General features: G+C 72.4%; 50 protein-coding genes and 2 pseudogenes (1 of these 52 running past the window's edge). 25 read left to right on the forward strand and 27 right to left on the reverse strand.

From position 1 onward, the window contains the following. Positions 1-402: 402 nt before the first annotated feature. The 3 genes from ACZ6KO_RS33345 to ACZ6KO_RS33355 all read right to left on the reverse strand — a co-directional run bounded on the left by ACZ6KO_RS33345 (position 403) and on the right by ACZ6KO_RS33355 (position 5,223). Entirely contained in the window at positions 403-1,017 is a 615-nt protein-coding gene (locus ACZ6KO_RS33345; protein ID WP_469307717.1) for a hypothetical protein, read from the reverse strand. A 1,219-nt stretch (positions 1,018-2,236) separates the two neighbouring features. Then, positions 2,237-2,680: a hypothetical protein gene (locus ACZ6KO_RS33350; protein WP_469307718.1), complete on the reverse strand. Its 444-nt coding sequence runs from the start codon at positions 2,678-2,680 to the stop codon at positions 2,237-2,239. A gap of 1,598 nt (positions 2,681-4,278) precedes the next feature. Beyond that, positions 4,279-5,223: a LysR family transcriptional regulator gene (locus ACZ6KO_RS33355; RefSeq protein ID WP_469307719.1), complete on the reverse strand. Its 945-nt coding sequence runs from the start codon at positions 5,221-5,223 to the stop codon at positions 4,279-4,281. Positions 5,224-5,337: 114 nt separating this feature from the next. On the opposite strand from ACZ6KO_RS33355, the gene ACZ6KO_RS33360 reads away from it, so the two are divergent. Both ACZ6KO_RS33360 and ACZ6KO_RS33365 read left to right on the forward strand, forming a co-directional pair. Then, the gene (locus tag ACZ6KO_RS33360; RefSeq protein WP_469307720.1) at positions 5,338-6,150 is read left to right on the forward strand and encodes an inositol monophosphatase family protein; all 813 of its coding nucleotides are present in this window, start codon (positions 5,338-5,340) and stop codon (positions 6,148-6,150) included. Positions 6,151-6,198: 48 nt separating this feature from the next. After that, the gene (locus tag ACZ6KO_RS33365) at positions 6,199-6,843 is read left to right on the forward strand and encodes an NADPH-dependent F420 reductase (RefSeq protein WP_469307721.1); all 645 of its coding nucleotides are present in this window, start codon (positions 6,199-6,201) and stop codon (positions 6,841-6,843) included. Positions 6,844-6,890: 47 nt separating this feature from the next. On the opposite strand, the gene ACZ6KO_RS33370 is transcribed toward ACZ6KO_RS33365, so the two are convergent. The 3 genes from ACZ6KO_RS33370 to ACZ6KO_RS33380 form a co-directional block, all read right to left on the reverse strand. Beyond that, positions 6,891-7,547: a class I SAM-dependent methyltransferase gene (locus tag ACZ6KO_RS33370; protein ID WP_469307722.1), complete on the reverse strand. Its 657-nt coding sequence runs from the start codon at positions 7,545-7,547 to the stop codon at positions 6,891-6,893. Between the two features lie 62 nt (positions 7,548-7,609). Continuing rightward, positions 7,610-8,083 carry a nuclear transport factor 2 family protein gene (locus tag ACZ6KO_RS33375; protein WP_469307723.1) on the reverse strand — a complete coding sequence of 158 codons (474 nt, stop codon included), beginning with the start codon at positions 8,081-8,083 and terminating at the stop codon, positions 7,610-7,612. A 12-nt stretch (positions 8,084-8,095) separates the two neighbouring features. Continuing rightward, the gene (locus ACZ6KO_RS33380) at positions 8,096-8,995 is read right to left on the reverse strand and encodes an MBL fold metallo-hydrolase (RefSeq protein WP_469307724.1); all 900 of its coding nucleotides are present in this window, start codon (positions 8,993-8,995) and stop codon (positions 8,096-8,098) included. A 225-nt stretch (positions 8,996-9,220) separates the two neighbouring features. On the opposite strand from ACZ6KO_RS33380, the gene ACZ6KO_RS33385 reads away from it, so the two are divergent. Continuing rightward, the gene (locus tag ACZ6KO_RS33385) at positions 9,221-9,388 is read left to right on the forward strand and encodes a hypothetical protein (protein ID WP_469307725.1); all 168 of its coding nucleotides are present in this window, start codon (positions 9,221-9,223) and stop codon (positions 9,386-9,388) included. Continuing rightward, positions 9,342-10,630, forward strand: a pseudogene (locus ACZ6KO_RS33390) (amidase); the annotation flags it as partial. The gene ACZ6KO_RS33385 and the pseudogene ACZ6KO_RS33390, both read left to right, overlap by 47 nt. 43 nt (positions 10,631-10,673) lie before the next feature. On the opposite strand, the gene ACZ6KO_RS33395 reads toward ACZ6KO_RS33390, so the two are convergent. Next, positions 10,674-11,312 carry a PadR family transcriptional regulator gene (locus ACZ6KO_RS33395; RefSeq protein WP_469307726.1) on the reverse strand — a complete coding sequence of 213 codons (639 nt, stop codon included), beginning with the start codon at positions 11,310-11,312 and terminating at the stop codon, positions 10,674-10,676. Positions 11,313-11,461: 149 nt separating this feature from the next. On the opposite strand from ACZ6KO_RS33395, the gene ACZ6KO_RS33400 reads away from it, so the two are divergent. Genes ACZ6KO_RS33400 through ACZ6KO_RS33415 form a run of 4 tightly spaced genes read left to right on the forward strand, consistent with a single transcriptional unit; the run spans position 11,462 to position 14,740 of the window. Then, a complete protein-coding gene (locus tag ACZ6KO_RS33400; protein ID WP_469307727.1) occupies positions 11,462-12,400 on the forward strand; it encodes an ATP-binding cassette domain-containing protein in 939 nt (312 codons plus the stop codon). Then, positions 12,397-13,206, forward strand: a complete 810-nt coding sequence (locus ACZ6KO_RS33405) for an ABC transporter permease (RefSeq protein ID WP_469307728.1) — start codon at positions 12,397-12,399, stop codon at positions 13,204-13,206. The genes ACZ6KO_RS33400 and ACZ6KO_RS33405 overlap by 4 nt, the downstream gene beginning before the upstream one ends. 23 nt (positions 13,207-13,229) lie before the next feature. Beyond that, positions 13,230-13,979, forward strand: coding sequence for a DUF5701 family protein (locus tag ACZ6KO_RS33410; protein ID WP_469307729.1), 750 nt, complete (start codon positions 13,230-13,232; stop codon positions 13,977-13,979). Next, positions 13,976-14,740, forward strand: a complete 765-nt coding sequence (locus ACZ6KO_RS33415) for a hypothetical protein (RefSeq protein WP_469307730.1) — start codon at positions 13,976-13,978, stop codon at positions 14,738-14,740. Before ACZ6KO_RS33410 ends, ACZ6KO_RS33415 begins: the two co-directional genes overlap by 4 nt. Positions 14,741-14,756: 16 nt before the next feature. Here the strand turns inward: ACZ6KO_RS33415 and ACZ6KO_RS33420 are convergent, their stop codons facing one another. The 10 genes from ACZ6KO_RS33420 to ACZ6KO_RS33465 form a co-directional block, all read right to left on the reverse strand. Continuing rightward, positions 14,757-15,755: a DUF1648 domain-containing protein gene (locus ACZ6KO_RS33420; RefSeq protein ID WP_469307731.1), complete on the reverse strand. Its 999-nt coding sequence runs from the start codon at positions 15,753-15,755 to the stop codon at positions 14,757-14,759. Continuing rightward, positions 15,752-16,099, reverse strand: a complete 348-nt coding sequence (locus ACZ6KO_RS33425) for a GntR family transcriptional regulator (RefSeq protein WP_469307732.1) — start codon at positions 16,097-16,099, stop codon at positions 15,752-15,754. Before ACZ6KO_RS33425 ends, ACZ6KO_RS33420 begins: the two co-directional genes overlap by 4 nt. A 69-nt stretch (positions 16,100-16,168) precedes the next feature. Continuing rightward, a complete protein-coding gene (locus ACZ6KO_RS33430) occupies positions 16,169-16,684 on the reverse strand; it encodes a carboxymuconolactone decarboxylase family protein (protein WP_469307733.1) in 516 nt (171 codons plus the stop codon). A gap of 108 nt (positions 16,685-16,792) precedes the next feature. Continuing rightward, positions 16,793-17,011 carry a DUF4287 domain-containing protein gene (locus ACZ6KO_RS33435; RefSeq protein ID WP_469307734.1) on the reverse strand — a complete coding sequence of 73 codons (219 nt, stop codon included), beginning with the start codon at positions 17,009-17,011 and terminating at the stop codon, positions 16,793-16,795. A 67-nt stretch (positions 17,012-17,078) separates the two neighbouring features. Then, positions 17,079-17,756, reverse strand: a complete 678-nt coding sequence (locus tag ACZ6KO_RS33440) for a DUF998 domain-containing protein (RefSeq protein WP_469307735.1) — start codon at positions 17,754-17,756, stop codon at positions 17,079-17,081. Positions 17,757-17,893: 137 nt separating this feature from the next. Beyond that, complete coding sequence (locus ACZ6KO_RS33445) at positions 17,894-20,185, reverse strand: S9 family peptidase (RefSeq protein WP_469307736.1); 2,292 nt, start codon at positions 20,183-20,185, stop codon at positions 17,894-17,896. 72 nt (positions 20,186-20,257) lie between these two features. Beyond that, entirely contained in the window at positions 20,258-20,929 is a 672-nt protein-coding gene (locus ACZ6KO_RS33450; protein WP_469307737.1) for a DUF4097 family beta strand repeat-containing protein, read from the reverse strand. Between the two features lie 183 nt (positions 20,930-21,112). Further along, positions 21,113-22,102 (reverse strand): SDR family oxidoreductase, encoded by a 990-nt coding sequence (locus ACZ6KO_RS33455; RefSeq protein ID WP_469307738.1) that lies wholly within the window; start codon positions 22,100-22,102, stop codon positions 21,113-21,115. A 313-nt stretch (positions 22,103-22,415) separates the two neighbouring features. After that, positions 22,416-22,937 (reverse strand): hypothetical protein, encoded by a 522-nt coding sequence (locus ACZ6KO_RS33460; protein WP_469307739.1) that lies wholly within the window; start codon positions 22,935-22,937, stop codon positions 22,416-22,418. A gap of 100 nt (positions 22,938-23,037) precedes the next feature. After that, positions 23,038-23,556, reverse strand: a complete 519-nt coding sequence (locus tag ACZ6KO_RS33465; RefSeq protein WP_469307740.1) for a hypothetical protein — start codon at positions 23,554-23,556, stop codon at positions 23,038-23,040. Between the two features lie 146 nt (positions 23,557-23,702). On the opposite strand from ACZ6KO_RS33465, the gene ACZ6KO_RS33470 reads away from it, so the two are divergent. From ACZ6KO_RS33470 to ACZ6KO_RS33500, 7 genes are all read left to right on the forward strand, one after another. Next, positions 23,703-24,386, forward strand: a complete 684-nt coding sequence (locus tag ACZ6KO_RS33470) for a TetR/AcrR family transcriptional regulator C-terminal domain-containing protein (protein ID WP_469307741.1) — start codon at positions 23,703-23,705, stop codon at positions 24,384-24,386. A gap of 233 nt (positions 24,387-24,619) precedes the next feature. Further along, complete coding sequence (locus ACZ6KO_RS33475) at positions 24,620-25,138, forward strand: hypothetical protein (protein WP_469307742.1); 519 nt, start codon at positions 24,620-24,622, stop codon at positions 25,136-25,138. Positions 25,139-25,246: 108 nt separating this feature from the next. Continuing rightward, the gene (locus ACZ6KO_RS33480; protein WP_469307743.1) at positions 25,247-26,089 is read left to right on the forward strand and encodes a DUF4097 family beta strand repeat-containing protein; all 843 of its coding nucleotides are present in this window, start codon (positions 25,247-25,249) and stop codon (positions 26,087-26,089) included. A gap of 104 nt (positions 26,090-26,193) precedes the next feature. Beyond that, positions 26,194-27,195, forward strand: coding sequence for an ATP-binding cassette domain-containing protein (locus tag ACZ6KO_RS33485; protein ID WP_469307744.1), 1,002 nt, complete (start codon positions 26,194-26,196; stop codon positions 27,193-27,195). After that, complete coding sequence (locus tag ACZ6KO_RS33490; RefSeq protein ID WP_469307745.1) at positions 27,192-28,007, forward strand: ABC transporter permease; 816 nt, start codon at positions 27,192-27,194, stop codon at positions 28,005-28,007. The genes ACZ6KO_RS33485 and ACZ6KO_RS33490 overlap by 4 nt, the downstream gene beginning before the upstream one ends. A gap of 88 nt (positions 28,008-28,095) precedes the next feature. Further along, positions 28,096-28,977 (forward strand): alpha/beta hydrolase, encoded by an 882-nt coding sequence (locus ACZ6KO_RS33495; protein WP_469307746.1) that lies wholly within the window; start codon positions 28,096-28,098, stop codon positions 28,975-28,977. Between the two features lie 353 nt (positions 28,978-29,330). Then, positions 29,331-30,374, forward strand: a complete 1,044-nt coding sequence (locus ACZ6KO_RS33500) for a helix-turn-helix domain-containing protein (RefSeq protein ID WP_469307747.1) — start codon at positions 29,331-29,333, stop codon at positions 30,372-30,374. A gap of 35 nt (positions 30,375-30,409) precedes the next feature. On the opposite strand, the gene ACZ6KO_RS33505 is transcribed toward ACZ6KO_RS33500, so the two are convergent. Beyond that, a complete protein-coding gene (locus ACZ6KO_RS33505; RefSeq protein ID WP_469307748.1) occupies positions 30,410-31,774 on the reverse strand; it encodes a serine hydrolase domain-containing protein in 1,365 nt (454 codons plus the stop codon). 212 nt (positions 31,775-31,986) lie between these two features. On the opposite strand from ACZ6KO_RS33505, the gene ACZ6KO_RS33510 reads away from it, so the two are divergent. Next, positions 31,987-32,361, forward strand: a complete 375-nt coding sequence (locus ACZ6KO_RS33510; protein WP_469307749.1) for a hypothetical protein — start codon at positions 31,987-31,989, stop codon at positions 32,359-32,361. Here the strand turns inward: ACZ6KO_RS33510 and ACZ6KO_RS33515 are convergent. After that, entirely contained in the window at positions 32,345-33,703 is a 1,359-nt protein-coding gene (locus ACZ6KO_RS33515) for an MFS transporter (protein ID WP_469307750.1), read from the reverse strand. The genes ACZ6KO_RS33510 and ACZ6KO_RS33515 overlap by 17 nt on opposite strands. A gap of 42 nt (positions 33,704-33,745) precedes the next feature. Between ACZ6KO_RS33515 and ACZ6KO_RS33520 the strand changes: the two genes are divergently transcribed. After that, a complete protein-coding gene (locus tag ACZ6KO_RS33520; RefSeq protein WP_469307751.1) occupies positions 33,746-34,816 on the forward strand; it encodes an ArsR/SmtB family transcription factor in 1,071 nt (356 codons plus the stop codon). Between the two features lie 70 nt (positions 34,817-34,886). Next, a pseudogene (locus ACZ6KO_RS33525) lies at positions 34,887-35,348 on the forward strand (sigma factor-like helix-turn-helix DNA-binding protein); the annotation flags it as partial. On the opposite strand, the gene ACZ6KO_RS33530 reads toward ACZ6KO_RS33525, so the two are convergent. Continuing rightward, entirely contained in the window at positions 35,317-36,318 is a 1,002-nt protein-coding gene (locus ACZ6KO_RS33530; RefSeq protein ID WP_469307752.1) for an EamA family transporter, read from the reverse strand. The pseudogene ACZ6KO_RS33525 and the gene ACZ6KO_RS33530 overlap by 32 nt on opposite strands. 70 nt (positions 36,319-36,388) lie before the next feature. On the opposite strand from ACZ6KO_RS33530, the gene ACZ6KO_RS33535 reads away from it, so the two are divergent. After that, positions 36,389-37,249 (forward strand): LysR family transcriptional regulator, encoded by an 861-nt coding sequence (locus ACZ6KO_RS33535; RefSeq protein ID WP_469307753.1) that lies wholly within the window; start codon positions 36,389-36,391, stop codon positions 37,247-37,249. Between the two features lie 8 nt (positions 37,250-37,257). Here ACZ6KO_RS33535 and ACZ6KO_RS33540 read toward each other — a convergent pair whose 3' ends face one another. After that, positions 37,258-38,433, reverse strand: a complete 1,176-nt coding sequence (locus ACZ6KO_RS33540; RefSeq protein WP_469307754.1) for a serine hydrolase domain-containing protein — start codon at positions 38,431-38,433, stop codon at positions 37,258-37,260. 146 nt (positions 38,434-38,579) lie between these two features. On the opposite strand from ACZ6KO_RS33540, the gene ACZ6KO_RS33545 reads away from it, so the two are divergent. Then, a complete protein-coding gene (locus ACZ6KO_RS33545) occupies positions 38,580-39,308 on the forward strand; it encodes a MerR family transcriptional regulator (protein ID WP_469307755.1) in 729 nt (242 codons plus the stop codon). Positions 39,309-39,336: 28 nt separating this feature from the next. On the opposite strand, the gene ACZ6KO_RS33550 is transcribed toward ACZ6KO_RS33545, so the two are convergent. Then, positions 39,337-40,926 (reverse strand): tryptophan 7-halogenase, encoded by a 1,590-nt coding sequence (locus tag ACZ6KO_RS33550; RefSeq protein ID WP_469307756.1) that lies wholly within the window; start codon positions 40,924-40,926, stop codon positions 39,337-39,339. Between the two features lie 147 nt (positions 40,927-41,073). Here ACZ6KO_RS33550 and ACZ6KO_RS33555 point away from each other — a divergent pair, with 147 nt between their 5' ends. Beyond that, positions 41,074-41,301, forward strand: coding sequence for a DUF6269 family protein (locus ACZ6KO_RS33555; RefSeq protein ID WP_469307757.1), 228 nt, complete (start codon positions 41,074-41,076; stop codon positions 41,299-41,301). A gap of 108 nt (positions 41,302-41,409) precedes the next feature. On the opposite strand, the gene ACZ6KO_RS33560 is transcribed toward ACZ6KO_RS33555, so the two are convergent. Then, positions 41,410-43,743, reverse strand: coding sequence for an AfsR/SARP family transcriptional regulator (locus ACZ6KO_RS33560; RefSeq protein WP_469307758.1), 2,334 nt, complete (start codon positions 43,741-43,743; stop codon positions 41,410-41,412). A gap of 215 nt (positions 43,744-43,958) precedes the next feature. Here ACZ6KO_RS33560 and ACZ6KO_RS33565 point away from each other — a divergent pair, with 215 nt between their 5' ends. Then, on the forward strand, positions 43,959-44,255 hold the full coding sequence (locus ACZ6KO_RS33565; RefSeq protein WP_469307759.1) for a hypothetical protein: 297 nt from the start codon (positions 43,959-43,961) through the stop codon (positions 44,253-44,255). Between the two features lie 24 nt (positions 44,256-44,279). Here ACZ6KO_RS33565 and ACZ6KO_RS33570 read toward each other — a convergent pair whose 3' ends face one another. The 4 genes from ACZ6KO_RS33570 to ACZ6KO_RS33585 form a co-directional block, all read right to left on the reverse strand. After that, positions 44,280-47,285 (reverse strand): AfsR/SARP family transcriptional regulator, encoded by a 3,006-nt coding sequence (locus ACZ6KO_RS33570; protein WP_469307760.1) that lies wholly within the window; start codon positions 47,283-47,285, stop codon positions 44,280-44,282. Positions 47,286-47,410: 125 nt separating this feature from the next. Then, complete coding sequence (locus ACZ6KO_RS33575) at positions 47,411-47,689, reverse strand: acyl-CoA carboxylase epsilon subunit (RefSeq protein ID WP_469307761.1); 279 nt, start codon at positions 47,687-47,689, stop codon at positions 47,411-47,413. A 12-nt stretch (positions 47,690-47,701) separates the two neighbouring features. Then, a complete protein-coding gene (locus ACZ6KO_RS33580) occupies positions 47,702-49,249 on the reverse strand; it encodes an acyl-CoA carboxylase subunit beta (protein WP_469307762.1) in 1,548 nt (515 codons plus the stop codon). 19 nt (positions 49,250-49,268) lie between these two features. After that, positions 49,269-50,324, reverse strand: a complete 1,056-nt coding sequence (locus ACZ6KO_RS33585) for a polyprenyl synthetase family protein (protein WP_469307763.1) — start codon at positions 50,322-50,324, stop codon at positions 49,269-49,271. 265 nt (positions 50,325-50,589) lie between these two features. On the opposite strand from ACZ6KO_RS33585, the gene ACZ6KO_RS33590 reads away from it, so the two are divergent. The 3 genes from ACZ6KO_RS33590 to ACZ6KO_RS33600 all read left to right on the forward strand — a co-directional run. Continuing rightward, positions 50,590-51,294, forward strand: a complete 705-nt coding sequence (locus ACZ6KO_RS33590) for a hypothetical protein (RefSeq protein ID WP_469307764.1) — start codon at positions 50,590-50,592, stop codon at positions 51,292-51,294. Between the two features lie 118 nt (positions 51,295-51,412). Continuing rightward, positions 51,413-53,596, forward strand: a complete 2,184-nt coding sequence (locus ACZ6KO_RS33595; protein WP_469307765.1) for an MMPL family transporter — start codon at positions 51,413-51,415, stop codon at positions 53,594-53,596. Positions 53,597-53,699: 103 nt separating this feature from the next. Beyond that, positions 53,700-55,118, forward strand: the 5' portion of a protein-coding gene (locus ACZ6KO_RS33600; RefSeq protein WP_469307766.1) for an ABC1 kinase family protein. It continues 552 nt past the right edge of the window; the window shows 1,419 of its 1,971 coding nt (coding positions 1-1,419); the start codon lies at positions 53,700-53,702; the stop codon falls past the right edge of the window.

Below are 55,118 nucleotides of genomic sequence, written 5' to 3' on the forward strand. Positions count from 1 at the left end.
AACCGCCCTCCGCTTCGCTTCGGGCGTGGCCCCTTCGGGGCCAGCTCCTTCCGCTTCGCTCCAGGAGCGCGCTCGGCTTCGCCGAGCTAGAACCGGCCCTTCGGGCCGGGGTCCTGCGCTTCGCTCCGGACCTGTTCGGCTTTCGCTTCGCTCCAGCCGAACGGCCTGCTTCGCAGGCCTGGGTGACCCCGTTTCACGGGGTCCGGGCCTTCGGCCCGTTGGGCGGTTCCGCTCCGCTTCCCCGCCCGGAGTCTTCCGGCTCCGCCTCCAGGAGGAGCCTTACTCCCCCGGGGCGGCTGGCAGCAGGGGTGACGCAGAGGTCGCCCGCACTCTCCTGCACAGGGCTCAGACCCGAGATCCGCCACAGTCACATTCGCAGGGCTGGGGGGCTGAGTTGGTCTCCTAATCCGTGTCCCTCCGGAAGCAGCTGGAAGAGGCGAACTTAGGGAGGTCGTTGCGGAAGAAACGAATCGTCTGATCGGGCGGCTGTGGATTTGTCAGCTCATTGACCGCTGCCTCGGAAATAATCAGACAGAACTTCTTGGTCAAGGGATTTTGGGTACCTGAACGAGTGAGCTCCAGAGAACCTTCGTACTGGCCCGCCTGGTACATCCAATTATTGGCCCGGAACTCGAATGACGGCTGTTGAGGTTTATCCTGGCTGACAATAAAGGGGGCTGGATCGCCACTCCAGCGGTTGTTGACCGTATCCGTGGATGGGTCGTAATACCATACGACGCTCTCTCTCCAGTAGAAGACCGGATGCTTCGAACGAGAGATAGAGGCAGTTGGAGTGAGTTGTAGGCGCGCGTCACGGATTACTTCGACATCCTCGCTCTTGACCCTGGTGGATACTGTCGGCTGAACGTAGAACCGCACGTCACTTCCGAGCTTTTCGAGACGCAAGAGGTGAGGAAGCGCCAGATCGACGTCCGGCTGACGCTGCAGCTCGGCGAAATTGAAGAAGGAAATAGCCAGGGCGACGACAGCTGTAGCCGTAGCAGACCACTTGTGCACGGCCTCGAATCGTTTCCTCCTACGAGACCTCGTCGGCCTCCCCACAGCATCTTCCATTCCCTCACTCTGCCCGGAGGGCGCAGAATTTAGCCTGCTCCGTTACTCCGGATGGTCGGCGACCCACGTCCGACCGTCGATCTGGCTTGTCCGGTGGCGGCATCCTCGCCGCCACCTCTGCCGCTGGGATTCCGCCTTGCCGCCCCCGCAGGCACTGGGCCGGTGCCGTGCTCCCAGTAGAGGTGTCGGGCACCAGGTGGACTAGTGACGACCACCGCCAGATGACGCCGCACCGGAACAGCGCCCCGACGGCGCGTCGCGTGAAGCCCGCCCCGCCGGAGCTGCCATCGGACCCCGGCTCCCGAGGGCGGGTCCGTCTCTAACTTTGCTTCATTCTCAACGCCAGATGCACTCTGGGATCTAGGCACCTCTGGGCCCAGGTGTCGTCGATCAGTGAACTGCGCAGTGCTCAACCAACCTGCGCAACCAGGCCCCAAGCTGGGTGCGACACCACGTCTCCCTGTCCAGCTCAACTCATCTCGGTGACACCACTTGCACCGCATCGCACTGCCCCATGAGCCGCCCCTCGCCAGCCTGACCAGCCCAAACCGAACACTGCCCGAAAGGACACCCGCTGCGCCCCGCTGGACGACCACCCGCGGTGTCGCAAGTCATCGCACCCGAGCCTGCACCAAACCGCGCCGGCGGCCCCAACCGGGTCGGCGCTGATCCGCTCCAGCTCGGTGACCACCACCGACACCGCCTGGCATTAGTCGACAGCCGTGATGCCTGCGCCCCCGGCCCGGGTTAGGGGGTGCCTGCGAGATACACGCGGGCGGCGTGCTCCAGGTAGCCGGATCCGGCTACCTCGGCCTCGGCCGACTCGTCCTCCCGCCCGACAACCTGCTCTGGAGCAGGACACGCACCAAGCAACAACGCCCCCGACACCACTGCCTATAGACGGGCCGTTATACCTGTACAAAAGATCAGCACACCTACGCACATACGGACAACCCGACCAAGCCGAGAAAACCCCAGGCAGCCGCCACCCGGTAGCCACCAGGCCCCCAACGGGCACCCCGACGACCACAACAGACACCCACCACACCCACACACCAGCCAACCAACCTGAACACACCCAGGTCAGCGCACCCACCCAGCCACTACATCAATGGCCCGTCATAATTGACGGCCGCCCGTGCCATCGAGCGAGTCGAGGCTGTCACTGGAGCACGGAGGCCGCATCGTCGCTCTGAGCCTGGTAGACAGTCACGATCGAGGCAACAGCGTCGACTTCGAGTGGCCCGGTGATCCTCAACCAGACCAGCTCGGGCAGGTCGTCGGAGCGGTCCAGTCGGCCGACGGCCTCTGCAGGCCAGGGCGACGGCAACGCCGGCAGATGGATCAGGGAAATCTCGTCGATGAAGATGGGGGCCAGCCCGGGTTCCCACGGACGGACCGAGTGGAGATTGGACAGCGAGATCACCACATCCGGCTTCTGCGGCCCCTCACGCAGCCACACGTCCAGCACGTTGTCCTTGCGGTTTTCGTTGGACTCGACCAACGAGATGCGATCGATGGAGTAGTTGGTGCAGGACTCCAGCGTCAGCGCCGCGTTGGTACACCGGTTCTTGAAGGCATTGCCTGCCCTGTGTTCGTCGGCCACAGCACGAGACTACGGGGAGCGGAACAGCCCATGCATGCGTCGCTCAGGAACTGGGGAAACAGGGGACGGCTCCGATGCCCAGCGTGGAGATTGAAAGCCTGCGCAGACCGTAGTCGGGCGGCAGCCATCCCTTCTTCCTCCTGCCGATGGTCTCCTGGGGGTGGGGCGGCAGGTACGGGCACCCGTACCTCGCTCAGGGCCAGGCGCAACCCACGGGCGCCGGTGGTGGACCATGCACACAGGACGGTCTTCTCCGACGGTTTCGGAGCCGGTTTCGATGTCTTCCGGGGCCGGCGGGGCTTGGGGCGCGGCGGCTGGGGTGGACGTAGCCTGCAGCGCTCGGCGAAGGCGGTCGAGGACGGCAGGCCGGCGTTGTCCAACGGATCGGGGAAAAAGAGGGGCCGTTGGTGCCCGCCTCGACCCTCCAGAGGAAGGCTGGGGCTTGCAGCCCAGGCGGGGACGTGGTGGGTCATACAGGCCCGGCGAAGCCCATGGTCATGGGCCTTGACGGCCGCACCGTCCGAAGCCAGATCGTGGACGTGGACGGTATCGAAGACGTCCCTGCTCCGGTGAGCGCTGCTCCCAACCAATCCCGACTGAGGTTTCGCGCGGTGCGCGGGACGCATGGTCATGCGGGAACCGAAGTCCTCGTTGTGGCGGCGGGAGTTCCGGTTGCACGAGGACGAACGAAGGGCGGAAACTTGAAGCAGGGGAACGGCATTCGGACATGCCTCTCAGCCCGCTACCGGTGATCGCTGGCGAACCCGCCTCGCTTCGAGCCCGCGGCTTCACGGCCCCTGTGCGGGGCTGCCAACTCGCCAACAGTTTACTTACCCCTACCTCTCAGGGTCGGGCAGATTTCGTTGCAGCTGGCGTCAAGGGGAATGTAATGAACCTTAGGCGATCCCTCGCAGTACTGGGCACCCCCCTCCTCGTATCCCTGGTGATCCCTCCCGCCGCATCCGTAAGCCATTCGGTGCCGCGCACCTCGGAGGTAGCAGTAGCACCAGAGTTGGAACCTTGCGTGGATCCTCGGCTCACTGACTCGTGGGTGCAGACACGGCGCGGCCCGTGGGGGTAGTGCAGGAGATCGCGACGGCGCAGCATGTGCGCCGGCCAACCCCATCCCGGGATTGCGGCCTCCTGGAGGCAGTGACTACGCAAGGGGCTACATACAGCAATATCGATACAGCTACACGAAGGCATACGAACGGGCATATTCTCCGGAGAAATGCAACTACAAGAACCCTCCAGCCAGTCAGTCCGACTATGACAGGGGATTTGCTGCGGGTCGCGAAGCAGGCAGTCAACGCACCGATAATTGCCCCACGCCCGGAAGGTTCATCGGGGCCAGATCGCAGGAATACAGGCGAGGCTGGGCGGCTGGTTGGGCCTCCGCCATAGTCTGTGTTCGCTGACCTAGGGCACGCACGCTCGCGGCGTGCTTCGCCAGCCTTTCTACCGGGTCGTTCCCGCGCCTGGGGCATCACCGGCGTCAAAGAAAGTGGCCCGCGCTCTCGGCGGGCGTTGGGAGCGGACAGGTGACGTTCACCAGAACGGGAGTCGGCTGCCGCAGGTCTGCCCGCCCGGCGTATCCGTCACTGCCCGGTCCGGTTGGTGAGGGGCTGTTGGGAGGCGGTCGGAGGGGTGAATAGTGCCTGGACCGCTTCGGTGGCCAGGTCTCGCAGCCAGGTGTGGGCGCGGTCGTCGTCGTAGCGCCGGTGCCACAGCAGGTACAGGGGGGCATCGGGCAGCGGGAGTGGCGGTGGCAGTACGGCGAGGCCGAGTCGTTCCCGGGCTGCGCGGGTGACCGCGTCGGGGAGGGTGACGACCAGGTCGGTGTCGAGGGCGAGTTGCAGTGCGAAGGCGGCGGTGGGCCCGGCGGCGACGACGCGTCGTTCGAGGCCGCGGGTGGTCAGGGCGTCGTCGATCGGGTCGCCCAGGCTTCCGCGTCGCGAAACGGTGACGTGTTCGGCGGCTGCGTAGCGCTCGATGCTCAGCGGGCCTTCGGTGAGGGGGTGCCCCGGTCGGACGGCGACGACCAGCCGGTCGCTGCCGACGAGGCGGTGGCGGATGTCGGGGAGCGTCGGAGCGCTGGAGCTCGATTCGAGGTCGACCTCGCCCCGGCGCAGCTCGGCGTCGTCCGTCCCGGGTTCGGCCGACAGGCGCAGCCGGACACCGGGGGCCTGGCGGTGGACGGCGGTGATCAGGGCGGTGCCGCAGGCGGCGGTCAGGGCGTCGTGCCAGCGCACGGTGAACACCCGGTCCAGAGCTGCCAGGTCGAGTTCCTGCTGCGCGGACAGAAGGTGGTGGGCCTGCTGTACGAGGGCGTGCACCTGGGCGCGCATGGCCAGTGCGCGGGTGGTGGGAACCATGCTGCGGCCGGTGCGGACCAGGATCTGGTCACCGGTGGCCTTGCGGATGCGGCCCAGGGAGCGGCTCATCGCCGGTGCGGTGACGTGGAGGCGTGCTGCGGCGCCGGCGACGCTGCCCTCTTCCAGCAGTGCGTCCAGGGCCGTGAGCAGGTTCAGATCCAGTTGCATGCCGGTCACTATATGAGTGAATAGCATGCACTTGTTGGTAATGATCGGGGGGCCTACCTTCGAAGTACGGGGGCGAGACAGACCGCCCGCACACATCGAACTCAGGGGCCCACCATGAGCACAGCCATGCCTTTTGCCGCCGGCACGACGCTCCTGTCCGAGGTGACCGCCGCGGTGGAGACCGCCGGCGTCACTCTGCGCGACCGTCACACCCTGCACGCCCGGGGCGTGGGTATGGACGAGGTCGTCGCTGAGATCCACGCCAACGACGACGCGGTGCTGGACGTGCTGCGGGAGCCGCTGCTGCGGGCCCGGCGGGGATCGCAGTGGGCCGAGGACGAGCTGGCCGGCGGTGCGCTCCCGCCCGGGGAGTGGTGGGTCGTCGACCCCGCCGAGGGCAACATCAACCACGTTCACGGCATGGACGACTGGGCCGTGACCGCCACCCTGGTCCGCGACAACCAGCCGGTGCTCACCGTCGTCCACCTGCCACTGACCGGCGACACCTACACCGCTGTCGCCGGCGGCGGTGCCCACCTGAACGGCCGGTCCCTGAAGGTGTCCGCCAAGACCGATCTGGGCGCCGCGCTCGTCGGCACCGGCCAGGCCAGGCCCGGCGAGGACGAGCGCACCTTCCGGCGGATCGGTGACTCGGTCACCGCCATGCTCATCAACGGCCTGGTCGTACGCGTATCCGTTCCTGCCACGATGCAGCTCATCCACGTCGCGGCCGGACGCACGGACGCCTTCTGGCAGTTCTCCGACGTCCGCTCCGGTCTGGTCGCCGGTGCGCTGCTGGTCTCCGAGGCCGGAGGCGCCGTCACCGACCTGGCGGGCGAGCCCTGGAACACGGGCAGCCGCGACTTCCTGGCCGCCGCCCCCGGCATCCACACCGCCGCCCTCGAGGTCCTGTCGCCGATCGCCTGACCGGACACCTCCGCTCCACCCACCTCACACCGCAAGGAGCATCACCTCATGACCAGCATCGGCATCCTGGGCGCGGGCCGCGTCGGAGCCAACCTCGCCGGCAAGCTCTCCGCAGCCGGACACCGTGTCATCCTCGGTGTCCGGAACCCGGAAGAGTCCGCAGGCCTTGCCGCCGGCATCGCCCCGCATATCGCCTTCGCCGACCAGCGCACCACCGCCCGCACCGCGGACATCGTGATCAACGCGACGCCCGGCGACACCTCCCTGGATCGCCTGGCCGGCCTGCGCACCGAGCTCTCCGGAAAACTCCTCGTCGATGTCTCCAACGCCACCCGCGACGCCGATGACGGCCTGCCCGGCGACCTCTGCTATCCCGGCAGCAGCCTCGCCGAGCAACTCCAGGCCGCCCTCCCCGGCACCCATGTGGTCAAGACCCTCAACACCATGCTGTTCATGGTCATGACCGCTCCCGAAACCCTGGCCACCCCACCGACCGTCTACCTCTCAGGCGATGACCAGAACGCGAAGAACACCGTCACCGGCCTGCTCGGCGACCTGGGCTGGCAGCCCGCATGGATCGAGGACCTCGGCGGCATCAGCACAGCCCGCGCCACCGAGGCCATGATCCTCGTGGTTCCCCACATCCTGCGCCGACACGGCTTCAAGCCCTTCGCCGTCTCCCTCGCCCGCTGACCCATCAAGACCGGGTTCAGACCAGCCCACTCGCCATCACCTGACGGTCACACGTCGGCGATCAGGGCATAGCGTTCGTCGTCCACCTCGCCGCCCCACAAGTCCGGATCGCCGCTGAGTGGTTCGACGCGCACGTCGGAAACGAGCGCGTCGACGGCCGATGCCAGGTCCTTCGCGCTGACTCCGCCGTTCCACGGCAGAGATTCGGCGCCGGCCACGTACGGCACAGCGGTCTGGCCTGCCTCCCGCCACCGTCCTTCCACCAGTACCAGCCGCCCTCCCGGCCGCACGCGTGTCACCCATTCACGCAACGCGGCCTCCGGATCCGGCAATGTCCACACCAGATGCCGTGACAGCACGACATCGAATTTTTGTGCTGCTGTCGGGGGCGTCATGGCGTCACCGACCAGAAAGCGGCCTTCCAGACCAGCGAGGCTGAACTTCGTGCGCGCCTGCTCAATCATGCGCGGGGCGAGGTCGACCCCGGTGACCCGGTGTCCTGCCTCGGCCAACAGCAAGGACACAGAGCCCGTACCGCAGCCGACGTCGAGAACGTCGACGGGACCGGACGGCACCCAGGAACGCGTGAGCCGGGCCCACGCGGCACGCGTCCGGTCGGCCCGAAGCCCGTGGTCGGGCTCGTCATCGAAGGCCGCCGCTGCGGCGTCCCAGTAGGCAGTGATCAAAGCAGTCCGGTCGGTCATGTCCCGATGGTCCCAGCCGCCGGTGACAAGGGGTGTTCCACTTCTCGCCGGCATAGGGAGGATCATGACTGGCCAGGTCCGTCGAGGCGCTCCGTGGGGCCGGCGAAGGAGAGGAACAGGGTTCGTGTGGTGAGCAGCCAGGTGCCGGCTGTTCTGCGGAACGTGTCTTCGTAGTGCCCCACCTGAACCGGGGGCCGGGGCGGCACGAAGCCTTCGGTGTAGCCGTCGACGCGGTAGGTGGTGAAGTAGGTGGTGGCGGTGGCCGTGTTCGCAGAAGTGACGGTCACCAGAATGTTGGTGCATATACGGCGTGACAGCCGGTCCGCGGGCCGACTGCCGAAGTAGGTGCGCAGGGCCTCGTGACCCGCGATGCGGCGATCGCCGGCGGGCCATTCCCAGACCCCGTCCTGTGTGAACAGGTCCGCCACCGAGCTCGGGTCCCCGAGGTCGAGCCGGTGGACGAACTCGACGATCAGCCGTTCGCAGGAGCGCTCTGCGAGCAGGCGCTCCATCGGGTCAAGAGGGTGAGTATTCATGATCAACTCATATCAGCACGCTCTCCCGCGCGCGAGGCGGTACGTGCCCTCGTGGGTGATGACGCGGCCGGCGGTGGGGGGCGCGAAGTGGGTGCCCAGGATGAGGGTGTCCGTGTCGGCGAGCGATGCGAGCAGCTTGCGGCGTGAGGCCTCGGACCGCTCGGGCTCGATGTCGACGTAGGCGCCGATGGTGGGGTGGGCGAGCTGGACGGGGTGGTGGATGCAGTCGCCGGTGATCAGTGCGGTGTCTCCGTGGCTGGTCAGCTCAACGGCGACGTGGCCGGGGGTGTGCCCGGGGGTGGGGATCAGTCGCAGGCCCGGGGCGACTTCGACGCCGTCTGCGGGGACGTCGACGAGGTCGAGCAGCCCCGCCTCCTCCACCGGGATCACGGAGTCGCGGAACATCTGCTCGCGCGCCTCCTCCATGTCGTACCCGGCCCAGAACTCCCGCTCGACGCGCGAGGTGATGTAGCGGGCGTTGGGGAAGGTGGGGACCCACTCTCCGTTCACCTCGTGCGTGTTCCAGCCGACGTGGTCGGCGTGCAGGTGGGTGAGGATCACCAGGTCGACGGAGTCCGGGGGGAATCCGGCCGCCGTGAGGCGCTGGAGGTAGTGGGTGTTCAGGTTGTGCCAGGCGGGGTTGGCCCGCTCCTTGCCGTTGCCGATGCCGGTGTCCACCAGGGTGCGCAGGCCGCCGACGGTGAACGCGAAGGTGTGGCTGTCGATGTGCAGGACCCCCTCGTCGTCGGCGAAGTGGGGGCGCAGCCAGGGCTGCCCGGTGACGACGTCCGGGGTGGCGCCGGGCAACAGCCACGGTCCGGTGGCGGGTGGCAGGGGGGCCTCGTCGATGCGATGGATGGTGATGTCGCCCACCGTCCAGTGGGGGGTGGGGTGGGTGGGTGGAGTTTTCATGGGCGGTTCTTCCTTTGGGCTTGTCACGGACGGTTGTGGTGGGCTGTTCTGCGTCTCGACGTGGCGAGTGCTGCCGGGGCCGCGACGGCGAGCAGGGCGGCGGCCATGGCGTAAGAGGCCGCCCCGAAGGCCACACCTCGGCACTAAAAGCCATGAGTTTGCTTTAAGTCACCGTAGGGCCTAGCGTCGACTAACGCAAAGTTTTGGCTTTTGGGAGGGAAATCCGTGTCCTCCGTTGAACTCACCCCGCCGGAAGCGGCCCGCTGGGCCGCCCGCACCGGGCTCGCGCTGCCGGCCGACCGCCACGCCGCGGTCGCGGCCACCGCCAACCACATCCACTCCGTCGAGCCACGTCACCGTCGCCGCCGGGCACGCCCGCCGGGCCGCGCGTGAAGCCGAGGGCGACATCGTGGCCGGCCGCTACCGTGGTCCGCTGCACGGCATCCCGATGGGCCTCAAGGACCTGATCGACGTCGCCGGCGCCGCAACATCGGCCAGCTCCCGTGTCCGGGACGACCACCGCGCGCAGGCCGACAGCACCGTCGCCGCACGCCTGTCGGCGGCCGGGGCCATCCTGGTCGGCAAGACCCACACCCACGAGTTCGCCTACGGGCTGACCACCCCGCAGACCAGCAACGCCTGGGACACCGGCCGGGTCGCCGGCGGCTCCAGCGGCGGATCCGCCGTCGCCGTCGCCGCGGGCACCGCCACCTTCACCCTGGGCACCGACACCGGCGGATCGATCCGGGTGCCCGCCGCGCTGAACGGGGTGGTCGGCTTCAAGCCGACGTACGGCCTCGTCCCCCGCCACGGCATCACGTCCCTGTCCTGGTCACTGGACCACGTGGGCCCGATCACCCGCACCGTCGAGGACGCGGGCCTGGTCCTGACGGCCCTGGCCGGACACGACCCCCGCGATCCCGCCTCGCTGACCGCCCCCGGCACGGACTACCGGCCGGTCGCGGACGCGGATCTGACGGGCCTGCGCGTGGGCGTGCCGCGTACCTACTTCTTCGACCACGTCGACGCGGAGGTGGAGGCCGCCGTGCGGAGCGCGATCGACCAGCTCCGGGCCCTCGGCGCACACCTCGTCGACGTCGAGATCCCCATGACCCGCTACATCCGGGCCACTCAGTGGGGCCTGATGGTGCCCGAGGCGACCGCGTACCACGAGAGCACCCTGCGAACCGTTCCCGAGCTGTACCAGGCCGACGTCCGCGTCTTGCTGGAGGCCGGCGAACTGATGCCCGCCGGGGACTACCTGCGCGCCCAGCGCGCCCGCACCCTCATGCGGCAGGAATGGGCGCGCATGCTGCGGGACGTCGATCTGGTCGCCGCGCCCACCGTCCCGGCGACCGCGGTCGAGGCCGGCCAGGAGACGATCACCTGGGGCGACGGCACGGTCGAGGGTGTCTCCGACGCCTACGTACGCCTTTCAGCCCCTGCCAACATCACCGGGTTGCCGTCCCTGTCGGTACCGGTCGGCCACGATGCGGCGGGTCTGCCGATCGGCATGCAGCTGCTCGGGCGACCGCTCGGAGAGAGCGTGCTCTGCGCGTCGGCCACGCCTACGAGCAGACCCGGTCGTCGACCGGGGGCGCCGGGGCGTCGCACGGAAGGTGGACGGTTCGCTGACAGTTCGCTAGACGCAATGATTTTGCTTTACGGCGGGTGCCTTCTAGCGGGGGTCTTCGGGGTGCGGGCCCGTGGCGTACGGGTTCGGCTCGCCTTCTGCGAGCACGCCCACGAAGGGTTCGCCCTCCCCCGCGAAGGTGTAGGCACCGCCCTCGATGCGTCCGATCAGGCCGTGGGTCCATTGCGCTGCGCTGTCGGCCGAGTGCACCCACATGTTCATGATCTCGCCGATGTGCCCGAGCTGTTCGGGCCCGTTCTCCGGTACGTAGTACTCGGTGACCGAGGCCCGCCACTGCCGGAGCCCCTCGATCCGCTGTTCGAGGAGTGCGACGGCCTCGTCCCGGGGCAGGTCGACGATGAAGCCGATGCCGGCCGAGAGCACGTCCATCTTCTGGTCGTACGAGGTCAGTGCCTGGCGCAGCAGGGTGAAGTACTCCTCGGTGCCCCGGTCGGTGACCTCGTACTCCACGCGGGGCGGGCCGCCGGCGGTGCTCGGTGCGACCTCGTGGGCCAGGAGGAGGCCTTCCTTCGCCATCTGCTTCAGGCCGTGGTAGATCGAGCCCGGCTTGGCGTTGGACCATTCGTGCGCGCCCCAGAACTCCAGGTCGTTGCGCACCTGGTAGCCGTGCGCTCGTCCGTGCTGGCGCACCGCGCCGAGGATCAGCAGCCGGATCGCTGACATGGGCCTCTCCCTTCGAGACGAGCGTGGTCAGCCTACTGTACAAGTTTGACTAGTTGGTTGGCCGCTGCTGTGTAATCAAGTTTGACTACTGGGAGGGAGGGGATTAACTTGGGGGCGTAGTCAAGTTTGACCACTGGCGGGAGGGTGTTGTGTTCGACTCCGATGCGGCGATCGTCGTCGAAGGCCTGCGCAAGAGGTACGGGGACAAGCAGGCCCTCGACGGGCTCGATCTCACGGTCCGGGCCGGGACGGTCCAGGGGATCCTCGGCCCGAACGGCGCGGGCAAGACCACGGCCGTGCGCATCATGTCCACGCTTCTGCGCCCCGATGAGGGACGTGTCGTGGTGGCGGGCGCGGACGTGCGGGCCCGGCCCGACGAGGTGCGCTCGCGGATCGGGCTGCTCGGCCAGAACGCCGCCGTCGACGAGGAACTCAGCGGCCGGCAGAACCTGGAGATGTTCGGACGGCTCTACCGTCTCGGCGCGCGCCGGGCCGGCGCCCGGGCCGATGAGCTCCTGGGCCGGTTCGGGCTCGCGGACGCCGGCAAGAAGGCCGTCGGGCAGTACAGCGGTGGTATGCGGCGGCGGCTCGACCTGGCGGCGTCCCTGATCTCGCGGCCGCAGGTGCTCTTCCTGGACGAGCCCACGACCGGGCTCGACCCCCGCGGCCGTACGGAGGTGTGGAACGCGGTGCGCTCACTGGTGGACGGCGGCACCACCGTCCTGCTGACCACGCAGTACCTGGAGGAGGCCGACCAGCTGGCCGACCGGATCGCGGTGATCGACCGCGGCAGGGTCATCGCGCAGGGCACGGCGGACGAGCTGAAGTCCACGACGGGCGGCGACCGCATCGACGTCGTGCTGCACGACACGGCACACCTGGCGCACGCGGCCTCCCTCCTGCCCGGTGAGGTGGTCGTGGACGAGGACCGGCGGCTGCTGAGCGCCTCGGTCACCGACCGGATGGCCGCGCTGACGGAGACCGTACGGGCGCTGGAGGCGGCCGGTATCGAGGCGCGGGACATCGCGGTACGCCGGCCGACGCTCGACGAAGTCTTCATACATCTGACCAAGGAGGACGCCGCATGAGTACGGCCCACGCCGGCACGGGTTCGCAGCTGAGCTGGGCGGTCGCCGACTCATGGACGATGACCCGGCGCGAGCTGGCGCACTGGGCGCGCCAGCCGGCTCAGGTGGTGGTCGGCCTGGTCTTCCCGGTGATGCTGCTGCTGATGTTCAGCTACCTGATCGGCGGCGGACGGGGCGTCGACGGGGACTTCAAGGACTACCTGGTGCCCGGCATGCTCACCATGACCATGGCCTTCGGTCTCGAGGCGACCATGCAGTCGGTCACCCAGGACCTCGGCAAGGGGGTCATCGACCGGTTCCGCTCGATGCCCATGAACTCCGGCGCGGTCCTGGTCGGCCGGAGCATCGCCGACATGCTGCAGTCGGCGGCCGGACTGGCGGTGATGATCGCGGTCGGATACGCGATCGGCTGGCGCTGGCACAACGGATTCGCCTCCTTCCTGGGGGCGGTGGGACTGCTGTTGCTGCTGCGGTTCTCGATGCTGTGGATCGGTATCCACCTGGCGCTGGTCGCGGGCAAGCCGGAGCTGGTGCAGGCGGTGCAGATCCTGGTCTGGCCGGTCGGCTTCCTCTCCAACGCCATCGCCGCGCCCGCGTCGATGCCGTCGTGGCTGGGAGCGATCGTGGAGTGGAACCCGATGTCGGCGACGGCCACCGCGGTACGCGGTCTGTTCGGCAGCCCGGGCGCGGCGGGCGGCTCGTGGGCCGCGACCCACGCGGAACTCCTCGCGGTGGCCTGGCCGGTGGCCCTGGTCGCGGTGTTCTTCCCACTGGCGGTGAAGCGGTTCCGGGACCTGAGCCGCTGACCGGTCCTGTCTCAGGTCCGACCATGAACCCAAGGAGTACTGTGCCCCTGCACGAGACCGTTTCCGGTGACGACAGCACCGCCCTTCCGCCGCTCGCCGCGCAGGCCGAGCGCCTGATCGAGCTGGGGGTGCCCGAGCTCACCGGGATCTCCGCCGCTGAACTGCGCGCCTTCGCGGACGGCTGCGGTGGCGGTGGCGGTGATGACGTCCTGCTCGCCCTCCACCCGGACCGGGCCCCCGCCTCCGTCCTCACACCGCTGCTCCACCGCGAGGGCAAGCCCGGCTTCGTCGTCACCGACATGCACGACGTCGACCGGTTCGCGCCCCATGAGGTCAACGTGCCCGACGGACCCCTCTACCTCGTGACCGGCCTCGACCGCGGTGACCGCATGGCCAACTGGAGCCCGGACGAGGCACTGCCCGCCCTCATCGGGGAGGGCCGCACCCCGCTCGTCCTCACCGAGGGCATCCACTGGCTGCTCCAGCAGCCCGCCGTGCTGGACCGCAACCACTGCTTCATGACGATCGGCTCGCGGCTTCGCAAGCCCAACGGCGCCCTGGACGCCCGTACCCCGGCGATCTGGATCAGCAACGGCACCGGGCGCGACGGCCGCGAGCGTCGCAACGCACCCAAGGTCGGCTGGTGCTGGTGGAACAACCGCCACACCTGGCTCGGCTTCGCCTCCGCCACGGGCCGTCTGCCGGACGGGCTGCGGCCCGGTGTCACGAAACCGGGAGATCGCACCGGCGGTCCGGGCATGCTGGGTTCATGACTCAGGACGGGCATGCCGCGAGCGGGCCGGCTTCCGGGCGCGACGAGCCCACCACCGCCGAGACGGCCGTTGTGCCGGGTCAGGCGTCGGCACGTGCCGGCGGGGTGGACACCGCGGCCTCGCCCGACGGGGCTGCCGTCGCGGGGGATGCGGGCGCCGCCGAGGGGCCGGGGGCCGGTTCGTACCGCGTCACCGTGCGGGACCTCGGGCGGTTCACGGTTGCCGCCGTCACGGTGGTCGCGGCACTGGCCGGGCTGGTTCTCGGGATCCGCGCCGAGCTGTACGCCGGCCGGGCGGACCAGCGGGCGGAGGCCGCGGAGCGGCGGGCCGCTGCCGAGGAACAGCGGGTGCGCGAGACGCGGGAACAGGAGTTCGCCGCTCTCGTCGACTTCTACTGGATGGGCCCGGAGGTGATCGTGGTCAACGGGAGTTCCCGCGTCATGACGATGCGGCTCACGCTCCCGGCGAGCAAGCTCAGCTGGGAGTTGGACTTCCTTCAGCCGTGCAGGCAGATCGCCGTCCCGAGCCGGACGCTGCTGGATTCCATGGCCGTCAAGGAGCCGTCGGTGCGCCTGGCGGAGGCGGACCTGGCGCAACTCCGGCTGGAGTTCAAGGATCCGATGGACAGGGCATGGATCCGCAGCAGTGGAGGGGCCGTGGCCAAGATGGATGCGTGGGCGCCTTCGGGGAGGCCCGACCTGGTGAGTTCCGAAGCGTGGAACGCGTCCGCGCAGAACTCACCCCAGTGCGGAAAGCCATGACCCGGGCGGGGGCGTCTCATGCGTTCGGCTGCTCCCGTGAGGAGAGGGCGTTGAGGAGGGCCGCGCCGCGTTCGGCGTCGTCGATGCTGACGGCGAACTCGGAGCCCTTGCGGGGGTGGATGACCAGGCACTCGCCGGAGCGGAGCATGACGGTGGTTCCCAGCCCGCTGAGCCGGTAGCCCCAGCCGCCCACCTGCGCGGGCCTGCGGCTCTCCACGCGCGCCGAGACGATGTCACCGGCCGCCCAGCGGCGCGCCGGCCAGCCCAGGAGGCCGAAGGCCACCTCCAGCCCGGCGTCCGTGACGCGCGCCTGGACGGAGGCGAAGGTGAGCAGTCCGAGCGAGGCCAGGGCGAACGGGGTGATCAGCGGCCATGTCACGTCGGTCAGGCCGCCCGCGGCCGCCACCGTGCCGGCCGCGGCCACCAGGCCCGTGAGCGCGCCGATCCGGAGGAGCCAGCGGTTCGACGTGCGGGAGAGCCAGACCCGGCGTTCGCCCGCCGGGATCTCCATGACGTCGCCCGTGGTGGGGTGGGGCGGGGCGAGGGGCGGCGTCGCGCGGCGGCCGGCCAGCCAGCCCAGGACGCCCGCCGCCGCCGCGGCGGCGGCTGCGACCGCCACGGCCGCGCCGACCGGAGCCGCGTCCTGCCAGTCGGTCCGGTCCAGGTTGGCCCGTACGACCGAGACCTGGGCGCCTGTCAGGAACACTCCGCCGGAGAGGAGTGGGACGGCTGCCCAGGCCTCCGAGGGGAATGCTCCGCGTCGGGCGGCGAAGGTGATCGAGAGCGCCAGAACGGCCCAGACCAGCGCCGGGAAGAGCGCCGCCGCCCACAGGGGCGTCGAGCCGTCCGGGGCCGCGCCGCTCCAGTGCGTGGCGAGCGGGTCCGGCAGGCGCCCGCTCGCGGCGGGGGGAAGGGCGGCCAGCACGGCCAGCACCGCGACCACCCAGAGCGCCGCCGCCCGGCGGGGGCCGTTCCTCTGCGTCCCCTTCGTCCTCTTCTTCGTCGGGTCGGTCACGACAGCCCCCTGATCATCTCGATGAGATCGTTCCTGCTGTACCCGAGGTGTGCCGCGTCGGCCACCAGCTGCCGTGCCCGTTCGAGCAGGTGCGACCGCTGGTCGGCGGCCGCGGCGACGGTGACGCCGCGGCCGCGCCGGAACTCCAGTACTCCCTCGTCGCGCAGCGTGCGCAGGCCGCGGAGCACGGTGTTCGCGTTGACCCCGAGCGCCCGGGACAGGTCCCGGGCCGGAGGCAGCCGGTCGCCCGGCACGCATTCGCCCTCGGCGATGGCGCGCCGGATCGCACCCGCCACCTGCTCGTGGAGGGGGCGGCCGTCCGTGGCGTCCAGTCTCAGCAGCATGATGCTAATGGTAATAGCATCATCGGTGTGATGGGCAGCCTCGCCACGGTCGCGGCTCCGGGGTGACCGTCAGCCCCACTGCTGGTCGGCGAGGGAGGCGACCGGCTGGGGCTTGCCGATGACGGCCAGGGCGATGAAGAAGTTGATCTGGCCGATCGCGATGGTGAGGGTGGCCAGCGCCTTCTCGTCGTAGTGCTCGGCCACCTCGGCGTACAGCTCGTCGGTGACGCGCTCCCGGCCGTGCGGGGCGGGCTGGAGGGTGGCCTCCGTCAGGGCGAGCGCGGCGCGTTCGGCGTCGGTGAAGTACGGGGCGTCCTGCCAGGAGGACACGGCGGTGATCCGCTCCTCGCCGACCCCGGCCTTGCGCAGGAAGCCGGTGTTCAGGACCGTCAGGTAGGTGTTGCCCACGATCTGCCCGGCGCGCAGGTGGATGAGGTTCATCGTGGTGCGCGGGACGGAGTGGTTGCCCGTGGCCCGGAAGAAGGCGGCGCTGATGTCGTTCAGCTCGGGCACGAACTCGGCCGGGTTCGGCATCCGGGAGATCGAGGGGGCGGTGGGGGCGGTGGGGGCGGTGTTGTCCGTCATGGCTGCTGTGCTCCTTCGGTCGAGGTCTTCACAGCACTGACGGAGGGGGGCGGGCGAATGTGACAGGAAGCGGGAAAGTTTTTCGGTGAGCTCTCGGCGGGCGGCTCGTCAGGCCTCCTTGCCGCTGTCCTCGGCGCGCGTGTGCGCGACCAGGGCGTTGGCGTGGCCGTGTCCGAGACCGTGCTCGGACCTGAGCCAGGAGACGAGCTCCATGTGCTTGGTCAGGGGCGAGGAGCGGATGAGCTCCTTCCACTCGGCGATCGGGCGGCCGTACTTCTTCTCGATGGAGGGGAAGTAGGAGGCGGGGCCCTGTGCGGTGCCGGTCATGCGGTTCTCCGTTCTTGAGGAATACGGGTGGTCGAGGACGACGGGTGGCGTGGGGTGGGCTCGGTGATCAGGTGTTGGCCGGATCCGTGAGCAGGCGGGCCGCCAGTGCGGCGAGCCAGGCCAGGCCCAGCCCCGCGCCGGCGGTGAAGGCCAGGACGGTCACGGAGGAGCCGGCGAATCCGGCGAGGACGCCGAGGGGGACGAGGCGGGAGGCCGTGGCCCAGCCGCGATGCCCCCGGGCGGCGAGCGGGCGGGCCAGGACGAGGAAAGCGGCACTCAGGGCGAGGTAGCCGATCATTCCGCTGATCATGTGCGCGGCGCCGTGCGCGCTGAGCTGCGTGGTCTCGGGGGTGCCCGCGGGGAAGCCGGCGCCGGGGTCGGCGGAGAAGACGGCGGCGGCCAGGAACGAGGCGGCGAACACGCCGACGAGGGCGGGCCCCCAGATCGCGCCCGGTCCGCCGCGCAGCGCCCGGCGCAGGCCGGCCGCGCCCGCGGCGAGGAGGGCTCCGGTGAGCAGGAAGTTCGCCGTCTGGATCCAGCCCGCCTCCCCGAGCGCGAGCTGGCTGATCGCGTTGCGGGTGAGGTCGAAGCCGTCGCGCGTGAGGGCCTGGACGAGTCCCGCGGCGAGGAACAGCGGGCCCGCGGTCACCGCGCCGGTCAGCAGGATCCTCGTCGCCCGGGGTGCCGGGCCCGGCAGGGACGGGCTCGTGCGGGGGGCCGGCGGGGCGTCGAGTGTGCGGGGCATTCGTTTCCCTCCTCGTGCGCCGCCCCCGGGGCGGGGGTGTACGGCGCTTCGGTGTCGTCGAGGGGTAGACCGGGGCGGGGGCGTGAACTCATCGGTCTCGCGGGCACGTTCTTCCGGCGGCCGCCGGAAGGGCGCGGTCAGGCGAACAGGTCGGCGAGCATGTCGGGGCTGATGGTGATGGGGGCGGGACGGTGGGCGGGGGGCTCGGTGCCCATCAGTTCGCGCACGAGGAAGTCCCAGCAGCGGCCGCGGACGTAGGCCAGGCAGTCGATGAAGGTGTGTTCCGCTCCGGGCACGATGAGCAGCTCGAAGTCCTTGTCGGCGGCGATGAGCCGGTCGGCCAGGCGGAGGGTGTGCTGGGGGTGGACCTGGTCGTCCAGCTCTCCGTGGATCAGCAGGAGCTTGCCCGCGAGGTGGCCGGCGAGGTCCACGCTGGAGGTGCGCTTCCAGGCGTCGGGGTTGCCGGGGCCGTCGTAGGTCTCCACGAAGCCGGGGTTGAAGGTGGGGGCGTCGTGCGAGCCGGAGAGGGCGACGCCGGCCTGGTAGACGTCGGGGTGGTCGAGCATCGCGCGGGCCGCGGCGAAGCCGCCTCCGGAGTGGCCGAAGACGCCCACCCGGTCCAGGTCCATCCACGGCCGGGTCCGGGCCAGTTGGTGGAGGGCGGCGACGTGGTCCTCGAGGTTGCCCGCGTCGGCCAGGTGGCCGTACGAGGCGTCGTGGAAGGCCTTGTCCCGGCCGGGGGTGCCGCGTCCGTCCAGCGCCAGTACGACGAAGCCGAGCGCGGCGAGGGGTTCGGCGTCCATGCCCATCCCGCCGGGGTCGAAGCCGGGGGCGACCCGGTTGACCTGCGGGCCGGGGTAGAGGTTGTCCACCACCGGGTAGCGGCGTGCCGGGTCGAAGCCGCGCGGTCGGTGGAGCACCCCGTACAGGTCCGTCACGCCGTCGGCCGCCTTGACGCGGATCCGCTCCGGCGGGGTCCAGCCGGTGGCCGTGAGCCGGGTGGTGTCCGCGCGCTCCAGTTCGACCAGTACCGTGCCGTTCCAGTCGCGGACGCTGGTCACGGGAGGGGTGTCGACGGTGGAGGCGGAGTCGATGAAGTAGTGGCCGTGGTGGGGGTGGAGGTCGGGGAGGGTGGGGGTGTGGTCCAGGTCGTCCTCGGTGAGCCTGGCGAAGCCGGAGCCGTCCAGGGCCACCCGGCACACCGTGCGCCGGTAGGGGTCCTCCCCGACCAGCCCGGAGGCGGTGAAGTACACCATGCGCTCGGCCTCGTCGACGCGCAGGATCCGGCGTACGGCCCACGGGCCGGAGGTGACCTGCCCGAGCAGCTCGCCGGTGTGCAGGTCGTACCGGTACAGGTGGCCCCAGCCGTCCCGCTGCGAGTACCACAGCACCTCGTCGGCCAGGATCTTGATGATCGGCGGTTCGAACAGCCACTGGTTGGGCTCCACGCGGGTGGGGCCGCTCTCGCTGAGGACGGTGGTGACCTCGCCGGTGGCGGCGTCGAGGCGGTGGAGGGTGAGCGTGCGCGGGTCGCGGGGGCGGGCGAGGTAGTACACCGCCGAGCTGTCCTCGGCCCACCAGGCCCACTGGGCGGTGATCGGCGAGAACTGGGTCATGAGCAGCGGCTCGGCCTGCGCGCGGACCACGGTGCCCGTGGCGACGTCCAGCACGACCAACTCGGCCCGGGGCAGCCGCTCGTCCCCGGGGTGGGCGTACCGCTGGGTGTGCAGGACCGGGGCGCCGCCGTCGGCGGGCATGGCCTGGACGAGGTGGGTCTGCCGGACCTCACGCTCGTCGGTCCGGTGCGCCAGCACCTTCGTCGAGTCGGGCGACCAGGCGACGGCGGGCGGCAGGTGGGGCAGGCCGAGCTTGCGCAGCAGGGTGGTGTTGCCGGTGGCGTCCGGTCCCGGGCCGTAGCCGTGGTCGGGCTCGCCGTCGGTGGTCAGGGGCCAGGTGCGGCCGTCGTCGGACAGTGAGCGGGCGAAGAGGTCGTGGCCGTGTCGGAAGACGGCGGTCTTCCGGTCGGGAGAGGGCACCTCCAGCGGGTTGCCCGGGGGGACGAACTCGGCCCGCTCGCAGGCGTAGTCGTCCAGGTGGCAGCGCCAGTACGTGCCGAAGGCGTCGAACTCGACGGTGTTCCCGGTCAGTTCTATCGCCGTGACCGGCAGGAACTCGGGGTCCGCCTGCTGCCCGGAGGCGGCGGACAGCGCGGCGGCGAGCCGGGGGTGGTCGAAGGCCGGCTCGCGGGTGCCCGCCGCCGGGTCGACCAGGACGAAGCGCTTGCCGGCTCCGTTGCTCACCGCGTACCAGAACCGGGCGCCCCCCTCGATCCAGTGCGGCCTGACCCGGTCACCGACGACCAGCTCGCCGGGGCGGGCGGGGCGCCGCAGCAGCCGCTCCGCGGCCTGGTAGTCCTCGAGGGTGCTCATGTGGTGCTGCTCCTTCTGGGGGTGGGGGGTTCGGGGGGGGGAGGGGTGAGGGTCGAGTGGGGGGCGGGTGCGTCAGAGGCTGCGGGCGGTGATGTCGCCGTAGGACGTGGTGGCCCGGATGGTGAGGCCGGCGGCGGCGCCGTCGGTGTTCACGAGCGCGTTGTGGATCCGGCCGTAGGCGGTGCCGGCGTCCAGGGAGGCGGAGACGCCGCGGGCGGCGGCGACCGAGATCTCGCCGGCCTCGGTGCGCAGCACGACCGTGCCGCGCATGGCCTCCGCGATACGGATGTCGCCCTTCTGGATGTCGATCTGCGCGGGGCCGCCCAGGCGGCCGATGGTGACGTCGCCCGCGGCGAGGGTGACGTGGGCGCCCTCGGTCTCGTCGAGCTTGACCGTGCCCTGCGCGCCCTCCAGGGTGACGTCGCCGAGCCGTCCGACGCCGCGGAACTCGGCACTGGCGGCCTTGGCCCGGACGTGGGAGCCGGCGGGCATCTGGATGGTGATCTCGACGGAGCCGGAGTCGCCCAGGACCCGGTTCTCGGCGGGCGCGGAGCCGACGTGCAGGACGCCGTCGGCGCAGGCGACCGTGACCCGCTCCGCAGCCTTCACGTCGCGGCTCTTGGAGGCATCGGCCGGCAGGACCTCGACGGTGGTGTCGGCCCGGTCGGCGGCGATGAAGCGGATACGGCCGGCGGGGATGTCCAGAACGGCCGAGACCGGGGCGGGGGTGGTGAACGTGTGCATCGTGCTCTCCTTCGAGGCGGTGTTTCCGACATGGGAAAAGCTACGTTGCGTTCGAAAGCCCGGCAACTCATTCGTTGCGTGGGATTTATATATGCGCAGGTCAGATCCGAGAAATCGTTGCAACTGGTGTTGTAATTAACGCAACGCTTGCGATGAATTCGTTGCAATGATTGAGAGTGAACGCTACCGCTGTTCGGCGGGGCGGCGGAACGCGTCGATGTTCTCGCCCACCCAGTCGTCGTACGTGCGCGGTGGGCGGCCGGTGATGTCCTGTACGGAAGGCCGCTGTTCGAGCGTCCACCGGAGGAGCTCGGCGTACCGGGCGCCGTACTCCTCGAGGGCGTACAGCGTCACGTCGATCGCTCCGTCGGGCCAGCCGCGGCGTCGCCAGACCGCCCGGCTCTGGCCGGGCGCCAGTTCGACCGTTTCGATGTCGCGGCCGAGAGCGGCGGCGAGGCTCCGCACGCGTGAACGCGTACTCAACGGCGGGCCCACCGCCTCGACGACCGTCCCGGTGCGGACGTCGCCGGTCAGGGCCGCGGCCGCGACGGCGGCGAGGTCCTCCTCGTGGATGAAGGGGTAGTGGCCCCGGTCGAGGAAGGCCTCCCGGACCACCCCTTCGGCGCGGACGGTTTCGGACCAGTCGGACCCCGTCGCCGGGTAGGTCCCTTCGATGACGGAACCCATCACGGCCGACGGGCGGATGTGCGTCCAGGCGAGGCCCGAGCGCTCCACCGCCTTCTCGATCGCCAGCCAGAACCAGGTCTCCGGCGGGTACGCCGCCTCGTACTCCGGCCCGTGGGACGACAGCACCACGACCCGGGTGGCGCCGCCTTCGCGCGCGAGGGTCAGGGCGTCCTCGACCGTCGACGGATGGGCGCCGGCGAGGAACAGGGGCCCGGCACCGTCGAAGGCCCGGGCGCACTCCAGCGGGCGGGTGATGGAGCCTTCGACGACGTCGACGGCGTCGGGCCAGTCGTGGAGCTGGTCCGCCTCGGCGATCACCCGTACGCGGCGGCCCTTGGCGAGCAGGTGTCGCGCCAGACACCTGCCGACGATCCCGGTCGGGCTGCTGCCTTCCTCCTTGCGCGGGCTGACGGCGGTCAGCAGGCAGACGCCGTCGGATATCGGGGACGCGGGCGTGGGCGTCCCGTGCTGCTCGAACCGTTTCACGGCAAGACCTTTCGACGCGTGAGCGGAGATCTTGCACCTGCCCGGGCACCGGACGGTCCCTGCCGCACCGGCGGCTGCGGGATCGAGGCTGCGGATCGAGGGCGGGAATGCTACCAGGGGTGCGGGCGGGCCCAGTTGAGGCCGGGCGGTGGTCGCGGCGGGTGCTGGTCGCGGCCGGGTGCCGGTCGCGGAACGGCCCCGCTCCCCCGGCCAGCTCCGCCGGACGATGGTTCGTCGGGCGGGGATCGCCGGGGGAGCGGGGCCTACGGGGCGCAGCGGGCGTACGGGGCCTACGGGTTGGCACGGCGACGGCTCAGAGCCAGAGCAGGACCAGCACGAGGGCGGATCCGAGGGTGGCGAGGGTGAATCGGGTCAGGACCACGGGGCGGAGCCAGGCGGGGAAGGCGGTGTTGGCGGCGGCGATGAGGGCGGGGGCGTCGACGGTGTGCAGGGCGGGGTCGGCGGAGCGGGCGAACGCGGCGCGGGTGTAGGCGGTGGAGAAGACCTGGCCGGCGGTGATGAAGCCGACGCCGAGGAGGACGACCGGCTCGACGATCCAGGAGAGCAGGCGGCCGGTGGGGTTCGCGGTGAGGTTGAGGACTCCGAGCACGGTGAGGATGACGCCGATGCTCAGGGCGAGGACGAGCTCCCAGGGCTTCTCGCGGAAGGCGATGCCGTGGCGGGCGAGGACCGAGGGGCTGTGGCCCTGGCGGCGGATCTCGGCCTCGGCGGCGTCCTGCGAGGCGCCGCCCCGGAACCAGGCGACGACGGGGATGACGAAGAAGGTGCCGGCGAGCAGGAGCTGGAGGGTGGCGACGAGGGCGATGGAGTTCACGGTGGGGCCTTTCGGGCGGGGTGGGACGGGTGAGGTGAGTGGTGCGGGTGGGGTGAGTGGTGCGGGTGGGGTGTGCGGGGCCGAGGGTGCGGGGCGGGGGTCAGGCGAGGGCGGCGGCGGTCAGGGCGAGGGCGGAGCCGGCGAAGACGACGGTGTGCCGGACGTTCTGGAGGATCCGGGTCCAGGCAGGGAAGGCGCCCTCGGCGGCCTGGAGGAAGGCGGGGACGTCGACCCGGGCCAGCTCGGGGTCGCCCTTGCGGCGGAAGGCGGCCTGCACGGACTTCACGGCGCCGAGCTGGCTCTGCAGGATCAGGATGTTCGCCAGGAACGCGATCGTGGAGAAGACCCAGGTCAAGGTGGTTCCGAGGGGGTTGCCGGCCAGGTTGAGGGCGGCGGTTGCCAGGCTGGCGGCAGCGAAGGAGCCCGGGGCCCACCACTCGTGGCCGCTGGCGTCGAAGCGGAGCTTGTTCTCCTCCAGGACGGCGGGGCGAATGCCCTGGCGCCGCAGCTCGGTGACCGCGGCGGCCTTGGCGACGGCGCCGAAGCGGTGGCGCAGGAGCGGGATGGAGGCGAAGGCGGTGGCGACGAGGATCTGGGCGACGGCGGCGAGCGTGTTCACGGGGTTTCTCCTTCTCGAGGTTCGGCCGACCGGCTTTCACTAAGTTCAAGTCCCGACATCGAGAACTGTAGACCCAGACTTGAACACTGTGCAAGTGGTCTCTCGAACTTTGTACAAGTCGGCTCTCGGTGACCTATCGTGAGCGCATGCCACGTGACACGCTGACCCGCGAACAGATCGTCCGTACCGCCGTCGAGCTGCTCGACACCGAAGGCCTGGAAGGCCTCAACATGCGCGCCCTGGGCAAGCGGCTGAACTCGGCCGCCACGGCCGTCTACTGGCACGTCAAGAACAAGGACGACCTGCTGACGCTCGCCGGGGACCAGGTCTGGGACGAGGTCGGGCTGCCCGACCCGGACACGGCCGGCTGGCGCGCCGCCGCCACCGCCATGGCGCACGACCTGTACGCGATGTTCACCCGCCACCCCTGGCTGGTGCAGGCCTTCGCCACCCACCTCTTCCACGGCGCCGGCAAGGCCCGCCACGACGACCACTGCATCGCCGTCTACGAGCGGGCCGGCTTCGTCGGTCCGCAGGCCGACCGGGCCGTCGCCGCGGTCTTCACGTACGTCCTCGGCAATGCCGCGCCCGCCGCGGCCACCGCCTCGCTCACCCGCCGGATCGAACGCGACGGCGGCGACCCCGAGGAGGTGTTCGGGGCCGTGATGAAGGAGGCCGTCGAGGCCGCCTCGCACTTCCCGCGCCTGCGGGCCCGGATCGACGCGACCACCGACACCGGGTACGCCGAGGCGCCCGACGACACCTTCGACTTCGGCCTCCAGTCCCTCCTGGACGGCCTGGAGGCCCGCCTGCCGGAGGCGGACGGCTGACCGCCGACCGGTCGCAGGGGCGGGGGGTGGCGCGGGGTGGCGTCATGTGGCGCCACGAGGTGCCAGCGGGTGCCATGACGGGTCTTTCTCGGGGTGAGGGTGGGGGTGGTGCCATCACGCGGCGGGCGGACTGGCTTGCGTTTTCGCAGGTCACGCGCCGTCGCGGGGCACGGCGCCCGGTTGGATGCCCTCCGGGGTTGCACATGGCGCCATAGTGGTGCCATGATGACGTCATGGACCTCACCCCGTACGTCGAACACCTCCACCGCGAACTTGCGGTGGCCGCCGAGGCCGGCGGCGACGCGGCCCGCGAGCTGGCCGAACGACTCACCGCTCCCCTGGAGTCGGCGACCCGGCTGACCATGCTCAACGTGCTCTCCGCCGCCATGGACGAGATCACTCGCGAGCTCGCCCCCGGCTCCGTCGACGTACGGCTGCGTGGGCTCGACCCCGACTTCGTGGTGACCCTGCCGCCCGCCGAGGCCGGTGTCCACCGGGAGCCGGACGCGCCCGTCGAACCGCTGCCGGCGCCGGTCCCGGCCGATGGCGACGAAGGTGGCACCGCCCGCGTCAACCTGCGGCTGCCGGCCCACCTGAAGGCGCGCGCCGAGGAGGCCGCCGGCCGCGAGGGCCTGTCGGTCAACGCGTGGCTGGTGCGTGCCGTGGCGGCCGCCGTCGACGGTGGCGGCCGGCCGCGGACGGCCGAGAAGGCCCAGAGCGTCGGAACGAGCTTCACGGGGTGGGTGCGCTAGCCCCCCCCGGCCCCGCGCCATCGCACGTCGCGGGTCGCACCACACACGTCACCCACACCACGTCCCACCAGCGGGGACGGCCCCAGGACTCACGAGGACGGGACAGCCATGCCTTCTTTCGACACCCCCGGAACGATCGCGGTCACGGCCCGCGTGGAGGCCGGTTCCATTCAGTTCACCGCCAACGACCGCCTCGACACCGTCGTCGAGGTACGGCCCCGCAACCCGCAGAAGGACCTGGACGTACGGGCGGCCGACCAGACCGAGGTCACCTGCGTGAACGGCGTGCTGACGATCCGTACGCCCAAGTCCAACCTGTTCGGCCGCACCGGCGTCGTGGACGTGTCGGTCGACCTGCCCACCGGCTCCCGCATCGGTGTGACCGGCGCCTGGACCCAGGTGCTCGGCGAGGGGCGGCTCGGTGAGGTCCAGGTGAAGACCTCGTCCGGTGACGTCCGCCTCGACGAGACCGGCCCCCTGAAGCTGACCGCCGCGCACGGGTCGATCACCGTGGACCGCGTCGAGGGCCCGGCCGAGATCACCACCAGCTCCGGCAGCCTGCGCGTCGGTGTCGTCACCGGCTCGGCCGTCCTGAAGAACTCGCACGGCGGCACGACCGTCGACGCCGTGACCGGCGAGCTGCGGGTGAGCGGCGCCCACGGCGACATCGAGATCCGGCGCGCCGAGGACTCGGTCACCGCCACCACCGCCCACGGCACCCTGCGCGTGAGCGATGTGGCCCGGGGCACCGTCCAGTTGGAGACCTCGTACGGCGCCATCGACGTCGGTGTCCGCGCGGGCACGGCCGCCTGGCTCGACGTCAGCGCCGGCTCCGGACAGGTGCGCAACGCGCTCACCGAGTCGGGGGCCCCCGAGGGTGCCGAGGACAGCGTCAAGATCCTCGCCCGCACCCGGCACGGCAACATCGACATCCGGCGCGCCAGGGTCTGACCGTCCGCCGGGCCGCCGGGCCGCCGGGCCGCCGAGCGGCCCGGCTCCCGCTCCCCCTCTCGCCCCTCCCCCCGTCAACGTCACCCCTTCCACGGGAGAGCCCCATGCCTTCTTCTGTCATGTCCATGCCGCAATGGGCGGACGGCCGGCCGGCGCAGGACGCCGTCTCCGCCGCCGGTCTGCGCAAGTCGTACGGCGACAAGACCGTCCTCGACGGCGTCGACCTGCGGATCCCGGCCGGATCGGTCTTCGCGCTGCTGGGACCGAACGGCGCGGGCAAGACCACCGTCGTGAAGATCCTGTCCACGCTCATCTCCGCCGACGGCGGCCAGGCCCGGGTCGCGGGCCATGACATCGCCACGGCCGCGGACGCGGTGCGCGGCGCGATCGGGGTCACCGGGCAGTTCTCCGCCGTCGACGGGCTGATCACCGGTGAGGAGAACATGCTCCTCATGGCGGACCTGCACCACCTGTCCAAGAGCGAGGGCCGGCGGACCGCCGCCGAACTGCTGGAGCGCTTCGACCTCGTGGAGGCCGCAAAGAAGCCGGCCTCCACCTACTCCGGCGGCATGAAGCGCCGCCTCGACATCGCCATGACGCTGGTCGGGAACCCCCGGATCATCTTCCTCGACGAGCCGACCACCGGCCTGGACCCGCGCAGCCGCCACAACATGTGGCAGATCATCCGCGAGCTGGTCACGGGCGGCGTCACCGTCTTCCTCACGACGCAGTACCTGGAGGAGGCCGACCAGCTCGCCGACCGGATCGCCGTCCTCGACAACGGCAGGATCGCGGCCGAGGGCAGCGCCGAGGAGCTGAAGCGGCTGGTCCCCGGCGGTCACGTCCGGCTCCGCTTCTCCGACCCGGCCGCCTATCAGAACGCCGCCTTCAGCCTCGGCGAGGCCGCCCGGGACGACGAGGCGCTCTCCCTGCAGATCCCCAGCGACGGCAGCCAGCGCGAGCTGCGCTCCATCCTCGACTGGCTGGACGCCGCCGGAGTCGAGGCGGACGAGCTGACCGTGCACACCCCCGACCTCGACGACGTGTTCTTCGCCCTCACCAGCGGCACCGGCCGCCCCGACTCGAAAGGTACGGCTGTCCGATGAGCGCCCCCGCCGCCACCGCCCGCCCGTCCCGGTTCTCCCTCGCCGTACGGGACTCCTCCACGATGCTGCGCCGCAATCTCCTGCACGCGCGGCGCTACCCGTCCCTCACCCTGAACCTGCTGCTGACGCCGATCGTCATGCTGCTGCTCTTCGTCTACGTCTTCGGTGACGTGATGAGCGCGGGCATGGGCGGCGGCGCCGACCGCTCGGCGTACATCGCCTACGTCGTACCGGGCATCCTGATGATGACCATCGGCGGCACCGTGGTGGGCACCGCGGTGTCGGTCTCCAACGACATGACCGAGGGCATCATCGCCCGCTTCCGCACGATGGCGATCCACCGCGGTTCCGTGCTCATCGGGCACGTCATCGGCAGCGTGCTGCAGGCGGTCGCCAGCGTGGCCCTCGTCGGTGCCGTCGCCGTGGCCATCGGCTTCCGGGCCACGGACGCCACGGCCCTGGAGTGGCTGGCGGCGTTCGGGCTGATGGCCCTGGTCGCCCTGGCGCTGACCTGGATCGCGGTCGGGATGGGCATGGTCAGCCCGAACGCGGAGGCGGCCAGCAACAACGCACTGCCGCTGATCGTGCTGCCGCTCATCTCGAGCGCGTTCGTCCCGGTCGACGCGATGCCGGGCTGGTTCCAGCCGATCGCCGAGTACCAGCCGTTCACACCGGCCATCGAGACCCTGCGCGGGCTGCTGCTCGGCACGGAGATCGGGCACAACGGATGGCTCGCGGTGGGCTGGTGCGTGGCGCTGTCCGTGCTCGGCTACTTCTGGTCCAAGGCCACGTTCGACCGCGATCCGAAGTAGGGGCGGCGCGATCCGCCGACTCGGCGCGATGCACTGATGATCTTCATATCGGTAGGGTGACGGCGATCGAGACATCCCGGCGCCAGGAATGAGCAGACACATGCAACCGACGTTCGTACTGGTCCACGGAGCGTTCGCGAACTCCTTCTCGCTGGCGCCCCTGCAGGCCGAACTCGGCCTCCTGGGACACCGTTCGGTCGCCGTCGACCTGCCGGGGCACGGCTTCGGGGCGACGTACACCCGGGCCTACCAGACCCCGCAGGATCCGGCGGAGCTCGCGACGGCGCCCGGTGCGATCAAGGGGGTGACGCTCGCGGACAACGCCGCCCACCTGATCGGGGTCCTGGAGCGGGCCAAGCGCAACGGTCCGGTCGTCCTCGTCTCCCACAGCCGGGGCGGCGTGACGGCGACGGCCGCGGCCAACGCGCGGCCGGATCTGATCGACCGCATCGTGTACGTGTCGGCGTGGTGCCCGGTGGACCTCCCGGTCGGCGACTACTACGCCGAGCCGGAGATGGCCACGGTCGACGCCGCTGCCCTGATGGGGGCGCTGGCGGGCGACCCCGCCGAACTCGGCCTGCTGCGCGTCAATTTCCGCACGGCGGACCCGGACGTGCTCGCCTCGTTCAAGGCGGCGTTCCTGGCGGACGGCACCGACGAGGAGTTCCTGACCTTCCTGAACACCTTCCAGCCCGACGAGAACCTGGACGCCGGCACCTCGGACGACCGGGCGCAGGCGGCGACCTGGGGGCGGATCCCGAAGACGTACGTGCGGCTGACCGACGACGCGAGCCTGCCGCTCGCCCTGCAGGACCGGCTGATCCGGGAGGGCGACGCGCTGACGCCGGAGAACCCGTACGACGTGCGCACGCTCGGGGGCAGCCACCTGAAGTGGCTGGTGGACCCGGCGCCGGCGGCGCGGCTGCTGGCCGGCCTCGCGGGGACGGGCGGTACGGGTACGGACGGCTGATCGTCCGCTCGTCCGCGCGTCCGCCGCGGGCGTGGTGGCGGCCCGGGACCACAGGAGATGTGGTCCCGGGCCGCTTCGTCGTCCCTGCCGCGGCGGGAGTTCCGCGCGCACCGCTCCCCCGCGGCGCACGCGCTTCGCTCCCGTGCCGCTTCCCGTGGACGCCGGCTCAGGTGCACCACGCTAGGGCCGCGCGGGCCGGCCGGCCCCTGGCCGTACGCGCCAGGCGGAGGACCATCCGCGCCATCGGGTGGGTCGATCGCGTCGTCGGGGGGACTCTTGGCGCCATGGTCGGGGCACTCCGCGCCGAGTCCGGTGATCATCTGGTCATTTCCGCTGGTCTATGCTCTGCCCCCGTGGTATCGCAAGCACAAGCGCACCGGGGAACGAACTCCGCCGCCCTCACCCGTCTGAGCGTCAACGCCGCCCGGATGCTCGGCGTCCCGGCGGGCGGGTACGCCCAGCTCCTGGGCGTGGCCCCGGAGCACCTGGACGACGACCGGTACCGGACCCCGGCGGCCACGGCCAATCGCATCGCGGAACTGACGACCGGTCACGCCCACTGGAGCGAGCTGGCCCTGGTGCTGGCCCAGCAGCCGGGCATCGGCACTCTGGGGGTCTGGGACTACCTGATCACCTCCGCGCGCACGCCGCTCGAAGGGATCCGGGACGCCGCGGCCTACCTCGCCACCGTCGTCGACCCCGCCACGGACACGCTGCACATCTCGGAGGACGGCGGGCAGGTCACCGTCACCCACCACAACCGGGCCGACGTCGCCCACGAGGCGGCCAACGCCATCCGCGCCGGCGCCCTCGGCATCTACCAGCGGCGGCTGAGCGACGCCGCGCAGCGTCACCTCGTGCCCGTCCGCGTCACCCTGACGGCCCGGGCGCCCCGGCGGCTGGGCACGCTCACGGAGCTGTACGGCACCCGGGCCATCGCGTTCGAGGCGCCCGCCAGCTCCGTCACCTTCCTCGCCGCCGACCTGAGGGCGCCGGCGCCGCGCGCCCAGCCGGGCCTGTCGGCCGTCCTGCGCAGCCACGCGGAGCAGAGCCTGGCCACCGCGATCCCGCTGCACAACTGGCTGGACCTCTTCCGTACGGCCCTGGCGTCCGTCCACGACGCGGCCGCGCCCACCCTGCCCGCCGTGGCGCAGCGCATGAACCTCAGTACGCGCACCCTCCAGCGCCGCCTCGACGAACACGCCACCACCTGGAGCCACGAGGTCGAGACCGTGCGCCGCGCGCACGTCACCCGGCTGCTGCGCACCACCGAGCTCGGCATCGACGCGATCGCCGCCCGCAGCGGCTACGCCGACGCCCGCGCCCTGCGCCGCGCGGTCCAGCGGTGGTACGGCACCACGCCCCACGCGTTGCGGCAGGCTCCTGAGGGAGGTTGAACCCGTCCCGGCGCGGTGGTCCGGTGGTCCGGCGGTCAGGGGCGGCGGGGGAAGAGGCGGCCGGCCAGGTCGACGCCGGTGACGGTGCCGTGCGCGTCACGGGTGAAGAAGCCGCGCTGGCCCTGGAGTCCGCCGTCGGTGACGATGTACTCGTCGCCGTCGCCGGGCAGGAACCCGATGGTGGCCGCGGGGTAGTCCTGCGGCATCTCGACGTCCGACGCCGCCCGGATCTCCGGCTTGATGCCGACCGCGAGGGTGAGGCGCTCCCCGTCCGTGGCGATGTCGAGGTTCATGACGTCGATCTCGTAGCGGCCGCCGACCTCCCGCGCGCGGGCCGCGTCGTACGGGACGGGCTCGGGGTCGCGGTCGACGACGCCGAGGTAGTGCTCCAGGGCCCAGCGGACGACGGACTGGTTGAAGGTGTAGCCGTCCGGGCCGGCGTTGGCCAGGCTGACGACGGCGAAGTTCCGCTCGGGCACGATGAGGATCTCGGAGAACTGGCCGTTGCCCGATCCGCCCTGCCCGATCGTGCGGACGCCGTCGATCTCGCGCAGGAACCAGCAGATGCCGAGGCCGTCGCCGAGCGAGCTGGCGCGCAGTTCGACCGTCTGCTCGCGCATGCGGTGCAGGGCCTCGGTGGGCAGGGCGCCGTCGCCGGTGCCCAGGTGGAACCGGGCCCAGCGCAGCAGGTCGGCGGCCGTGGAGACGGCGCCGCCGCCGGGGTTGTTGCCGCGCTGGCCGGCGGGGTACGCCTTCCACGGCGTCGCGGGGCTCAGGGTGCCGTCCTCGGCGCTGTTGTAGCCCACGGCGAACGCGCGGACCATGACGTCGTCGTGGTCGAAGAAGGTGTTCGACAGGCCCGCGGGTTCGAGGACCAGCTGGGTCACGGCCTTCTCGTACGGCAGGCCGGTGACCTTCTCGACGACGTACCCGGCGAGGTTGTAGCCGGCCTGGCTGTACGAGGCGCGGGTGCCGGGCTCGGCGACGAGTTTCAGTGCGTCCATCTTCGCGACGAAGCTCGCGAGCGAGCCGTCCCCGTCGGTGTCGAGGAGGTTCCAGTCCAGGCCCGCGGTGTGGTTGAGGAGGTTCATCACGGTGATGCGCCGCGTGGCCGTCTCGTCGGCGAGGGCGAGCTCGGGAACGTAGTGGTGCACCGGCGCGTCCAGGTCGACCTTCCCCTCCGCGGCCAGGCGCACCAGGGCGGTGGCGGTGATGGTCTTGGTGGCGGAGGCGATGGGGAACAGCGTGTTCTCGTCCACCGGCCGGGGGTGCTCGATGCTGGTCACGCCGTGGGAGGCGTAGTGCTCCTGACCGTCGGTCAGGACGGCGACGGAAACGCCCGGGATGCCGAACTGCTGGGCGGTGGCGGCGACATGGGCGGCCAGGTCTTCGTACGACATGGTGATGGGCTCCTCGGGAGGGGTGGGCCGGGTCGGCGGCCGGCTGGCCGCCGACCCGGTCTTGAACTAAGTACAAGTGGAGCGTAGAGGGCGGTTGAACTAAGTGCAATGGGATATTGCACTTAGTTCAGGAGGCTGGGGGTGAGGGAGCGGGTTACCGTCGCGTCAGCACACGTGTCAGCACACGCGTGAGGACGGCCGAGGGAGTGGCGATGACGTGGACGGAAGGGCAGCGGGTGAAGCTGGCGGCCGACACCCGGCTGACCGATCCGGTCGAGGTGTCGGGGCTGGTGATGGGGTTCCTGTCGCTGGCCGAGGGCACGGAGGGGACGGTCGAGCGGGTGGTGGAGCACCACCGGGCGAGCGAGGGCGTCCGCGAGTACGAGCGGCTGGGGTCCCTGCTCGACGCCTACGGCCGCGACATGCCCCCGGGGAGCAGGAAGCAACTGGAGGAGCAGGTCGCCGCTCTGGAACCCGAGTGGCGCGCCTTCCGGGAACGGGGGCCGCGCGTGACGGTGCGCGTGCGGTTCGACAACGGGTTCATCCTCGACGGGGCGGACGAGGAGGTGTTCACCGCGGCCCGCTGACCGGGCGTTCCGCCCGCCGGCTGCCGTGGGCGTCCGGCGTGGGGCGGGGCTCGGGGCCGCGCTCGGGGCCGCGCTCGGGGCAGGGCTCGGGGCGGGGCCCGGGGCGGGGGCGGCGACGGGTGAGGTGGTGGGTGAGGGCCGGGGTGGCCAGGAGGGCGGTCAGAGTGCAGACCGCGGGCCAGCCGAAGGTGGTGTGGGCGTGGGCGCCGAGGAAGGAGCCCGCGGTGCCGCCGAGGTAGGAGCAGGTCATGTAGGCGGTGTTGAGCCGGCTGCGGGCGTCGGGGCGCAGGGCGTAGACGCGGGACTGGTTGGCGACCATGCCGCACTGCAGGGCGACGTCCAGCAGCAGGGTGCCCGCCACGAGGGCGGCGAGGCCCGCCGTGCCGCCGCGGGCGCCCAGGGCGAGGACCGCCGCCGAGAGCGGGACCGCCAGCAGTGAGACCAGGTTGACGGGGTCGGGGCCGTGCCGGTCGACGAGGCGGCCGGCGTAGGGGGTGCAGAGCATCGTGACCGCGCCGACCAGGGCGAGCAGTCCGACGGCCTGGGCTCCCAGGTGGTAGGCGGGGCCGGTGAGGAGCAGGGCCAGGCTGGTCCAGATCGCGGAGAAGCCCCCGAATACGGCTGCCTGGTAGAGGCAGGAGCGGCGCAGGCCCGGTTCCGCGCGCAGGAGGTGGAAGGGTTCGGTGAGGAAGGCGGCGTAGCGGGTGGCGGGTCGCGGGGCGGGGGGCGTGCGCGGGAGGGCGTACGCGAGGACCGCCGCGAAGGTGAGGGCGACCGCCGCGGCCACCAGGTACGGGGCGCGCCAGCCGAGCCACTCGCCGAGCGTGCCGCTGAACGTACGGGCGAGCAGCATGCCGCCGGTCGATCCGCTGAGCAGGGTGCCGAGCACCGACCCGCGGTGGTCGGGCGCGACCAGGCCGGCCGCCAGCGGGCCGATGATCTGGGCGGCCACCGTGGTCAGCCCGACCAGGGCGCTGGCCGCGACCAGGGGCGGGAGTGCAGGAGCGCAGCCGGCGGCCAGGAGGGCGAGGCCGGTGAGGGTGAGCAGGACGACCAGGAGCGAGCGGTGCCGGATGCGGTCGCCGAGGGGGACGAGCAGCACCATGCCGGCGGTGTAGCCGATCTGGGTGGCGGTCACGACGAGGGTGGCGGTGTCCGGGCGTACGCCGAGCCCGTCGGCGATGAGGGGGCCGATGGCCTGCGGGAAGTAGAGGTTGCCGACGGCGACGGCGCAGGTGAGGGAGAGGAGGAGGACCAGGCGGCGGCTCATCCGGCAGCCCTGCGGGAAGGCGATGAAGGGGACGGAGGGGACGAGGGTGTCGGCGGCATGGGGGAAGTTCACGGCAGCGGTGGCGCGCCGCCAATGGATGTAGCGTGCGGCTTAATGGTCAGGATCGAGCTGGGTGTCGAGGAGCTCGCGGACACGCGGTTCGCCGTATCGCCGCTGAGCGAGACGGTGCTGAGCCTGCGGGTGCTGCGCGATCCGGGGCTGTCGGCGCTGCACCTGCCGTGGCGGCGGTCCGTGCTCGCGACGCTGGAGGCGTGGGACGCGTACGACATGGGGCTGTTGATGTCCCTGGTGGCGGTGCGGCTGACGTTGCCGGACTTCGTGACGCCCCGGCCGACGCGGTTCGAGCCGGCGTTCGAGGAGGAGCTCGCGCTCGTACGGCGTACCCCGCCCGCGGTGGTGCGCCGCGACCTGCTGGCGGCGCACGCGCCGGAGCCGTTGCCCGCGCCGCTGCGGGCGGCCGTCGACGGCGATGACGCCGCCGCCGCCGCGCTCCGCGACCGCGTCTGCGAACTGCTCCGCCGGTACTGGGAGATCGCGGTGGGGCCGCTGTGGTCGCAGATCCGGCTCGTGGTCGAGGCCGACATGACGTACCGGGCGCGGCGGCTGGCCATGGGCGGGGCGCGGCTGCTGTTCGCCGACATCCATCCGCATCTGCGGTGGCACGACGGGGTGCTGCACGTCGACAAGAACCTGAGCTCGCACCGGGTGCGGGCGTCGGGGCGGGGGCTGTTGCTCGTCCCGTGCGTGTTCGCGCACAAGCCGGCGCCGCCGGTCGATCCGCAGGAGCCGCCGTCGCTGCTGTACCCGAGTCGTGGGGTGGCGACGCTGTGGGCGCCCGTGCCGGTCGCGGGCGACGGGCGGCGGCAGGGTACGGGGGCGGGGCTGGTTCCGCTGCTCGGCGCCGCGCGGGCCCGGCTGCTCGACCTGGTGGCGGAGCCACTGGCCACGGTCGAGCTCGCGCGGCGGCTGGGGGTCACGCCGAGCGCCGTCTCGCAGCACCTGCGGGTGCTGCACGCGGCGGGGCTGGTGACGCGGGCCCGGCACGGCCGGCAGGTGCTGTACCGGCGCAGCCCGCTCGGCGACCAGCTCGCCGCCGCGTCGGGGCCGGCACCCTCACCGACGCGGACCGGCGGCGGCTCTCCCCGCCGCGCGGCCGGCGGGTGAGAGCCGCGCCGGGTTCAGCCCCAGGTCCGGCCGGCCGGTTCCTTGATGGTGCGGTTGATCCGGTTGAAGACGCTCGGGCCGTGCCCGCCCGACGGTCCCCCTCGACGACCAGCTGTCCGGCCTCGCCGTGACGCTCGACGACGGTCCGGCTCCGGACGAGCTCGTGGCGCCGGGCGACTCGGTGGGCCTGGCGCTGTTGACGGTCCTGGACTCGCTGCGCCCCGACGAGCGCCTGGCGTTCGTGTTGCACGACGTGTTCGCCGTGCCCCACGGGGAGATCGGCACCATCCTCGGCAGGTCCGCCGACGCGACCAAGATGCTCACCAGCCGCGCCCGCAGGAAGGTGCAGGCCGCCCGGCGGACCGCGAGCGACCGGCGGCAGCGGCGCGAGGTGGTCGGGGCGTTCCTGGCCGCGGCCCGCGAGGGCCGGTTCGAACGGCTGCTGGAGGTTCTCCACCCCGAGGTGGAGCTCACCGTCCACACCCCCGGCGGACGGTTCGTCACGATCGGGGCGACCGAGGTCGCCGGCCGTCAGAGCGACCGCCCGGTGTGCCGGGGCGGGCGGTGCGGGACGCGCCCGTAGTGGCCGCGACGACCAGGGCGATCGCCGCGCACTGGAGGGGTGAGAGCGTCTGGTGCAGGACCAGGAAGCCCGCCAGGGCGGCGAGGGCCGGGGCCAGGGGGGTCAGGACCGCGAAGGTGGCGGGCGGGAGGCGGCGCAGGGCCAGGAGTTCCAGGGCGTAGGGCAGGCCCGAGGAGAGCACGGCGATCGCCAGGCCCAGGCCGAGGACGTCCGGCCGCAGCAGGGTGGTGCCGGCCGAGCCGATGCCGAGGGGGAGGGTCAGGGCAGCGGCCACGGCCAGGGCGACGGCCAGGCCGTCGAGGCCGGGGAAGCGGGCGCCCGCGCGGGCGCCCAGGACGATGTACGCCGCCCACAGGGCGCCCGCCGCGAGGGCGAAGCCGACGCCCGCGGGGTCGAGTCCGCCGAAGGCGAGGCCGTCGCCGCCGGCGCCGCCGCCGAGGAGGGCGACCCCGGCCAGGGCCAGGGCGGCCCAGAGCAGGCTGAGGGCGCGGCGGGCCATCACCACGGAGAGCAGGAGCGGGCCGAGGACCTCCAGGGTGACGGCCGGGCCCAGGGGGATCCGGTCGATGGCCTGGTAGAAGAGCAGGTTCATGCCTCCGAGGGCGAGGCCGAAGGCGACGGCCACGGACCAGTCCGTACGGCCGTGGCCGCGCAGCCGCGGGCGGCAGACCAGCAGCAGGAGCAGGGCCGCGAGGGTCACGCGCAGGGCGACGACGCCGAGGGCGCCGGCGCGCGGGAGGAGGAGGGCGGCGAGCGCGGAGCCGAACTGTCCCGAGACCATGCCCGCCAGGACCAGCGTGATTCCGGTGACGCGGCCGGCCGTGGGGCGGGGGGTGTCGGGCGGGAGGGTCGTGGGCTTCGGGGGCGCGGGGGCCGAGGTCGCGGGGGCCGAGGTCGCGGGCGGGGGCGGGGGTGTCATGGGATCGACGGTAGGGATGCGGGCGTACGGTGTGAAATGCCGTTTTGCTCACTGGTTATGCTTGGCAGGCATGACCATCGAGCTGCGGCACCTCAGGGCCTTCCTCGCCATCGCCGACGAGGGCACGATCACGCGGGCCGCGGCGCGGCTGCACACCGGCCAGCCCGCGGTGTCCCGTACGCTGCGCCAGCTGGAGACGCATCTGGGCGTGACCCTGGTCGACCGGTCCACGCACCACCTGGAGCTGACGGCGCAGGGCCGGACGTTCCGGGACAAGGCCGCCGCGGCCGTGGCCGCCGTCGACGCGGCGCTCGACCCGGGCGCGCTGACGGCGTGGCCGTTGCGGCTCGGGCATCCGTGGGCGGCGCTCGGGGACCACACCATCCCGCTGCTGCGGCGCTGGGACGAACGGCATCCCGGCGTTCCGCTCCAGCTGCGCCGGGTCGACGACCGTCTCGCCGGGCTCGCGCAGGGCGCGGTGGACGTGGCGCTGCTGCGCGGGCCGCTGGCGGAACCGGGTCTCGTCACGGTGCGGCTGCTGGAGGAGGAGCGGGTCGCCGTGGTGCCCGCCGGCAGCGAGCTCGCGGACAGGGAGTCGCTGACGCTGGCGGACATCGCGGCGTGGCCGGTGGCGCTGAACACGGTGGCGGGGACGACCACGCTGGACCTGTGGCCGCCGCACGCGCGCCCGGCGGCGACCATCGAGGTGACCAATACGGACGAGTGGCTCACCGCCATCGCCGTGGGCCGGGCGGTGGGCATCTCGACGGCGGCGACGCCGCGGATGCACACGCATCCGGCAATCGCCTACCGGCCGTTGACCGACGCGCCGCCGGTGCCGGTCGTGCTGGCCTGGCGCGCCGGTCCGCCGGCGCACCCGGCGATCCCGGACCTGGTGGCCCTGGCACGGGCCGTGGTGGCCGGCGGTTAGTCGGGGGTTCAGGCGGTCGGGCAGAACTCGGTGCCGAGGAGGTCGGTGAAGGTGGCGATCGGGTCGTTCCAGTCGCCGTTGACGTTGACCGAGAGCACGCGGCGGCCGTCGCGGGTGCCGTACGTGAAGGTCCACGAGCCGTTGACGGCGCCGCCCATGCCCCAGACCGTCGCACCGCAATCGAGCCGTACCGAGGAGACGCCGAGGCCGTACGTGGTGCCGGGGATCCAGTTCTCGGTGGGCAGCATGGTGAACATCTCCTCCTGCTGGGCCGGCGGGAGGAGGCGTCCGCCCAGGAGCGCGCCGAAGAAGCGGTCGAGGTCGCCGGTGGTGGAGACGATGCCGCCGGCGGCCCAGCCCCAGGACGGGTTGAGTTCGGTCACGTCGTGGACGCCCGCGTCCGGGGCGCTCAGCATCAGCTTCGAGTAGTGGCGGCCGTGGGGGCCGTGGATCCCCGGGTCGTCGCCGCGCGGCAGGTACGTCGCCGTGAGGCCCAGCGGGCGGGTGATGCGCCGGGCGATGGCGTCGGCGAGCGGCCCGCCGGTCACCCGTTCGACGACCATTCCGGCGAGGATGTAGTTGGTGTTGGAGTACGCCCAGCGCGTGCCCGGCGCGAAGACGGGCGGGCGGGAGAGCGCGATCGCCACGAGGTCCTGCGGGCGGTAGCTGTCGAAGCGGTGCTCCAGGAACGGCAGGCCCACGCTGCGGGAGACGATGACCGGGTCCGTGACGTAGTCCGGGATGCCGCTGGTGTGCCCCAGCAGCTGGCGGACGGTCACGTCCGCGGGCGCCTCGGGGACCCAGGTGCGCACCGGGTCGTCGAGGGTCAGGCGGTGTTCGGCCACGAGTTGCAGCAGCACGGTGGCCGTGAACGTCTTGGTGGTGCTCCCGATGCGGAAACGGTCCCGCGGGTGGCGTTCGCGGCCGGTCGTGGTGTCGGCCACTCCCGCCGTACCGGTCCAGCGGTCGCGGCCGTCACGGAGCTCGGCGACGATGCCGGGCACTCCCCCGTCGGCCACGGCCCGGTCCAGCACGCGCTGGGCGGCCGCGTGGTCGGGGCGGGGCGTCGTCGCGGACGCGGTCGACGCGGACGCGGTGGGGGCGGCGACGGCGAGGGCGGTCAGGGCGGCGGCCGCGGCGGTGAGGGCGGCCCGGGTTCCCGCGGGGACGATTCGGTTGAGCATGATGGGGTCCTTGTCCGTGTGGTCCGTCGAGCACGGTCTCGTCGCCGTGTTCGTGAGGAGATCGTCCGGCCCTGACGCAGGGTCAAGGTCAAGCGGCTGCGGCCGACGAATGTGCGGGGGGACGTGCGGTGCTGACGATCGGCCAGGTGGCGACGTATCTCGGTGTGACGGTGCGGGCCGTCCGCCACTACCACCAGAAGGGGCTGCTGCCCGAGCCGGAGCGCGACGTCTCGGGCTACCGGCGCTACGGCGCCGACGCGATCGTCGCGCTGGTGCGGATCAGGACCCTGGCGGACGCCGGGGTGCCGCTGGCGCGCATCGAGGAGCTGATGCGCGCCCCGGCCGACGAGTTCGCGGTGTCGGTCGCCGCGATCGACGAGGAGCTGGTGGGCCAGGTCCGGGAGCTGGAGCGGCGCCGTGGCAGGATCGCCGAACTGTCCGCCGGGGACCGGATGTTCCTGCCGGAGGAGGTCGTGCTCCTGCTGGAGCGGCTGCGGGAGATGGGGCTCAGCCCGCAGAGCGTACGGACCGAGCGCGACACGTGGATCCTGCTGGCGGCCCAGCACCCCGACCAGGTGCCGGGGTGGGCGCGGCAGAAGCAGGCGTTGTTCGAGGACCCCGCCTTCCGGCGGCTGTACCTGACGGCCGACCGGGCGGCGGGCTGGGAGCGCGACGATCCGCGTCTGGAGCGGCTCGCGGACGAGGTGAACGCCTTCGGCGGGCTCCGGGCGCCGCAGGCGGACGCCGGCGCCGAACCCGTCCTGGCGCTCGACGCCCTCGTCGCGGTCACCCTCATGGCGGCGCAGACGGGCAGGCCGGTGCCGGCCTGGGAGCGGCTGATCGAACTGTGCCGCGCGCGGGCGACGCCCGGCTGAGTCCGACCACCGTCGGCAACGCTCGTGATCAGTACGCCCGGTCCCGCTGCGGGGAGGCCGCGGGGCGGGTCCGGGTGGCGGCCGGGCCGTGGAGCCGGGTGAGGTAGGCGTGGGCCGGGGGGAGGGTCTCCAGGAGGGTGCGCTGGTGGCGCTCGATCCGGGCGAAGTGGTCCGCGGCCGTGCGCAGGGCGTGCGGGTGGTGGGCCAGGGCCGGGGGCGGGCCGGCCGTGTGGGGCGTGAGGGCCAGCAGCAGGGTGCGCAGCGGGAGTTCGTCGGGGGTGGGCGCGAGGCCGTGGCGGTGGGCGTCGAGGGTGGCGAGGGTGAGGGGGGTGGGGGTGCAGGGGGTGGGGGTGCAGGGGGTGAGGGTGAAGGGGGTCGTGGTCGGGGTCGGGGCCGGTTGCCGTGTGGTCGGGTAGCGGAGCTGGGTGAGGGCCACGGCGTGGTCGTGGTGGTGGGCGGCGGCCTCGTTGAAGCGGGCGGCGGGCGCCTCGCGGGCGGCCGCCGACGGGAAGTGGCGGACCAGGCGGTCGAGGAGGACGAGGGTGGCGGCGTGGTCCTCGGCCAGGGGATCGACGACGGAGGCGGCCGCGCCGAGGGCGATGCAGTTCCCGGCCCAGGGGCGGCGGACGTGGCCCGGCCGGTACGGGGTGTGGGTGAGGGCCGGCTCCCGCTGCTGCGGGGTGAGGGTGGCGAGGAGGGTCCGGGCCGCCTCGTCGGGGGTGGTGCGGGCGGCGGCGTAGGCCAGGCCCGCGCCGGTGCGGTCCAGGAGGGGGCGGCGCCAGGTCCAGCCGTGCTCGACGGCGGTGGCGGTGGTGTACGGCTCGACGGTGCGGGCGCCCGCCTCCCGGGGGAGGGTGAGGGTGACCGCGGTGTCGGTGGGGACGTGGTCGGCGTCGCTGGTGAAGGGTTCGGCGAGGAGCCCGGTGATCAGGAGGCGGTCGGCGCCCGTGCAGTCGAGGAAGAGGTCGGCGTACAAGGTGCCGCGGGTGGTGTGCAGGGCGGTCAGCATGCCGTGCTCGTCGCGCTCGGCGCCGCCCCGGAGAGTGCCCGTCAGCATGCGTACGCCGCAGGACCGTACCGCCGTCGCGCGCAGGAAATGGGTCAGCATTCCGGTGTCGGCGTGCCACCCGTAGGAAAAGGCTGAGCGGCCGTCCAGCCAGCGCGGGGATTTCCCGGCGGCGAGGAGCGGGGTTTCACGGAAACAGGCCTCGTCGACGGGTGTGCGGGTCCGTCCGGTGGCGTACAGGTAATTCCACACGTGGGTGAGGGGGAATCCCTCGCAGTCCGGTTCCACCGCGTTCCGCGGGATGAAGGCCGGGGACCGGGGCGCGGTCCGCTTTTCATCCGCGGCGGGCGTCACGTCGTAGGTGACGGCCGCGTCGAAGGACGCCGCACTCGCCCGCATCCATACGTTCTCGGGAATGCCTAGGTGGTCGAACAGGTCGCGCTGCGCCGTCGCGGCGAGTGCGGTGACCTGGGCGGTCGGGCGGTGGGGGGTTTCCAGCACCGTGACCTCGACCGTGTCGCGGAAGGCCGAGGCCAGCCGGGTGGCGGCGATCCAGGCGGTGAGGGTTCCGCCGGCGATCAGCACGCGGGTGATGGGGGTGGGTGCGTCCATGGGGGAAGGGTCGGGGATTCCCCTATAGGGCGCCTGTATCGCACCTGTACGGGGGGCGCTGGATTCCGCGGACATCGTGTACAGGGGGTGCGCCGAATCTGTTGGTGCGGGGCCGGAAAGGGGCCCGAACCAACAGGAGGAAATGACATGTCCGAGACGCCCCAGGTCCAGCACCCCCTCGACGTTCTGACCGAGATCGAGCGCGGCGCGGCAATGGATCAGGAATTGCTGCTGCGGGACGGTGCGACGCCGTGGGCGGAAATCCTCGCGGATTACGTCGACGCGCTGAACGAGCTGGCCACGCAGGGCACCGCGGAGAACGGCTACATCGCCACGTACGGGCTGGACGAGGGCCACGCCGGCGGGTGCGGGTGAGGCCGGTGCGCGGGGGCAACGCGAGCGGCCCGGTCGGGTGACGACCGGGCCGGGCGGCGTGAGGACCGGGCCGGGGAGCATGAGGGCCGGTTACGCGGTGAAGGCCGGTTACGCGGTGAGGACGCGGGTGGCGGCCAGCAGCCGGACCAGCGGGAGCAGGCGATAGCGGGGGCAGGCGTCCGCGGTCGCCAGGGGTTCCAGCAGGCGGGCGTCGGCGAGGCGGTCCAGGGTGTCCTCGGCCTCGGGGAGCGGGAGGTCGAGCAGGGCGGCCGCGTCCAGGGGGGTCAGGACGGGCAGACCGGTGGTGGTCAGGGCCGCGAGGGCCGCCGCCTCGGGACTGTCGAGGGCGTCCAGGGCGGGGCGCAGGGCGGCGGTGATGTCGAGGCTGCCGATACGGAGTTCGGCCAGCCGCCGGTCCTCGGCGGCGAGGCGGTCGGCGAGCCGGGCCGGCGGCCGGTCGGGGCGGTCGGCGAGGCGTGCGGCGGCGATGCGCAGGGCCAGGGGGAGGCGGTCGCAGTACTCGGCGATGCGGGCGACCGATTCGGGGTCGGCGGCGAGCCGCGGGATGCCGGCGATCCGGGCGAGGAGGCCGGTGGCCTCGGCCGGGGTCAGCGGGCCCAGCCGGATCAGGCGGGTGCCCTCGAGGGCGGCCAGGGCGGGCCGGACGCCGGTGATGACCGTACGGGCCCGGCCGCCGCCGGGGAGCAGGGGGCGTACCTGGGTGTCGTCGGTGGCGTTGTCGAGGACGATCAGCATGCGGCGGCCGGCGAGCAGGGTGCGGTAGAGGGCGGTGCGTTCGGCGGGGCCCGCGGGGATGCGGTCGGGCGGTGTGCCGAGGGCCTGGAGGAACCCGCCGAGCACGTCGCCGGGGGTGCGGGGGGCGCCGTCGGGGGTGCGCAGGTCGGCGTAGAGCTGGCCGTCGGCGAAGTCGGCGCGGGCGTGTTCGGCGGCCCACAGGGCGAGCGCGGACTTGCCGGTGCCCGGGGCTCCGGTGATGGCGACGTCCTGGTGGGCGGCGAGCGCGTCGAGGACGTCCCGGGTCTGGGGGCGGCGGCCGGTGAAGTCCCGGGGGGCCGCGGGGAGCGAGGCGGGGGCAGGTCCCGCGGTGCCCTGCGGGACCGCCGCGGGGAACGGGGCGGAGGGCCCGGCCGGGAGGGGGGCGGGGAACGATGCCGCGGCGGCTCCCTGCGCGGGAGCGGGTGCCGTGGCAGGAGAAGACGCCGCAGCGGCAGCAGGGACAGCGGCGCCGGCGGCGGTTCCGTCGGCGGCGGGTCCGACACCGGCCCCATGGGCATCGGGAACGCAGACGGCGGCGCCGGGAAGGGGAACGGCGGCGCCGGGGGCAGTGGAAACGCCCTCGACGGCCGGGAGCGTGGCGCCGGCACCGGCGGCAGCCGGGAAGGCGGGCCCGGCACCGGGAACCGCAACAACTCCGGCGGGCACACCATCGGCAGCGGGAACGGCAACCGCGCCGACGGCAGCCCGGAGGGCGGGCCCGGCGCCGGGGGCGGCAGCAAACCCGGCGGGCACACCATCGGCAGCGGGAACGGCAACGGCGCCGACGGCAGCCGGGGATGCGGACCCGGCGGGCAGGGCGTCGGGAGCGGGAGCGGCGGCGGACGGGCCGGGGGCAGGCGGGAGGGCGGGACCGGGCGTCGGCGGTGCGGTGGCGGACGGCGGGACTGCTGCGGGCGCGGCGGCGGACGGGGGCGGGAGGGTGTCCGTCAGGAGTTGGTGGTGCAGGGTGCGCAGTTCCGGGCCCGGGTCGATGCCCAGTTCCTCGGCGAGGGTGCTGCGGGCGTCCTCGTACACGGCCAGGGCTTCGGCCCGGCGGCCGCAGCGGAAGAGGGCGGTCATCAGCTGGGCGCGCAGCCGTTCGCGGACCGGGTGGCGGCCGACCTGCCGGGTGAGGGCGGGGACGAGTTCGCCGTCGCGGCCGAGGGCGAGGGCGGCCTCGGTGTGGTCCTCGGTGGCGGCCAGGTGGGCCTCGGCCAGGCGGGGGCCCTCGGCGGCGGCGAGGTGTTCGGTGACGTCGGTCAGGGCCGGGCCGTGCCACAGGGCGAGGGCCTGGGCGAAGTGGCGCTCGGCGTCGGCGTGGTGGCCGGCGCGCAGGGCGGCGCGGCCGTCGGCGGTGAGCCGCTGGAAGGCGTGCCAGTCGACGGTGGCGGCGGAGGTGTCCATGCGGTAGCCGGCGCCGTGGCGGTGCAGGCCGTGGCCGGGGCCGAGGCGGGTGCGCAGCCGGGAGACGTACGTGTAGAGCTGGCTGGTGCTGGTGGCGGGCGGGTCCCAGCCCCACAGCAGGGTGGTCAGCCGTTCGTCGGTGAGGACCTGGCCGTCGGCGAGCAGCAGGGCGGCCAGCGCGGTGCGCTGCTTGGAACCGTCCAGCGCGACCGGACGGCCGTCGCGCTCGGCCGCCACGGGTCCGAGGAGCTTGAAGTCCATGAGGGTCCCCCGCCGTTGGCAATGGCCCGCTCCTGCTCGCGGACCGCTCCCGAAAACGGTATTGACCTGCGGTTTTTCATCGCTTCCGGTTCGATTTCGCGTGGGCGAAAGCGCTTTGAAAGCGCGTGAAAACGCGGGCTCCGTAGCGTTCGTGGCGTACCGCAGGGCACCGGCCCACGGCGGACACCGGCCGCACGGAGGACACCATGAACCGCATGATCCACACCGCTCGCAGGACCGCCCGCACCGCCACGGTCGCCCCGGTGGGCCGGCTCGCGGCGACGGTGGCCGTACTCGTCGCTGCGATGGGAGCGGTCGCGGTGGACCAGGGGATGACGCCATGGGGGGACCGCGCGGCCGCCTCTGTCGCCAAGGACGACCCGTGGACGTCGGTGCGGGCCGGGGCCGTGCTCAAGGACGACCCGTGGACCGCCGCTCCGGCCGGTGCGTCGAAGGACGACCCGTGGACGTCGGCCCCCGCCGGTGCGTCGAAGGACGACCCGTGGACCTGAGCCGAACCGCCGAGGGGGCCGCCGTCAGGGTTGTACGAGCGCGAAGAGCCGCCGTGAGTCGGCCGGTCCGTCTTCCGCGAGCGCCACCAGCAGGGCGTCGACCCGCCTCCGCCAGCTTCCCGCGCCGACCTCGGTGAAGAGGTCAGCCGCATGCCTGAACGTGCCCGCCGCGCCGCTGCGGTCCGCACGCAGCGCCCGCACGCAGCCGAGTACGACGGCCGCCCGTGCCTGGAGATAGACGTCCGGCACCTGCTCCGCGGCCAGCAGCGCACTGCGCAGTACCGGCTCCGCCTCCTCGAACTTCCCCTGGCACCACAGCGCCTCGCCCAGTGCGCGCAGGACGTGTGTCTCGCCCCGCCGGTCGCCGCTGCCGAGCACCAGTTCCAGGGCCCGCCGGCAGGCCTCCTCGGCCCGCTCCCCCTCACCCCGGTGGATCAGGGCCTCCGCGAGCCGTACCGTGCTCTGCGCCTCGCCGCGTACGGTGCCCAGGTCGCGGCTGCGGGCCACGGCCTCCGCCGACAGCATCAGGCTGGCCTGGGCGTCGCCGCGTTCGAGTTCGATCTGCGCGAGCAGGCCCAGGACGTGGGCCTCGGCGTAGGGGTCGCCGACGGAACGGAAGATCTCCAGTGAGCGGCGGCCGGTGCGCGCGGCGCGGTCGAAGTCGCCGAAGAGCCGTTCGCACAAGGCCAGGTTGCGCAGGACCAGGGCCCGGCCGGCGTCCTGCTCCTGTTCCTCGAAGAGCCGCAGGGCCAGGCCCAGTCGCTCGTACGCGCCCCGGTGCTCGTACTGGATGATCTCCAGGGTGCCCAGGGACTGGAGCATCGCCGCCTCGCCGAGCACGTCGCCGGTGCGGCGCGCGGCGCCCAGGGCCGCTTCGGCGCCTTCGCGCCAGTCCTCCAGGTAGTTGCGGTTCTGGAAGAGCGTCACGCTGGTCATCACGAGGTCCCAGGCGTAGCCGGACTCGTCGTCGCGGGCGGCCTGCTGGATCAGGCCGGTGATGGCCGCGCGTTCCGACTCGAACCACTCCATGGGGTTCTCGACGAGTTCCGCGGCGAGGCGGGCGGGCAGGTCGCCGGACCGCTCGGGGCCGGGGACGACGGTGTAGTCGCCGCCGTAGACCCGGCGGTGGGCGGATCTGGCCAGTCCCAGCCACACGGCGCAGGCACGGCGCAGGGCCGCCCGCAGTTCCTCCTCGCCGTCCTCGGCAAGCCCGCACTCGCGGGCGAAGAGGCGCAGGAGGTCCTGGAAGCGGTAGCGGACGTGGCCGGCGCTGGCGCTGAGGGGTTCCAGGAGCTGGGCGTCGACGAGCTGCTCGATGAGGTCCTCGGCGTCGACGGGGTCGATGCCGAGGAGGGCGGCGCCCGCCCAGGCGGAGAACTCGGTGACGTTGAGGGAGCCCAGCAGGCGGAACATGCGGGCGGTGTCGGCGGGCAGGTCCCGGTAGCTCAGCCGCAGGCCGGCGCGTACACCGCGGGCGTCGAGGCTGAGTTCGTCGAGGCGGCGGTGCTGGTCCTCCAGGCGGGAGACGAGGGTACGGACGGTCCAGTGCGGTTTGGCGGCGAGCCGGGCGGCGGCGATGCGCAGGGCGAGCGGCAGGCGGTCGCAGAGCTCGCTCAGGCGGGCGGCGCCGACGGGGTCGGCGGCGAGCCGGTCGTCGCCGGCGACCCGGGCGAGCAGGGTGACGGACTCGTCCTGGCCCAGGGAGCCCAGGTGCAGGGGTACGAGGGCGTAGTCGCCGGCGAGGCTGCTGCTGAGGCTGTCGCGGCTGGTGACCAGCACGCAGCTGGTGGAGCTGCCGGGCAGCAGCGGCCGGATCTGCTGGTAGGAGCGGGCGTTGTCCAGGACGATCAGCATCCGGCGGCCGTCCAGGACGCTGCGGAAGAGGGCGGTCCGTTCGACCTGGTCGGCGGGGATCTGCGGGCCGGGGACGCCCAGGGCCCGCAGGAAGCGGTCCAGGACGGCCGCGGGCCTGCGCGGTTCCTCCTCCTCGTCGTAGCCGCGGAGGTCGGCGAAGAGCTGGCCGTCGGGGAAGCGGGCGGCGACCTGGTGGGACCAGTGGACGGCGAGGGCGGACTTGCCGACGCCGCCGGTGCCGGTGATCGATCCGATGGGCAGGGAGGGTCCGCCGACGCTGTCCAGCAGCCGGTCGAGGGCGGCCAGTTCGCCGTGGCGTCCGGTGAAGGATGCGGGGGCCGGGGGCAGGTGGGCGGGGACCGCGGTGGGCGGGGTGGCCGGGACGGTCGCGCCCTGCCCGCCGGTGCCGGCGGGCAGGGTCAGCTGGGGCGCGTCGGCGAGGATGTCCTCGTGGAGCTGCTGGACGGCGGGCCCGGGGTCGATGCCCAGCTCGTCGGCGAGCAGGCGGGCGCCGTCCCGGTAGGCCTCCAGGGCTTCGGCGCGGCGCCCGGAGCGGTAGTGGGCGAGCATCAGCTGGGCCAGGGCGGCCTCGCGCAGCGGGTGGGCGCGGACGAAGGCGGAGAGCTCGCCGATGAGTTCGCGGTGCTGGCCCAGCTCCAGGCGCAGGACGGTGAGCTGCTCGTACACGTCGAGGCGGAGCTCGGTCAGGCGCTCGGCCTCGGCCTCGACGCGTTCGGCGGTGACGCCGGCCAGGGCCGGGCCGCGCCACATGGCGAGGGCGTCCTCGAAGTGGGCGCGGGCCTCCTCGGTGCGGCCGCGGCGGGCGGCCTCGCGGCCCTCGGCGGCGCGCTCCTCGAACTCGACGGCGTCGATGCGGTGTTCGCCGGGATGCAGGAGGTAGCCGGGGTGGCTGGTGACGAGGAGGTCGTCGATGCCGGCGTCCGTCTTGAGGATCTTGCGGAGCGCGGAGACGCAGATGGCGATCTGGTTGCGGGCGGTGGCGGGCGGGCTGCCGTTCCACACGGCGTCGGCGAGGGTGTCCACGGAGACCACCCGGCCGGGGGCCAGCAGCAGCATGGACATGATGGTGCGCTGGCGGGCGCCCTGGAGGGCGACCGGCCGCCCGTCGGCGCTGATGTCCAGCGGCCCCAGGATCCGGAACACCAGCTGTAGCACGCCGCCCTCCCTCGCTCCGGCCGCGGTCGTACCCGAACGACCGGTTCGCGCCTTCACTCTGAGTTACAGGTCGCGTTTCGGGGGCCGCAACGAGGGCGGCAGCAAACTGCCACGCGGGCGGCTGATCAGGGGCGGGCCGCCCAGGAGGCCGGGGGGAGGAGGTCACTCCGCTCCCACCGGGCGGCGGGTGTGGCCGCTGGGGCGGGGGTGGCGGGAGTGGGATTGGCGGCGGTGAGGGCGCTGAGGAGAGCGGCGACGGCGGCCAGTTCCTCCGGGGTCGGCCGGCCCTTGATGATCTTGAACAGGGTGGGCCCCAGCGGCCCGTCGAGAGCGGAGACGGGGCCGGGGGCGGGGGCCGGGACGGTGGCCGGGTCCGGGGCCGGGGCGGTGGTCGGGGCGGGCATGGCGGGCACTCCTCACATCGGGGGGTTGCCGTGCTTGCGGGTCGGTGTCGCGGCGTGCTTCGTACGGAGCATGGCGAGTGCGGTGATGAGGGTGGCTCGCGTGTCGGCGGGGTCGATGACGTCGTCGACGAGACCGCGCTCGGCCGCGTAGTAGGGGTGCATCAGCTCGGCCTTGTACTCCTTGACCAGTTGCTGCCGGGTGGCCTCGGGGTCTTCGGCCTGTGCGATCTGCCGGCGGAAGACCACGTTGGCCGCGCCCTCGGCGCCCATCACGGCGATCTCGTTGGCGGGCCAGGCGTACGTGAGGTCGGCGCCGATGGACTGGGAGTCCATGACGATGTACGCGCCGCCGTACGCCTTGCGCAGGATCAGGGAGATGCGGGGCACGGTGGCGTTGCAGTAGGCGTACAGCAGCTTGGCGCCGTGCCGGATGATGCCGCCGTGCTCCTGGTCCACGCCGGGCAGGAAGCCGGGTACGTCGACCAGGGTGACCAGCGGGATCGAGAAGGCGTCGCACATCTGGACGAAGCGGGCGGCCTTCTCGGAGGAGTGGATGTCGAGCACACCGGCCAGCGCCCGGGGCTGGCTGGCGACGATCCCGACGACCTGGCCGCCGAGCCGGGCGAGGGTGGTGATGACACTGGTGGCCCAGCGTTCGTGGACCTCCATGTGCTCGCCGTCGTCGACGACCTCCTCGATGACCTCGCGCATGTCGTACGGGCGGCTGCCGTCGAGCGGGACCAGGTCCAGCAGCCGCTCGGTACGGCGGTCCACCGGGTCGTCGCAGGGCGCGGCGGGCGGGACGGCGCGGTTGTTGGCGGGCAGCATCGACAGCAGGTAGCGGACCTCGGCGATGCAGGTCTCCTCGTCGTCGTACGCGAAGTGCGCGACGCCGGAGGTCTCGGCGTGCACGTCCGCGCCGCCGAGCCCGTTCTGCGTGATCTCCTCGCCCGTCACCGCGCGGACCACGTCCGGGCCGGTGATGAACATCTGCGAGGTGTCCCGGACCATGAACACGAAGTCCGTCAGCGCCGGGGAGTAGGCCGCGCCGCCCGCGCACGGGCCGAGCATCACCGAGATCTGCGGGATGACCCCCGAGGCGCGGGTGTTGCGCTGGAAGATGCCGCCGTACCCGGCGAGCGCGCTGACGCCCTCCTGGATCCGGGCGCCGGCGCCGTCGTTGAGGGAGACCAGCGGGGCACCGGCCGCGATGGCCATGTCCATGATCTTGTGGATCTTCGTGGCGTGGGCCTCGCCCAGCGCGCCGCCGAAGATCCGGAAGTCGTGCGCGTACACGAAGACCGTGCGGCCCTCGACCGTGCCCCAGCCGGTGATCACACCATCGGTCGCGGGCCGTTTGGCCTCCAGACCGAAGCCGGTCGCCCGGTGCCGGCGCAGCTGTTCGACCTCCTGGAAGGAGTCCTCGTCCAGCAGCAGGGCGATGCGCTCACGGGCGGTCAGCTTGCCCTTGGCGTGCTGGGCGTCGGTCGCGGCGGGCACGCCGTCGAGGACGTCCTGGCGGATGCGGACGAGTTCGGCGACCCGTTCGGCCATGGTCATGCGTGCGGCTCCTTGGCGTTCAGCTGGTGCGGAGGGCGACGTAGTCGCAGAGGGCGAGCAGGGCGCGGCGGGCCGGGAGGTCGGGCAGCACGCACAGGGCCGCGCGGGCGCGGTCGAGGCGGCGGTGCATGACGGCCTCGGTCTCGGCGAGCGCGCTCGACCGCTCGAAGAGGTCCAGGGCGCGGGCCACGTCGGCGCGCGGGACGGGGCCCGCGGCGAGCAGGCCGCGCAGTTCGGCGTCGGCGGGGTCGGTGCCCTCGCGGGCGAGCAGGACCGGCAGGCTCTGTACGCCGGCCAGCAGGTCCTTGCCGCGTTCCTTGCCGGTGAGTTCGGCGGGCGCGCGCAGGTCGAGGAGGTCGTCGGCTATCTGGAAGGCGATGCCGAGCTGTTCGCCGTACTCGGTGAGGGCGGCTGCCGCCCGGGCGGAGGCGGCGGCCTGGACGGCGCCGATGCCCAGCGACATGGCGAGCAGGGCGGCGGTCTTGCCGGCGGCCACGTGGAAGTAGTGGGTGACCGGGTCCTCGTCGGGGCCGGGGCCGGCCAGTTCGCGCAGCTGCCCGGCGACCAGGCGGCCGGCGGCCTGCGCGTTGAGGTGGACGGCGGCGGGTCCGAGGTCGGCGGCGAGCTGGGCGGCGCGGGCCAGCAGCCAGTCGCCGCCGAGGACGGCGGCGCGCTCGCCGAAGCGGGCGTGGGCGCTGGGGACCCCGTGCCGGGTGGCGGCGGCGTCCATCACGTCGTCGTGGTAGAGCGAGGCGATGTGGACGAGTTCGGCGATGGCGGCGGCCTGGGTGACGCCGTCGGCCCAGGGGTCGCCGAACTCGGCACCGAGCAGCACCAGCAGGGGCCGCAGGCGCTTGCCGCCGGCGTCGGCGAGGTGGCCGGTGAGGGCGGCGACCCGCGGGTCGAGGGCGTCGTGGGCGCTGGACTGCAGCCACTTCTCGGCGCGGCCGAGCGCCTCGCGCATCCGGGCCTCGAACTCGGGTTCGTCGGCGGCGAGCCGGCCGAGCAGGCGGGCGGCGGGCAGGTCCGGCGCGACGGATGCCGCCGCGGCCCCGTACATTGATCCAGCACCCATGGGATGTGCCCCTCTGCTCGGCGAACGGGCGGACGGGACGCGCCGCGTTTCACGACTGCGTCCGGCGTGAGCGTTCTCGTCCCAGAAGCCTCAGCCGCGTCCGGGGAGCCGGGCAACAGCGCTGACATGAAGGTGCCACTAGGGCCTGCGCACCACGCTGAACAGGCCGTTGTCAGCTTCCTGCCAAACCTGGCGCGGCCCGGCCGACGGGGTTCGGCCAGCCCCTACGCTCCCCCTCGAATCCGACGAGGGAAGGCTTGGGGAATTGCGAAACCGAATCACGCGCGCCGCTGTGCTCGCCGCCGCCGCGCTGATGCTGACGGCCGTTCCGGCCACCGCCGCGCAGCTGCCGGACACGGCCGCCCGGGCCGTCACGGCTCCCGCGGGCGGGGAGTCCTGCGGCGAGGTGCGGCTGTCGGGCGAGCTGCCCGCACCGCCGGCCGGGATGGCCGTACGCCAGCAGGTGACGATCGGCGCCGACTGCACCCCGCGCCTCGGGAAGGTCGAGCTGGTGCCGGCGGGAACGGCGAAGGGCGCCGCCGCGGCCCAGGGGCCCGCCGCGGCGGCCGCCACGACGCACCAGCTGAAGAGCTGGAACGAGATGTTCGACTGCTGCAACATCCGGATGACCGGCGTCTACTCCACCTCGCAGTGGACCACCGACGGCGGCCGGATCACCTCGGCGGCCACCACGGTGACGCAGGGCTTCAACCGGGAGCCGTGGAACGCCGGCTGGTCGCTGAAGTCGGCCACGAAGGACACCGACTGCGCCGCCGACTGCGCTCTCTCGCGCACCGAGGCGCGGGCCGACTTCACGTACAAGGGGATCTTCGACCTGTCCGGGAAGACGTACGCCAACTCACACCAGTCGTGGGTGGAGCTGAAGGCGGACGGTACGGCCACCTGCCGCTTCGACGTACAGCTGCGGAACACCTTCATCGGCTGGAACTGGCAGCGCGGCTGCTCCTGACGGACCCCCGGGGGCGGGGGCGCGTGACAGCAACCGGACAGCGTCCGGCCGCTGCCGCGCGCCCGCTGCCTACGCTCCCGGGAACATCCGTATGCCGCAACTGTTGTGAAGGAGTCTCATGTTCGGACGGATTGGACGTTTCGCCGTCCTCCGGCCCTGGGTGACCATCTCGTTCTGGTTGATAGCCGCCGTGGCTCTGGGCGTCTTCGCCCCGCAGCTGAAGGCCACCAGTGACCAGGCCGATTTCCTGCCCTCCCATTACGAGTCCGTGCAGGCCGCGAAGGCTCAGGAGCGCGCGTTCCCCCAGCATGAGGCGCCGGCGGCCATCGCGGTGTTCCGGCGGACCGACGGCGGCGCGCTCACCGAGACCGACAAGGCCGCGGTGGCCAAGGTCGCGGCGGGGCTGCAGGACAAGGGCCTGGAGCACATCAAGCGGGTGGAGAGCAGCCCGCAGGCGGTCTCCCCCAACGGCGAGATCGCGCTGGCCAGCATCGTGGCCGACGTCAAGGACCCGTACGACCTGGAGCTGTCGGAGTCCGTCAAGCAGCTGCGCGTGGAGGCCAAGTCGCTGCTGGCGGGCACGGACCTCTCGCTCGGGATCACCGGGCAGGCGGCCAGCGCGCTGGACTCCCGGGAGTCCTCCGGCGACACCGACGCCATGATCATGTCGGCCACGCTGGTCCTCATCATCGTGCTGCTGCTGATCATCTTCCGCAGCCCGCTGATCGCGGTGCTGCCGGTGCTGATCATCGGTATGGCGTTCGCGGTGGCCACCGGGCTGATCGCGACCGCCTCCGAGCTGGGCGGCCTGAAGTCCGACGCCTCCATCTCCGCGATCCTGATCGTGGTGCTGTTCGGCGTCGGCACCGACTACATCCTCTTCCTGCTGTTCCGCTACCGCGAGCAGCTGCGCGGCGGGCAGGACCCCAAGCACGCCATGATCAGCGCGGTCGCGTTGGTGGGCGAGACCATCGCCTCGGCGGCTGGTGCGGTCATCGTGGCCTTCCTGGCGCTGCTGCTGTCCACCATGGGCATGCTGCGGTCCATGGGGCCGGCGCTGGCCATCTCGGTGGCGGTGGCGCTGCTGGCCGGGCTCACCCTGGTGCCGGCGGTGTTCTCGCTGCTGGGCACCAAGGCGTTCTGGCCGTCCAAGGCCTGGCGCAAGGAGCCGAAGAACGCCCTGGCGGCCCGGGTCGGCGCCCTGGCCGCCAAGCGGCCGGCCGGGATCGCGGCGCTGACCTCCGCGGTGCTCGCCGTCCTCGCGGTGGGCGTGCTCAGCTTCCACGCCGAGTTCGACAGTGACAGCTCGATGCCGCAGAACCTGGAGTCCGTGCGGGCCATGAAGGACCTGCAGCGCGGTTTCTCCGCCGGGCAGACCGACCCCACCTCCGTGCTCCTGGAGAAGAAGGACGGCTCCGCGCTGGACGCGGCGCAGCTGGAGGCGTACCGCTCGGCGCTGGCCGCGGTCGACGGGGTCGGTGACGTCTCCCCGGCCGTCCCCGGCGCGAACGGCTCCGTCGCGAACTACGCGGTGGTGCTCGAGCACCGGCCCACCGAGGACAAGGCGCTGGCGCTGGTCGACGGGCCGCTGCGGGACGCCGCGCACCGGGCCGCGCCCGAGGGCACCAGAGCGCTGGTCGGCGGCACCACTGCGGTGCTGTCGGACATCCGTACGGCGGTCAACCACGACTACAAGGTGGTGTTCCCGGCCGCCGGCCTGGCCATCATGATCATCCTGGGGCTGCTGCTGCGCAGCGTGGTCGCCCCGCTGTACCTGATGGTGTCCGTCGCCCTCGGCTTCGGTGCCACGCTCGGCGCCACGGTCTGGCTCTTCCAGAACGGCATGGGCAAGAACGGCCTGCTGTTCACCCTGCCGGTGATCGTCTACCTCTTCGTGGTGGCGATCGGCACCGACTACAACATCCTGATGGTGGCCCGGCTGCGGGAGGAGATCGGGCGGGGCCGCACCCCGCGCGAGGCGGTTCGCCGCGCGGTGACCGCCTCCACGCCCACCATCTCGGCGGCCGCGGTGATCCTGGCCGGCACCTTCGGCGTCCTGATGCTCGCCGAGAACTCCATGCTCCAGCAGATGGGCTTCGCGGTCGCCTTCGGCATCCTGCTCTCCGCCTTCGTGATGGCGGTGCTGCTGGTGCCGACCCTGACCACGCTGCTCGGCCAGCGCGCCTGGTGGCCCGGTCACCGCTCCACCCAGCCAGCGCAGTCCGGCGGGGAAGGCGGCGCGTCCGAGGGCGGGGCGCCGACGCCGCCCGCGTCCCGGTCCGACGACCGGACCCTCGTATAACCCGACCCGCGCGTTCCGCGCGATCCGTACGAGAGGAGGGCGCCGTCCGGTCCCCGCCGCTCCCCCACGTCAGGGGGTGGCGGGGGCCGGGCGGCGCACTGCCATGGAACTGACCCTTTTCCTCATCGTCGCCGCGCTCACCCTCGTCCTGGCCGTCGCGGCGCTCTCCATCGGGGCCCGGCGGCTGCTGGGCGTGCGGATCGGCAAGGTGCGGGCCGCGCTCACGGGCTTCGTGGCCATCAGCGCCGCCGGCCTGATCGGCGCCGCCATGGGCGAAGCCCGGCGCGGCGCGCTGCTGTCGGTGCACCTGGGCCTGACCGCGCTGGCCGCGGTGGTCTTCCTCGCCGTCTCGGAGATGGTGATGCCCTCCGGCTCGCTGGCCGGGGTGGTGCGCTGGCCCCGGGCAGTCCGGCGGCGGGTGGCCCGGACCCGCAGGTACGCGCAGCTGAGCCGGATCGCGGTGCGGCACGGCCTGGGCGGCGCGCTGCGCGGCCGGGGCCGGGGCGGCGGCAGCGAGGCCACCGTGGAACGGGCCCAGCTGGCGGCCAGCGTCCGGCTGGCGCTCGAGGAGGCCGGCGCCACCTTCGTCAAGCTCGGGCAGGTGCTGTCCACCCGGTACGACCTGCTGCCCGGCGAGTTCGTGGAGGAGCTGACCAAGCTCCAGCACCAGGTGGCGGCCGACTCCTGGGAGGACGTCGAGCAGGTGCTCACCGAAGAGCTGGGCAAGGAGCCGGCGGCGTTCTTCGCCGAGTTCGACCACGTACCGCTGGCGGCGGGCTCCATCGCGCAGGTGCACCGGGCGCGGCTGGCCTCCGGTGAGGAGGTGGTGGTGAAGGTGCAGCGGCCCGGGGCGCGGCCGGTGGTCGACCGGGACCTGGACATCCTGTTCCGGATGAGCCACAAGATCGAGGAACACACCTCATGGGGGCGGGACTTCGGAGCCGTCGACCTGGCCGCCGGGTTCGCCGACTCCCTCAACGAGGAGCTGGACTTCCGTATCGAGGCCCGCAACATGGCCACCATCAGGGCGGCGAACAGCCGTCCGGAGATGGTCTCCACGGTCCGGATGCCGGTGGTCCACGAGGAGCTGTGCAGCAAGCGGGTGCTGGTCCTCGAGTACCTGACCGGCGTACCGCTGAACGCGGCGGGCTCCGTCATCGAGGAGCGCGGCCTGGACCGCTCCGAGCTGGCCGGACAGCTGCTGGAGTGCGTCCTGGAGCAGATCATGATCGGCGGGGTGTTCCACGCCGATCCGCACCCGGGCAACATCATGCTGCTCGACGACGGCAAGCTCGGCATGCTCGACTTCGGTTCGGTGGGCCGGATCGACCGGGTGCTGCGGGCGGCGCTGCGCAATCTGCTGCTCGCCATCCACCGCAGTGATCCGGTGGCGCTCTCCGACGCGCTGCTGGAGCTGGTCGACCGGCGTGAGGACATCGACGAGATCCGGCTGGAGCGGGCGCTGGGCCGCTTCATGGCCCGCCACCTCACCCCGGGGGTGCGGCCGGACCGGGAGATGTTC

This window comes from Streptomyces sp. NPDC042102 (assembly GCF_055582305.1).

Bases quoted from the DNA above. Each gene is read 5' to 3' on its own strand.
- ACZ6KO_RS33355 (WP_469307719.1), bottom strand. From the start codon at position 5,223: ATGCAACTGGATCTGAACCTGCTCACGGCCCTGGACGCACTGCTGGAA.
- ACZ6KO_RS33360 (WP_469307720.1), top strand. From the start codon at position 5,338: ATGAGCACAGCCATGCCTTTTGCCGCCGGCACGACGCTCCTGTCCGAG.
- ACZ6KO_RS33365 (WP_469307721.1), top strand. From the start codon at position 6,199: ATGACCAGCATCGGCATCCTGGGCGCGGGCCGCGTCGGAGCCAACCTC.
- ACZ6KO_RS33370 (WP_469307722.1), bottom strand. From the start codon at position 7,547: ATGACCGACCGGACTGCTTTGATCACTGCCTACTGGGACGCCGCAGCG.
- ACZ6KO_RS33375 (WP_469307723.1), bottom strand. From the start codon at position 8,083: ATGAATACTCACCCTCTTGACCCGATGGAGCGCCTGCTCGCAGAGCGC.
- ACZ6KO_RS33380 (WP_469307724.1), bottom strand. From the start codon at position 8,995: ATGAAAACTCCACCCACCCACCCCACCCCCCACTGGACGGTGGGCGAC.
- ACZ6KO_RS33395 (WP_469307726.1), bottom strand. From the start codon at position 11,312: ATGTCAGCGATCCGGCTGCTGATCCTCGGCGCGGTGCGCCAGCACGGA.
- ACZ6KO_RS33405 (WP_469307728.1), top strand. From the start codon at position 12,397: ATGAGTACGGCCCACGCCGGCACGGGTTCGCAGCTGAGCTGGGCGGTC.
- ACZ6KO_RS33410 (WP_469307729.1), top strand. From the start codon at position 13,230: ATGAACCCAAGGAGTACTGTGCCCCTGCACGAGACCGTTTCCGGTGAC.
- ACZ6KO_RS33415 (WP_469307730.1), top strand. From the start codon at position 13,976: ATGACTCAGGACGGGCATGCCGCGAGCGGGCCGGCTTCCGGGCGCGAC.
- ACZ6KO_RS33425 (WP_469307732.1), bottom strand. From the start codon at position 16,099: ATGCTGCTGAGACTGGACGCCACGGACGGCCGCCCCCTCCACGAGCAG.
- ACZ6KO_RS33430 (WP_469307733.1), bottom strand. From the start codon at position 16,684: ATGACGGACAACACCGCCCCCACCGCCCCCACCGCCCCCTCGATCTCC.
- ACZ6KO_RS33435 (WP_469307734.1), bottom strand. From the start codon at position 17,011: ATGACCGGCACCGCACAGGGCCCCGCCTCCTACTTCCCCTCCATCGAG.
- ACZ6KO_RS33440 (WP_469307735.1), bottom strand. From the start codon at position 17,756: ATGCCCCGCACACTCGACGCCCCGCCGGCCCCCCGCACGAGCCCGTCC.
- ACZ6KO_RS33445 (WP_469307736.1), bottom strand. From the start codon at position 20,185: ATGAGCACCCTCGAGGACTACCAGGCCGCGGAGCGGCTGCTGCGGCGC.
- ACZ6KO_RS33450 (WP_469307737.1), bottom strand. From the start codon at position 20,929: ATGCACACGTTCACCACCCCCGCCCCGGTCTCGGCCGTTCTGGACATC.
- ACZ6KO_RS33470 (WP_469307741.1), top strand. From the start codon at position 23,703: ATGCCACGTGACACGCTGACCCGCGAACAGATCGTCCGTACCGCCGTC.
- ACZ6KO_RS33475 (WP_469307742.1), top strand. From the start codon at position 24,620: ATGGACCTCACCCCGTACGTCGAACACCTCCACCGCGAACTTGCGGTG.
- ACZ6KO_RS33480 (WP_469307743.1), top strand. From the start codon at position 25,247: ATGCCTTCTTTCGACACCCCCGGAACGATCGCGGTCACGGCCCGCGTG.
- ACZ6KO_RS33485 (WP_469307744.1), top strand. From the start codon at position 26,194: ATGCCTTCTTCTGTCATGTCCATGCCGCAATGGGCGGACGGCCGGCCG.
- ACZ6KO_RS33490 (WP_469307745.1), top strand. From the start codon at position 27,192: ATGAGCGCCCCCGCCGCCACCGCCCGCCCGTCCCGGTTCTCCCTCGCC.
- ACZ6KO_RS33495 (WP_469307746.1), top strand. From the start codon at position 28,096: ATGAGCAGACACATGCAACCGACGTTCGTACTGGTCCACGGAGCGTTC.
- ACZ6KO_RS33505 (WP_469307748.1), bottom strand. From the start codon at position 31,774: ATGTCGTACGAAGACCTGGCCGCCCATGTCGCCGCCACCGCCCAGCAG.
- ACZ6KO_RS33510 (WP_469307749.1), top strand. From the start codon at position 31,987: ATGACGTGGACGGAAGGGCAGCGGGTGAAGCTGGCGGCCGACACCCGG.
- ACZ6KO_RS33520 (WP_469307751.1), top strand. From the start codon at position 33,746: ATGGTCAGGATCGAGCTGGGTGTCGAGGAGCTCGCGGACACGCGGTTC.
- ACZ6KO_RS33530 (WP_469307752.1), bottom strand. From the start codon at position 36,318: ATGACACCCCCGCCCCCGCCCGCGACCTCGGCCCCCGCGACCTCGGCC.
- ACZ6KO_RS33535 (WP_469307753.1), top strand. From the start codon at position 36,389: ATGACCATCGAGCTGCGGCACCTCAGGGCCTTCCTCGCCATCGCCGAC.
- ACZ6KO_RS33540 (WP_469307754.1), bottom strand. From the start codon at position 38,433: ATGCTCAACCGAATCGTCCCCGCGGGAACCCGGGCCGCCCTCACCGCC.
- ACZ6KO_RS33550 (WP_469307756.1), bottom strand. From the start codon at position 40,926: ATGGACGCACCCACCCCCATCACCCGCGTGCTGATCGCCGGCGGAACC.
- ACZ6KO_RS33555 (WP_469307757.1), top strand. From the start codon at position 41,074: ATGTCCGAGACGCCCCAGGTCCAGCACCCCCTCGACGTTCTGACCGAG.
- ACZ6KO_RS33560 (WP_469307758.1), bottom strand. From the start codon at position 43,743: ATGGACTTCAAGCTCCTCGGACCCGTGGCGGCCGAGCGCGACGGCCGT.
- ACZ6KO_RS33565 (WP_469307759.1), top strand. From the start codon at position 43,959: ATGATCCACACCGCTCGCAGGACCGCCCGCACCGCCACGGTCGCCCCG.
- ACZ6KO_RS33575 (WP_469307761.1), bottom strand. From the start codon at position 47,689: ATGCCCGCCCCGACCACCGCCCCGGCCCCGGACCCGGCCACCGTCCCG.
- ACZ6KO_RS33580 (WP_469307762.1), bottom strand. From the start codon at position 49,249: ATGACCATGGCCGAACGGGTCGCCGAACTCGTCCGCATCCGCCAGGAC.
- ACZ6KO_RS33585 (WP_469307763.1), bottom strand. From the start codon at position 50,324: ATGGGTGCTGGATCAATGTACGGGGCCGCGGCGGCATCCGTCGCGCCG.
- ACZ6KO_RS33595 (WP_469307765.1), top strand. From the start codon at position 51,413: ATGTTCGGACGGATTGGACGTTTCGCCGTCCTCCGGCCCTGGGTGACC.